Here is a 55,659-nt window from a genome sequence, read left to right as displayed (position 1 = left end):
TCGACCGTGGTTTCGCAAGGGTCTGGCGCGATCGACACGCAGTCGACCAACAACCTCGGCGGCACGCTGAGCTTCTCCACGATCGATCCCAGAGCCGCGCTCGGCCTCGAGGCCAGCGGCGAGCTGCGCCTCGGCCACGGCCTGTCGGTGCTGGCCTCCTACAGCTGCAACGACAACACCTACCGCAACGACGTCGTCATCCGCACGAAGGATGCGCAGGGCACCGATGTCGTTACCACGATCCCGACCGCAGGCAAAACCGTCACCGACAGCCCCAAGCACCTTGTACACGGCGAGGTTTCGTACGATCAGGGGCCGCTCTATGGCCGCATCGGGGTTGACTACATGTCGAAGCGCTACTTCACCTACACCAACGACCAGTCGGTCCCCGGCCGTGCGCTCGTCGATCCGACGCTCGGCTACAGGTTCGATCTGTGCATGCGCAAGCCGGTGGAGCTGCAGATCAACGCGGCCAACCTGTTCGACAAGTCCTACGTCGCCACGATCGGCTCGAACGGCTTCGGCAACAGCGGCGACAACCAGACGCTGCTCGCCGGTGCCCTGCGTCAGATCTTCGCAACCGTGAAGGTGGGCTTCTGATGCGCCGCGCGCTTCCGCTCGCCTCTGCGCTTCTCGCTGCCGCGCTGGCAGGGGAAGCGCGCGCCGCTCCCGTTCTCCTGATCTCCATCGACGGGCTGCGGCCCGCCGATGTGCAGGATGCCGATGCGCGCGGCCTCAAGGTGCCCAACCTGCGGCGGTTCCTCGCCGAGGGCACCTATGCGACCGGCGTCGTCGGCGTGCTGCCCACGGTGACCTACCCCAGCCACACCACGCTGATCACCGGCGTGGCGCCGGCGCGGCATGGCATCGTGAACAACACCACCTACGATCCCCTGCAGATCAACCAGGGTGGCTGGTTCTGGTATGCGCAGGACAACAAGGCCCGCACGCTGTGGGATGCGGCGCATGAGGCCGGGCTCTCCACCGGCAACGTCTTCTGGCCGGTCTCGGTCGCGGCGAAGAACGTGACGTGGAACCTCGCGCAGATCTGGCGCACCGGCCATGCCGACGACCGCCATCTGCTCGATGCCGTTTCGACACCCGGGCTGATCGGCGAACTCGAGACGGCGGCGCACCTGCCCTACGCCGACGGCAAGGCCGAAGACCTGCCGGCCGACGTGAACCGCGCGCGCTTCGGGACCGAGATGATCGGCAGCCACGCGCCCGGTTTCATGACGATGTACCTCGCCGCGCTCGACCACACCCAGCACGAGACGGGCCCAGGCTCGGCGCAATCGCACGCCGCTCTGGAGACAATCGACGGCCTTGTCGGCGATCTCGTCAGCGCGGAAATGAAAGCGCATCCCGATGCGGTGATCGCGCTGGTCAGCGACCACGGCTTCGCGCCCGTCGATATCGTGATCAACCTCTATCGCCCGTTTATCGATGCTGGCCTCGTCACGCTCGGCCCGGACGGCAAGATCACGTCCGCCGAGGCAACGCCCTGGGGCTCGGGCGGCTCCTTCGCGATCCGCCTCGCGCGGCCCGATGATGCGGCGCTCAAGGCGAAGGTGAAGGCGCTGCTCGATACGCTCGCCGCCGATCCCGCTGCCAGGATCGAGCGCGTGATCGAAGCGCCGGCGATTGCGGCGCAAGGCGCCAATCCGGACGCGAGCTTCTATGTGAACCTGAAGCTCGGCGCGGTTGCCGGGCCGTTCGTGAACGGCACGCTCCCGCTCGCCTTCCCCTCCCCGGTCAAGGGCATGCACGGGTATTTCCCCGCCGCGCCGGAAATGCGCTCGACCTTCATGGTTATGGGCAAGGGCGTCGCGCGGAACCGCAACCTCGGCGAGATCGACATGCGGGCCATCGCGCCGACGCTGGCGAAGATCATGGGCGCCACATTGCCGGATGCGGAAAAGCCGGCAATCGCGCTGGCGAAGTAGCCTTACCAGCCGCGGCTGCCGGGCCCGCCCTTGAAGGGCCCGGCAACCTTGCTGGTGATCCACCCGCCGTAGAACGCGCCCGGCTGGGGCACCACCGTCTCGCCGTCCACGCTGCACCGGTCAAACGGCGCGGCATAGAAGGCAACGTGATCCTTGAGCGCGAGGAAGCCGCGCGTGGGCCCGGGATAGCTCCAGCCGACCTGCGGCAGCACTTCGCCTTCGACCACCACATCCCAATAGACCGCCGCGCCCTTCCATTCGCACAGCGACGAGCCGGAAGCGCGCCGCAGCACGCCCGGCGCGATGTCGTCGGGATGGATGTAGTAGCTCGGCGGATGGCTCGTTTCGAGCGTCTGCACGCTGCGGCGAGTATCAGCCACGATCAGGCCGCGATGCTCGATCACCACATGCGCGGTGCAGGCCCGCGCCACCGCGGGGCGTGGATAGTCCCAGACGCTTTCCTGCCCCGGACGGACCGGATCAGGGTTCGGCCACATTACAGACGCAGCCCAGCCGTCTCGGGCAGACCGCTCATCAGGTTGAGCGTCTGCACCGCCGCCCCACTGGCGCCCTTGCCGAGGTTGTCGAGCAGAGCGACGAGGCGGGCCTGCGAACCGTCCTTGCTGGCGAAGACGTGGAGGTCGAGCCCGTCGCGCGGGGCGTCCGAACGGCGCAGGAGCAGCTCGTCGGGAACGCCGTCCAGCACGCGCACCAGCGGACTGCCGGCATAGAACGCGGCCAGCGCCTCGCGCAGCGCGTCAGGCGCGGCGGCCCCCGGCATGGCGGCCAGCGGCACCGGCACCTCCACCACCATCCCGCGATGCGCCGGGACCACAGCGGGCGCGAAGATCGGCGCGTGGGTGAGCGCGGCATGGCCCTGCATCTCGGCCACGTGCTTGTGGCCAAGGCCAAGGCCATAGGCGCGATAGGCGATGTCGGGATCGTCCTCGAACCGCGCGATCAGCGCCTTGCCGCCCCCCGAATAGCCCGAGACGGCATTGACGGTATAAGGCCAGTCTGCCGGCAGCAGCCCCGCGCGCAGCAGCGGCACCAGCAAGCCGAGAAAGCCCGTGGGATAGCAACCGGGATTGGAGACACGCAGCGCCCCGGCCACCACATCGCGGCCCACGATCTCGGGAAAGCCATAAGTCCAGCCCGGCGCGACGCGGTGCGCGGTCGAGGCATCGATCACGCGGGTCCTGTCGTTGGCGATCAGCGAGACCGCCTCGCGCGCGGCATCATCGGGCAGGCACAGGATCGCGACATCGGCGGCATTCAGCGCCTCGGCGCGGGCCTTCGCATCCTTGCGCTGCGCATCATCGAGCGCGATCAGGCTGAACTCGCTGCGGCCGGCCAAGCGATCGGCGATCTCGAGTCCGGTGGTGCCCGCCGCGCCGTCGATAAAGACCTGAACCGTCATGGCTCCAGCGCCGCCAGCGGGAGATAGCCGACGAGGCCGTCTTCGCCCTGCTGTCCCCAGCCCCAGCCGCCCGCCTTGTCGAGCAGGTTGAAGGTCTCGCCTGCCGCCAGCGTGCCGACGATTTCGGCGTCCTCGCGGCCCGCTGCGTGAAGGGCGGCACCAGCGGCGCCTACCGTGCGCGGCATCGGCACGGCATAATGCGAGACGAAGATCTGCCCGGCATAGCGCACATGCGCCAGATCGCCGCGCACCGCGCGGGTATGCGCCGCGCCCTCCGCCTTGGGCGCGGGGCCCGCAAGCGAATGCGATGCATGAAGGCTGGGCAGGATCGGATCGGTCACGGCTGGCTTTCCGGCAAACAGGAAAGCCGGGCGCTTAGAGGGATCGGGCTCAGGGTTCAAGGCGTGTGGCTCTTTCCGAAGCGGGACTGGATCAGCCCCCAACTCGCACGCAGGCCCAGCGCCTCGCCACCCTTGGGCCGACCCGGCTTGGCGGCGGGCCGCCACGCGAATGTGTCGAAGTGTGCCCAGTCCACCCCTTCGGCCACGAACCGGTCGAGGAACAGCGCGGCGACCGTCGCCCCGGCGAACCCGCCCGAGGGGCTGTTCTGCAAGTCCGCCACGTCGGATTTCAGCATTTCGCGGTAGCCCTCGTGGAGCGGGAGGCGCCAGCACGGATCGTCGCGTTCGAGGCCCGCTGCCAGCAAACCGTTCGCCGTCTCGTCCGTCCGCGAAAACATCGCCGGCAGATCGGGCCCCAGCGCCACGCGCGCCGCGCCAGTCAGCGTGGCGAAATCGATCAGCAGTTCGGGCTTCGTCTCGCAGGCGCGGACCAGCGCATCGCCCAGCACCAGCCGCCCTTCGGCATCGGTGTTGGTGATCTCGACCGAAAGCCCGGCGCGCGAACGCAGCACATCACCGGGCCGGAAGGCATTGCCGGACACCGCGTTCTCCACCGCCGGAACCAGCACATGCAGCCGCACCGGCAGCCCCGCGCCCATCACGAGGCCCGCGAGCGCCAGCGCATGGGCCGCGCCGCCCATGTCCTTTTTCATCAGCGCCATCGCCGAACTCGGCTTCATGTCGAGCCCGCCGGAATCGAAGCAGACGCCCTTGCCGACGATGGCGAGGCGCGGGTGCGCCGGATCGCCCCATTCCAGCTCGATCAGCCGGGGCGCGTGGCTGCGGGCTGCGGCCCGACCGACCGCGTGGATCATCGGATACTCGCGCTCCAGCGCATCGCCCGAGACGACATGGATCACCGCGTGGTGCGCCTTCGCCAGCGCGCGCACCTCCGCCTCGAGCTGTGCGGGGCCCATGTCCTCCGCCGGGGTGTTGACCAGATCGCGCACCCGGATGACCGCCTCGGCCTCCGCCAGCGCCGCGTTCATCGAACCGAGTGCGTGTGTCAGCAGCAGCCGTGCGCCCTTCTCCGAAGGGTCGCTGCGATAGCGGTCGAAGCGGTATTGCGCGAGCCGCCAGCCGATCAGCGCGGGGCCTTCCGCGCCGGGATTGGCGAGCCGATAGGTGCCCGCCGGAAGCCGGTCCGCCAGCGGGGCAAGGCACCAGCTTGCAAGGTTCGCCGGATCGGCAACCCCGCCAACCGCGAACCAGCCCTCGCCCGCCCCGGCCGCATCGGGGACGATGGCGGTTTCCCCCGCGCCGCCCTCGAAGCCTTGTCCGGCCAGCACCGCCCGCTGCGCGGCGGTCAATCCGGCGAGCCATAGAGGCAGGCTTGCCTTGTCGACGAGGTGGAGCGGAATGGCCTTCTGGCCGCGATCGGGCTGGATCAGTGCATCAAGCTGGTTCATCGTGCCGCCGATCCTAGCCGCAGCTTGGCGGCCAGCGCGAGAGGAAACTGCACCGGACGAAACGCGGATGCAGCCCTGCGATCTCGCAATCCGGCCCGGAACACGCTACATGCCCCCCATGACCGACTATGTGATCGCCGACGAGACCGATGTGATGCCGCGCGACGGCACGATCAAGCTGCATGGCCCCGTGGGCTTTGAAGGCATGCGCAAGGCGGGGCGCCTTGCCGCCGAAATCCTCGATGCGCTTGTGCCGATGGTGCAGCCCGGCGTCTCCACCGCCGCGATCGACGATGTGGTGCGCCAGATGACGCTGGATGGCGGCGCCGTTCCCGCCACACTGGGCTACCGCGGCTATACCCATTCGTGCTGCATCTCGATCAACCACGTGGTGTGCCACGGCATCCCGTCGGAAGCCCGCGTCCTGCGCGATGGCGATATCGTGAATATCGACGTCACGCCGCTGCTCGATGGCTGGCACGGCGATTCCAGCCGCATGTACCTCGTCGGCGATGTGCCCTTGAAGGCGAAGCGGCTGGTCGACGTGACCTACGAATGCCTGATGATCGGCATCGAGCAGGTGAAGCCCGGTGCGCGGCTCGGTGACATCGGCGCGGCGATCCAGGCCCATGCCGAACGCCACCGCTACGGCGTGGTGCGCGAATTCTGCGGCCATGGCCTCGGCCGCCTGTTCCACGATGCGCCGGAAGTGATCCACGCCGCGCACAAGGGCACCGGGCCGGAACTGAGGCCCGGCATGTTCTTCACCATCGAACCGATGATCAACCTCGGCAAGCCGGGGGTGAAGCTGCTCGACGACGGCTGGACGGCTGTAACGCGCGACCGCTCGCTCTCCGCGCAGTTCGAGCATTCGATCGCGGTGACGGAAACGGGCTGCGAGATCTTCACGCTAAGCCCGGCGGGCCTCCACCGGCCGCCTTATTGACCACCGGCTCGCATAGCATGGAGCAATAATTCGTCCGCTTGTCCCAGACGACGTCCTACGAAACCGGCAGTTAAGGTATTTTGCCTAAGCCCTTGACCGTTCTATCATAGACGGTTGCATCGTCCATGTCTCGTATTGCAGCTTCTTTAAATGCTTTGGCCCTTGGCGCGATTTTGGCAGCGCTATCGTTTTATGGTCCCTGGACCAATGTCCATGGCCGACTCCGCTTCTTTTCTGATATTGTCATCAATCCGCTGGTGGGATTTTTCGGCAATATCGGCGCCGCCTTCTTCTTCGCCACGCTGGGCATGCTGCTTGCGGGGCTGGCACTGACCGGCAATCTGCGCACCACGGATTAGAAGCCGGCTTCCACCCGCTGGAAGACGGCCGTCCTGCCCAAAAATCGGGCACCTTCTGCGCAAAACTTGTGCAGCAATCGATCCTTCCCGCGCAACTTGCGCAATGCGGCAGAGCACAGACGGCATGCAATCTTGCCCGAGCGGCGGATTTCCCGCTTTCGCGCGGCTCATTCCTGTCCTAGTGAGGCACGGTACAAGGGTGGCACGATTCTTGGATAGAAGATCCGGTATCGGGCTCCGTACGAATACCAACCGCCGGACAGGCCTCACGGCCGAAAGCCGGTCTGCCTGCAGGGATTGATCGAGTGAAAAAGGTCGAAGCGATCATCAAGCCCTTCAAGCTGGACGAGGTGAAGGAAGCGCTGCACGAAATCGGCGTTTCCGGCATCACCGTTACCGAAGCAAAGGGCTTCGGCCGGCAGAAGGGTCATACCGAACTCTATCGCGGCGCCGAGTATGTCGTCGACTTCCTGCCCAAGGTGAAGCTCGAGGTGGTGGTGACCGACGCCATGGTCGACCGCGTGGTCGAAGCGATCGCTTCTGCTGCGCAGACCGGCCGCATCGGCGATGGCAAGATCTTTGTGTTCGCGGTGGAAAGCGCGCTGCGCATCCGAACTGGCGAGCGCGATAACGACGCGATCTAGGAACACGATCCGGGGTTTCATTCCGATTTCAACCGGTGGCGGTCGCGGGCCGGCGGCTTCCCCACAGTTTAGACCACTGAGCGCCCCGGCACGGGTCGGGGCCAGTAAAAGGACCAGCGATGGCTACTGCAAAGGACATTCTCGCCCGCATCAAGGACGAAGAGATCGAATGGGTTGATCTGCGCTTCACCGATCCCAAGGGCAAGTGGCAGCACCTCACGATGGTCTCCACCGTGCTCGGCGAGGACGAACTGGAAGACGGCCTGATGTTCGACGGCTCCTCGATCGAAGGCTGGAAGGCCATCAACGAGAGCGACATGATCCTCAAGCCCGATCTCGATGCGGCCTATGTCGATCCGTTCTCGGCTACCCCGATGATGATCCTGTTCTGCGACATCGTCGAGCCCTCGACCGGCGAACTCTATGCCCGCGACCCGCGCTCGACCGCCAAGCGCGCCGAAGCCTTCGTCAAGGCGAGCGGCGTGGGTGACACGGTCTATGTCGGCCCCGAAGCCGAATTCTTCGTCTTCGATGATGTGCGCTTCTACGACGGCTACGACGGCAACGGCTTCAAGATCGATGACATCGAACTGCCGACCAATTCCAACAAGGAATACGAAGCCGGCAACCTTGCTCACCGTCCGCGTGCCAAGGGCGGCTACTTCCCGGTCGCGCCGGTCGACAGCTGCGTCGATGTCCGTGCCGAGATGGTCCGCACCATGATCGACATGGGCCTGCCCTGCGACAAGCATCACCACGAAGTGGCCTCGGCACAGCACGAGCTCGGCCTCACCTTCGGCACGCTCGTCCAGACCGCCGACCGCATGCAGATCTACAAGTACGTCGTGCACCAGGTCGCGCAGGCCTATGGCAAGACGGCGACGTTCATGCCCAAGCCGATCAAGTCGGACAACGGCAGCGGCATGCACACCCACATCTCGATCTGGGATGCGGGCAAGCCGCTCTTCGCCGGCAACGGCTATGCCGGTCTTTCGGACATGTGCCTCTACTTCATCGGCGGCGTGATCAAGCACGCGAAGGCCCTCAACGCCTTCACCAACCCGACCACCAACAGCTACAAGCGCCTGGTGCCGGGCTTCGAAGCCCCCGTGCTGCTCGCCTACTCGGCGCGCAACCGCTCGGCCTCGTGCCGCATCCCCTACGGTTCGGGCGCCAAGGCAAAGCGCGTGGAATTCCGCTTCCCCGACGCGATGGCCAACCCCTACCTGTGCTACTCTGCGCTGCTCATGGCCGGTCTCGACGGGATCAAGAACAAGATCCACCCGGGCGAAGCCATGGACAAGAACCTCTACGATCTGCCGCCGGCTGAACTCGCCGAAGTGCCGACCGTCTGCGGCAGCCTGCGCGAAGCGCTGGACTCGCTGGCCGCTGACCACGACTTCCTGCTTCAGGGCGGCGTGTTCACCAAGGACCAGATCGAAGCCTATATCGAACTCAAGTGGCCCGAAGTGATGCGCTGGGAAACCACGCCGTCGGCGGTCGAGTTTGACATGTACTACAGCGCCTGATCCCTCCGATCAGATCGCTTCACGGGGTATCCCGGGAAAGGCGTCCGGACCTTGCGTCCGGGCGCCTTTTTCCTTGGGCGCGGATAAGGCCGCGCGATTTCCCGGACCGGTGTTATTTTTTCCACAGCCACTCATGGACTCGGGACGAGTCGAGATGGCCGCAGGATGAACGGAAGCCCCCCGGACTCCTCGAATCGCCCCCGATCCTTAGAGATGCTGCACATGCACAAGAACATGGTCGCAGCGTTCATCGCCCTCCTGTCTCTCTTCGCGCTGCCTTCGGCGGCCCATGCGCGGCTCCAGTGCGTGACCTATGCGCGGCAGGTTTCCGATGTGCAGCTCAGCGGCAATGCCCGCGATTGGTGGAGCCATGCCGAAGGCCGCTATGATCGCGGTCATGCCCCCAAGGTTGGTGCCGTGCTCGCTTTCGCCGGCACCCGCGCGATGCCCTATGGCCACGTCGCCGTCGTCCACAAGGTCGTCGATGATCGCCACATCCTGATCAACCACGCCAACTGGTCGCGCCCCGGCATGGTCGAGCGCGGCGTGTTAGCGGTCGATGTTTCCGCCGCCGGTGACTGGAGCGAAGTGCGCGTGTGGTTTGCGCCGACCCGCTCGCTGGGCCTGCGCCCCAGCACCGCCAAGGGCTTCATCTATCCGCGCACCGTAACGGCGAGCGCGGCTGCCACGGCAAGCGCCGGCTGATCCTTCAAGAGGCGCGGCGCATCCCGGCGGCCGTGTCGCGTTCGGCAAGCAGCGCTCGGGCCTGCTCGGCAGGCATCGCAGCCCAGAACAGATAGCCCTGCACCAGTTCGCAGCCGGCGGCCTGCACCAGCAGGCGCTGCACCTCGGTCTCGACGCCTTCGGCGACGACTTTCATCCGCAGCGTCTTGCCCAGCGCGGTGATCGCGCAGAGGATCGAGTGCGCATCGCGGTCGCGCTCGATGTTCGAAACGAACGAACGGTCGATCTTGATCCGGTCGAACTGGAACGAGCGCAAGTACGACAGCGAGGAATAGCCGATCCCGAAATCGTCGAGCGCGACACGGATGCCCATGCGATTGAGTTCGCGCAGCACACCGATCACGTGGGCACTGCGATCGAGCATCACCCCTTCGGTCACCTCGAACACCAGCCGCTGCGGGTCCATGCCCGTTTCTTCAAGGAGGCCCGCGAGCATCGGCAGGAAATCGCCCGCCATGATCTGCAGCGGCGAAAGATTGACCGAAATGTCGCAGTTCGGCCAGGCGCGGCATTCGGTGAAGACGTGGCGCAGCACCCAGGTGCCCAGCGCGATCATCAGCCCGCCCTGCTCGGCAATCGGTACGAACAGGTCCGGACGGATCTCCCCGCGTTCGGGATGATTCCAGCGCAGCAGGGCCTCGAACCCCTGCACCGCGCCGCTACCGGTCTCGACCACCGGCTGATAGGCCACCGAAAGCTCGCCGCGGGTGATCGCGAGGCGCAGCTCCATTTCCATTTCGCGGCGCAGCTTCACGCTGGCATCCATGTCCGGCGTAAAGCGGCGGTAGCGTCCGCGCCCCCGCTGCTTCGCGCGGTAGAGCGCGATATCGGCGCGGCGCAGCAGTTCGCCCGGGTCCTCGCTCTGTTCGGGTCCCCAGCTGATCCCGCAGCTCACCGAAACTTCGAGCGTGTTGCCCGAAATGATGAAAGGCCGGCGCATCAGCTGCATGATCTTGCTGCCGAGCCGGTCGGCCGCACGCGCGCCATCGCTGCTGGCGTGGAGCAGCACGAATTCATCACCGCCGAAGCGGGCGAGAAAGGCATCGCGCGGCAGCGCCTCGCGCAGGCGGTGCGCGACCTGGCGCACCAGTTCGTCGCCCACGTGGTGACCCATGGTGTCATTGACCAGCTTGAAGCCGTCGATGTCGATATAGGCGACGAAGAGATTGCCCTCGGCCTCGCCCTCGATGAACTCGGTAAGCAGCGTCCGCAGGCGCTGCATGTAATAGACGCGGTTGGGCAGTCCGGTCATCGCATCGTGCAGCGCGTTATGCTGGGCCTGCGCTTCGCTTGCCTTGAGTTCGTTCGCAGTCATGCGCATGCGCCGCACGATCACCGCACCGCCGGCCACAACGCCGAGGAAGAACAGGATGAAGGTGGCAAGCACCGGCGTGGTACGCTGCACGATCTTGGGCCCCGGCTCCTTCGCGGTCCAGGCAATCCAGCCGATGTGATCGCCGAATGCGGTGGTGAGCGGCACGGAATTGGCCGATCCGACCGTCACCTCGTCAGGCCGGAAGCTGATATCGCGCAGCACCAGATCGCCGCCCATCTTCTTCAGGATCGAGCCATCCAGATAGCGCACGGTCGCGACGTAGTTGGGCTCGCGCTTCAGCAGGCCGTAGTCGTTGTCGGGCACAATCGCGACGACGGTGAGGAACGCGGGCCGGCCGCGGCGCAGCACGGCCGTGGCGGCCCAGCGGTTGAGCGGCTGGCCGGAGGCGGCAACCGGCCAATCGACATCCGCCAGCTTCTTCATGCCGGCGATCCGTCCGCCCAGCGGCACGTTGCTCTTGGCCCGCGCGATCAGGTCTTCGACATGCCAGCGCACTTCCTGATAGCCGGCATCCCCGGTCGGTCGGCCCTGTGCCCAGCCATGCACAAGCGTCCCGTCGGGCTTGACGAGGAACATCGCGTCGGTCTCGAGATTGTTCCACACGAAATCGCCGAGGAAGTGGTTGGCCCACGTCACGTTGTCCGAAAGAACGGCGTTGCGCATGGCATCGTCCCAGGTCAGCTGGACCTTCTGCGCCGCGACGATCGAGCTGCCAAGCTGGTCGAGATAGCGGGTGACAAGGACGCGTTCGTCCTCGCGCGCCAGTTCGTCGGCAATGCGAGTGGAGCGGGAAAACACCGCAACGAGCAGGGCGGACAGGGCAAGCAACGCCATGAACGTCGCGAGCGCAACCCATCCCGTGCGCAGATTGCGCACCGAGGATCGCGCGCTGGAGACGCGGTCGATTTGGTCCAGACCCATCGGATCGGACATAAGGGCAGGATGGAAAGAAACGGTTAGCGCCGCTTACGGAAGGCGCAGCAGAATGCTTCGAGTTTGGCGCAATTCCCGCCGCTCGAGAGGGTTAGCATGGCCTTGCCGGCGATGCGCGGAAGAGCGGCAAAACGCAGGCGTCAAATGCGTTGCAATCGGCTACCGAACTTGCCATCGTCGGGGCGAGACCCTCAATCCTTCGGCCACAGGCCAACTCGGGAGAACACCGATGCGCGAGCATCTGCAGCACTACATCAACGGCGCCTGGACCCCCAGCGAGGGCGGCAAGCGCCACGAAGTGATCAACCCTGCGACCGAAGAGGCCTGCGCGGCCATCACGCTTGGCAGCCAGGCCGATGTCGACAAGGCCGTCGCCGCCGCCAAGGCCGCCTTTCCCGCCTTTGCCGCGACCTCGGTGGAAGAGCGCAAGGCCCTGCTGGAGCGCATTCTGGCCGAATACAAGAAGCGCATTCCCGATTTCGCCAAGGTGATCAGCGAGGAAATGGGCGCGCCGATCAGCTTCGCGGGCACCGCACAGGTGGGTGCCGGCATCGGCTACATTCTCGGCACGCTCGAGGCACTCGAAGGCTTCGAATGGGAAGCCCCGGTGCCGGGTGCCAACGCCCGCTTCGTCCACGAACCGATCGGCGTGGTGGCAGCGATCACGCCGTGGAACTGGCCGCTCAACCAGATCTGCGCCAAGATCGCACCGTGCATCGCAGCCGGCAACACCGTCGTGCTCAAGCCTTCTGAAGAGTGCCCATCCAACGCGGTGATCATGGCCGAAGTGATGCATGCCGCAGGCGTTCCGGCCGGCGTGTTCAACCTCGTGCAGGGCGATGGCCCGGGTGTCGGCGTCGCGCTGACGGTCCACCCCGATGTCGACATGGTGAGCTTCACCGGCTCGACCCGCGCGGGTATCCAGATCGCCAAGAACGCGGCCGACACGGTCAAGCGCGTCCATCAGGAGCTCGGCGGCAAATCGCCCAACCTGGTGCTGGAAGACGCGGACTTTGCCGCGACGCTGCCGGGCACGCTGCAGGGGATCGTCGCCAACACCGGGCAGAGCTGCATCGCGCCCACCCGCATCCTCGTGCCCAAGTCGCGCAAGGAGGAGGCGGAAACCTTCGTGAAGAACTACTTCGCGGCGGTGAAGGTCGGCAGCCCCGAAGAAGAAGGCATGCACATCGGTCCGGTCGTCAACAAGGCGCAGTGGAGCAAGGTGCAGTCGCTGATCGACACCTCGATTGCCGAGGGCGCATCGCTGCTGGAAGGCGGCCCCGGCCTGCCGGACAACGTCAACCGCGGCTACTATATCCGTCCGACCGTGTTCTCCGACGTCACGCCGGACATGACGATCTTCCGCGAAGAGACCTTCGGCCCCGTCGCCACGATCACCACTTATGACGGCATCGAGGATGGCATCGAGCTGGCCAACCGCACGGCCTACGGGCTTTCGGCGGTGGTCACCGGCGACGTCGAGACGGCCAAGGGCATCGTCGGCCGCCTGCGCGCCGGCCTCGTCGCGGTCAACCAGTGGGGCGGCGTCAAGGGCGGTGCCTTCGGCGGCTACAAGCAATCGGGCAACGGCCGCGAAGGCGGCATCTACGGTCTCAGGGACTTCATGGAAGTAAAGACCATCGCCGGCGCATAAGCGCGGCTGGCCGAATGCAGACAGACCCCGCGCTGCCGGTGCAGCGCGGGGTTTTTCGTGGGCTCAATAATCCTTGGAGGCCTTGAGGTTGAGGCTTTCGTCGCCGATCGTGGAGATCGTGCCGAGCAGCACCAGCCAGCGCGTGATGCGGAACTCGGCAGAAGTCGCGCTGTAGCCGCGCCCGTCGGTGATCAGCTCGACGAACACCCGCCGCCCCAGATACTTGCCCACCGCGATCGAGGTGCTGCGGCCGATCGAGGCATCGGCGTTGACGATGCGCAGCCGATCGAGCCCGATGGCATTGCGCAGCCGGTTGATCGGATCGAGCCCGCCGCCGCTGCGCAACGATGCGAGCGCAGAGGCAAGCTGCACCGCTTCAGGCGCGGAAATCTGTGTGATCGAGCTGCCGAACAGCATACGGCTGAGCAGTTCTTCCTCGGGTAGCGCCGGCACCGAGCTGAACGCGATCTGCGGTTTCAGCGCCGAACCGTTGATCGCGATCTTGGCGCTGACGCCATTGGCATCGCCTTCCGCCACGATATCGAGCCGCGGATCGACCGGTACCTCGCCGACGAAGCGGATGCGCCCTCGGGTAAGGTCGAAGCGCCGGCCGGCGAACTCGTAGCCGCCGCGCACGAGATCGGCGCTGCCGAAGATCTGCGGATCAGTAGTGTCGCCGCGCAGGCGCAGGTCGGCACCCCATTCGCTTTCAAGGCCCAGCCCGCGCACATCGATGCGGTCCGCACCCGCTGCGTCGATCAGGTATTTCCACGCTGTGTAGCGTGCGCGCGGCGGAGCGATATCGGCGCGCAGATTGGTCTCGTGGGTCCGGATCGCCGGAAGCTGCTCGGTCACGCTCGCGCGGCCGAGCGTCCAGCGCGCGCGGTCGAGATGGACGCGCCCGGCAATCGTACCGCCGATCCCGTCGGAGACGAGGCGCAGCGGGCCGGTCACCGTCGCAGCCATGTCGTCGCGGTTGATCAGAAGCGCGTTCGCAGCGGCAAGCCTCAGATCAAGCCCGACCCCGCGCGTGGCGATGTTCGACAGGTCGATCGTGCCGCTGCCGCTCACCGTGCCGCCGCCCGGTGTCGTTCCGCTGAAATGCGCCAGGCTGAGGCGGGCATCGGCAAAGCTGCCAAGCGCCTCGACATCGCGCACGTCGGACCCCGTGAGGTTCGATTGCACCCGCAGCGCGCGCGTCGCCACCGCGCCGGTGATCACCGGGTGATCGAGCGAGCCGGTCACGCTGGCCGCGGCGCCGAGCGGCCCGGTCAGATCGATCACCTCGATCGCGGCCAGCCGCCACAGCGCCTCGGCGGGGCCGCTGTAGCGCAGCTCGGCCTTGAGCGTGCCGCCGCGCACGCGCTCGAACATCGAGCCGCCGCGTGGCAGATCGGCCACCAGCGCCTGGAACCGCCCGCGCATCGCCGCGCCCTCGCGCGCGACGGCGCGGACCTGCAAGGCCGCCGGATCAAGCTCGGCCACCAGCGCCAGATCGAGCGGCCGCGAGGTGAGGACAAGGCCCGAGCGGGTGAGGCCCTTCACTTCGACGGCGGCATGGCCCGAAGGCGCGCCGAGGTGGTCGTTCTCGTAATTGATCACGCCGGAGACAAGGCCGCCGAGGCCCAGATCGGGCAGCACGATATCGAGCACCGACAGCGGCATGCGCGACAGCATGAGCTGCAGCTTGGTCGCCCCGCCCAACACATGGCCGCTGGCAATGATCGTGCCGCGGCCGAAATCGATCTGCGTGGGCTCCAGCCGCCAGCCGGCCGACTGGCCCTGACCCGCCACGTCCGGCTCCCGCTCCAGCACCGCGCGGCGAGGCATCGAGATCACCCGGCCCGCGTAGTCGCCGGCGACAAACGCCACGATCCGGTCCGGCGAGAAGGCGCCGGTGCCCTGCAGAGCAAAGCTCGTGCCGCTTCGCCCGGTGAGCGAGGCGGTGACGCTGCCCGAGCCGTTGACGAGCGCGGCATCCGCCCCGAGGCGCCCGATGAAGAGCTTGCCCGCGCTGATCCCCTCGGCCTTGAGCGAGGCCTGCAGCGTGGTGTTGCCGCCTTCGATGCGCCCTTCGGCGGTGAGCAGGGCATTGCCCACCGCAATCGGATTTTCACCGCCAAAGCGCGCGGCCTTCGCAGTGATCGCGGCCTTGAGCGTCTGCCCGGCGCCATCGGGCGCGAGATCGATGGTGCCGGTCACCCCGCCGCCGGCCAGCGCGAGGTTGCCGGTGACCCCTGCGCCGGCAAGGGCAAGGCTGCCGGTGATCTCGGTCTGGTAGACGGTGAACCGCTGGATCGCGATCTTCACCGGCTCGTCCTTGGGCATCGTGAGCGCGAGCAGGCCACTGAACGGACCGAGCCGCGAATCGCCCGTGGTCTCGATGCGGAAGCCATCGCCTTCGGGGCTGAGCGCGAGATGGACGTCCTTGAGGCTGGCGGCCGGCAGCGGATCGGCGAGCACGAGAGCCGCGTGCAGTCCGTCCTCGGGTAGCGCCGCCTCGAAGGTGAACGGACCGTATTCGCTATGGCGCCCGTCCCCCTGCAGCGTGAGCACGCCGTTCGGCCGGCTCCAGCTGTGCAGCGCCGCAGTGAGCTTGTCCGATGCGAGCTCGGCCCGCCGCACCACCAACGGCTGCGCCGCGCCGACCACCAGCGCCGCCCGCAGGCGCACATTGCCGCCGGTCAGCGTGGCGAGGCTGCCATTGTCGATGCGCGCCATGCGCCCGCTGCCTTCGGCAGAGAGCAGCCACGGCTGGCCGGCCCCGACCGTCAGCTGGATGCGCGCCTCGCCATTGACCACGCCCAGATCGGGCAGTGCGATCCCCCCGACGGCGACCGGGCCGGACAACACGAAGCGGCGCCGCGCGAGATCGCCGTCCAGCGCAAGGCGGGCCGACGCTCCCTTGAGCGCGAGGTCGAGCCGATCGGACCGCAGCTTGCCGCCGCCCAGCACCAGATCGCCGGTCAGCCGGGCCCCGGGCAGACGCGGATCGACCATGGCCTCCCCCGTCCTCACCCGCGCCGCGGTGAGCGACAGCGGCAGGCGCAGGCGGCGGCCATCCCAATGCGCGGTTCCGGCCGTGCGCAGGCCTTCTGCCAGCACTGCCCCGCTGCGCAGGCGTGTGGCGGAAACCGTGTGGATCACGGCCAGCGCGGTGAAGCGGCCATCGACAGTGGCGTTCAGCCGCGCGCCTTCCAGCGCAACGCCCGAACCGGCCAGCAGCAGTTCGGGCCGGGCCAGCACGGCGCGCACTTTCACCGCCTCGGCGCGGTTGTTGATCAGATCGAGCGCACCTGCGGCCGTGCCGCGCAGCGCCGCCCCGCCGACAAAGAGGGTGCCGCGCAGGGTGCCGCTGGCCGCTGTCCCCGCGGCAACCAGCGCGACCTTTTCGCCGCTGGCGCGCCGCGCGGCGGCACCGAACAGATCGCCGGGGAACACCTGCCCGGCCAGCCGGTACCGCCCGCTGCGGTTCTCCAGTTCGAAAGCGGCAAGTTTGCGGCCGTTGTCCGTCGCCGCGCCCCAGCCATGCCATTCCTGGAACGTGCCCTTGCCCCCGGCGCGCGCGGCGATATCGCGCTTCACCCCGCTGAGCGCGGCCAGCAGTCCGTCCCGCGGCGCGTTGTAGATGAAATCGAGCGCGAACCGGTTGCGATCGGGCTCGCTGTCCAGCCGCAGGCGCAGCCTGTCGCGCCCGCCCAGTCGCCCGCCCAGGCTGACGAGCGCGCGGCCGTGGCGGATGTCGGCGCGCGCGGCAAAGTCGATCCGCCGCCGGTCGCCCATCACGCTGCGCTCGACGACGAGGTTTTCCGCCACCAGCTTGTCGATGCGGATATCGAAATCGGGGAGGATCGGCTCGTCGGGATCGCCGGGCTTCAGGTGCGGGGCGCGCAGCAGGGTCGCGCGCTTCAGGATCAGCGCGCGGATATCGAGGCCTTTGAACAGCCCCGAGCGCGGATCGAACCCGAACCACGCCAGCGGCCGCCAATCGAGCGAGGCCTCCGGCACGACCATGAAGCGGCCCTGGGGATCGCTGAGCACCACTTCGTGCAGGCTCATGGCCCCGAACAGCGTCCCGTCGATCCGCCCGATGCGGATGCGCAGGCCCGATCCCGGCACAATGGCCGCGATACGGTCCGCCACGAAGCGGTGGCCCAGCGAGGAATCGAGCACGAAGGCCGATCCGCCAAGCGCCAGCACGAACAGCAGCCCTGCCAGCACCAGCCCGCGCCCCCAGCCCAGCACGCGGCGCAGGGTGCCCCTGCGCGGCGGGGTCGGCGCAGGCGCGGCATCCTCGGGCGGGGTCGCGGCGCTGGCCATCAGAACGCCTGCCCCAGCGAAACGTAGACGCCGATGCGGCTGTCGCCCTTCGCCGGATTGAGCGGGGTGCCCAGATCGATGCGGATCGGGCCGAAGCTGGTCTGATAGCGCACGCCGAGGCCCATACCGATCTTGAGGCCGTTGATCGTGGGCGAGGCGGTGGTGCCCACTGTGCCCGCATCGACGAAGGGCACCACGCTGACGGCCCCGCTCATCAGCCCGGTCTTGACGCGCGCTTCGAGCGAGAATTCGGAAAGGCTGCGTCCGCCGCTGGGATTGCCAAGCGCATCGCGTGGACCGACCGCCTGATAGGCAAAGCCGCGCACCGAGGCCCCGCCACCCGCGTAGAGCCGCCGCGACGGCGCGATCCCGCTGACGGAGGTGCCGGGGATCGTGCCCAGCCGCATCCGCTCGGCCAGAACCACGCGGCGGCTGACAGGCTGGTAGGCGCTCGCATCGAATTGCACGCGCACATAGCTGGAGCGCGTCCCGTTCTGCACCGAGATTTCCGGGCTGAACCGCAGCGAGACGCGCGCACCACGCTTGGGATCGAGCAGGTCGTTGCTGCCGTCATAGGCCCCGCGCAAGGGCAGCGCGCCGATGAAATAGGTGGTGCGGGCAGAGCCGGCAGCGGCGGGCAGTTCGCTCGTCGCCAGCAGTTCGATGCCCGTCGACCAGACCCAGGCCTTCTGGAAGATCAGCGTGGTCTGCTTCTCGAACGTGGTCGAGAACGAGAGAGTGCGCGCGTTGTAGGCGTTTGTCCGGCGCGTCTGCGCATAGAGATCGGCGGTCAGCACCTGATCGCGCCCGAAGAAATTGTTGCGGCGATAGGTCGCCCCCGCCAGCTGCTCGCGCGTGCCCACCACGCCGCGGAAGCGCACGAGGCCCTCGGGCGGGAACATGTTGCGGTTTTCCCAGCTCGCCTCGACCCGCACGCCCTCGCCGCTGGAATAGCCGATCAGGCCGGCAATCGTGCGCTGCGGGGCCTTGGCAAGGGTCACATCGATATCGGCGACCCCCGGCTTCTGGTCCGCCGCCGGCGCGGCCTCGCGCGGGGTAACGGTGACGGACGAGACCAACCCGGTCGCCAGGATCGCCTGCCGCAGATCGTCGATGCGCGATTTGCGGAAGGTATCGCCGGGCCGGAACCGGGCAAGCCGCGAAAGGTGGCGGGCAGACAGGTAATCGGGCAGCGAGCTCCTGACCTGCCCGATCACGTATTGCCCACCGCTGGTGACCGGCACGGCAAGTTCGCCGGTGCGCTGGGCATGGTCGATCGAAAGATCGGGCACGCCGACTTGCGCGAAAGCGTGGCCGCCCTCGCCCAGCGCGGTGATCAGGTGATCGCGTTCGGCGACGATGCGGTCGCTGTTGACCGGATCGCCCGGTGCCAGCGCGAAGGCGCGGGTAAGCACGGCTGCATCGCGGGCAGAGGCGATATCGCCCAGGCTGATGCGCGAGAAGGTGTAGCGCGGCCCCGGCCGCACATCGAAGCGCACGCCGACTTTTCTGAGGTCGATGGTCGGTGCCGGACCGCTGCCTTCGGCGGGTGCGGTGTAGCCGGTCGTGCTCTGGAACACCTCGGCATCATAATAGCCGTAGACCTTGAGCACTTGCTGCAGAAGATCGGTATCCTGCCGCGCGCGCCGGGTCAGCTGGGCGAGGTTGTCCTCCTCGTTGCCGAACTTGCGCAGCGCGGCCAGCATGCCGAAGCGCTCGGTCACAGCCTCCCGCTCGGGCAGGATGTCTGCTTCCGGCGGGAAGGCGAGCGTGAGCTGCGGAGAAACCGGGAACAGGCTCGCGTCCGGAATCTGGCCAATGCCGCGCCCGCTGCCCGGATCGGTGTCGGTTGCCAGCGCGTCGCCCGCCGCCTTGGCCTGTTCGGCTGCCGCGCCGATATCGGCATCGGGCGCAAGCGGGGTGATCGGCGGCAGTTCGGTCGCATCGGGCCAGGCCAGCGTGATCGCGGGAATGCCTGTCAGCGGCGCAATCGCGTCCGGCGAGAGCAGCATCTTGGGATCGGGCACGGGCACTTTGGCCGCGTCGGTATCGTTCGCCCAGGCCTTGGGGTCGTCCAGCGCGGCATCGGGAATCAGGTCCTCGAGCGCCTGATCAGCCTCGCGCGACTGCGCCTGTACGACATGCGGAAGGGCTGCGAGAAGCAGCGCAGGCAGCAGGGCCGGTAATCGGGCCAGCAGGCCTTCAGATGTGGCGATACTGGGCCTGTGCGGCGGCGAGACCGTCCTTGCCGGTATCGTCCGCGATTCGCCGGTCTGCCCCCCTTGCGGTCGCAGCGCGGTCGATCGCGCGGGCCTGCTCATCGGGGTCAAAGCGTTCCCATCCTTCGCGGCCGAGCCGCTCGAGCGGCCGGTACCTCACCTTGTACTGCATCCGCGCCGATCCTTCGACCCAATACCCGAGGTAGACATAGGGCAGACCGATGCGGGCGGCATGAAAGATGTGATCGAGAATGATGAAGTTGCCAAGCCCCTGCCGTTCGGCATGATCGGGTTCGTAGAAGCTGTAGATCATCGACAGGCCGTCGCCCTGGCGGTCGGTCAGGCAGGCGCCGACGAGTTTGCCGGGCTGCCCGTCGATGCCGGGTTCGCGATACTCGATCACGAACGTGCTGACCGGGGTGTGTTCGACCATGTCGGCGAAGTCCATCTCGTCCATCGTGGCCATGCCGCCGCCGGGATGGCGCGCTGCCAGATAGCGCTGGAGCAGTTCGAACTGCTCCGGGGTGGACCACGGCTTGCAGGCGGTGACGACGAGATCGCTGTTGCGCTTCAGGTTCTTGCGCTGGGTGGCAGAAGGCGCGAACTCAGCAGCAGCCACGCGCACCGAGATGCAGGCCGAACAATCGATGCAGCTGGGGCGATAGGCGACCGTCTGGCTGCGGCGGAAACCGATACGGCCAAGCGCGTCGTTGAGCTCGTCGGCGTTTGGTCCCTTGAGCTCCGTGAACACCTTGCGCTCCGTCTTCCCCGGCAGATAGGGGCACGGGCTCGGGCTGGTCACGAAGAACCGGGGAAAGCGGACGGGCGCGGTCACGGCAGGCTGCGATCCTCTCGCGCCGCCGGCCCATCCGGCAACGCCTTGTGAAAGCAACATGCATCACTGGCGCGATTGGTGAAAGAGCCATTAACCAGCAAAGGTAGTTAATCGGCAGGGAATTCGCAGCAGAGGCCCGGTCAGGCCGCCCACCGTGCCGAAACGGGATGCGCGGCGCCCGGGGTGTGACCAAACAGCCTTAACCGAGCTCCACCTGCTGCACGTCATAGCCCTTGGCGCGCAGGCCCGCCACCAAGAGGTCGATCTGCTCGCGGTCGCGCGCCTCGCATTCGATCTCGGCCGTAAGGCCCTTGGCCGGCAGCGAGGTGAAGATGCGGTTGTGCCAGACTTCGAGGATGTTGACCTGATGCCGGTTGAAATCCTCGACCACCTTGAACAGTGCGCCCGGGCGGTCCTGCAGGGTGAGCCGGAGCCGGGCCAGCCGGCCAGACCGGGCCAGATCGCGCAGCAGCACGTTGGCGAGCAGGCGCGTGTCGATATTGCCGCCGCACAGCACAAGGCCGATCTTGCGCCCGGCAAAACGCTTGCGGTGCGTCATCACCGCCGCCAGCCCCGCCGCGCCGGCGCCCTCGACCACGGTCTTCTCGATCTGCAGCAGCAGCGCCACCGCGGTTTCGAGCGAGGGTTCGCTCACCAGCACGATATCGTCGACGATCTTCTTGAGCACCGCCGAGGTGAACGTGCCCGGCTCCTTCACCGCGATGCCCTCCGCGATGGTATCGCCGCCGCAGGGCAGCTCGAGGCCCTTGAGCTTGGCATACATCGAGGGGAACAGCGTCGCCTGCACGCCGACCAGCCCGATCGAGGGCTTCAGCGCGCGCGCCGCGGTGCCCATGCCCGAGAGCAGGCCGCCGCCGCCGATCGGAACCACCAGCGTCTCCAGCTCGGGCACGTCCTCGAGCATTTCGAGCGCCACTGTGCCCTGCCCCGCCGCGACCTGCGGATCGTCGAAGGGATGCACAAAGGTCATGCCCCGCTCGGCTTCCAGCAGCCGCGCATAGGCATAGGCTTCGTCGAAGGTCTCGCCCTCCAGCACAACCGTGCCGCCGACGCTTTCGGTCTGCATGATCTTCACCGTCGGCGTGGTGCGCGGCATCACGATGGTGACTGGCATACCGAGCCGCGTGCCGTGATACGACAGGCCCTGCGCGTGGTTGCCCGCCGAAGCGGCGATCACGCCCTTCCCGCGCTGTTCGTCCGAAAGCTGCAGCAGCGCATTCAGCGCGCCGCGCTCCTTGTAGGCGGCGGTGAACTGCAGGTTCTCGAACTTCAGCCAGATCTCCGCGCCCGTAATCTCGCTCAGCGTCTTGCTGTGGAGCGTGGGCGTGCGCACGACCTGCCCGGCGATCCGGCCGGCAGCAGCGCGGACGTCGTCGAGAGTCAGGAGGGCGGCGGGGGCGGTGGTGCTCGTGCTCATTGGCTAGGGCCCTAATCGAAACCTGCCCTCAAGGGAACCTTCGTTGCGCTCAGCGCTTGCGGCGCGGAAGATTCAGCATGTGCAGCAGGGCCAGCACGGCAACAATGGCAATCGTATCGGCGATCCAGTCGCGGATATCGCAATCCCGGTGCAGCGCGGGGATCGCCTGCAGCACTTCCACCAGCGCGCCCAGGAACGAGAGCCGCTCGGCCAGATGCACCCGGGGAAAGCGCGGAAACGCCAGCGCACCGAGAAACGCGAGCGTGCCGAAGGCCAGCATGTGCTGCGCCTTGTCGCCCATTGCGGGGATATGCGGCGGATGCGGCAGCAGCGCCAGCGTGACAGCGCCGGCGAGGCAGAGCCAGAAGGCCGGTGCGATGATTCCGTTGCGGTGCAGCATGGCCAAGCGCTAGCCCCGCAAGGCGCTGCGGCACAAGCACCGTTTGCTCGGGCGCGGCGCGATTCCGGCTGGCGATGCGCGGCAAAGCGGCTAGAACACACGCCATGACAGACGCACTCACGCAGCCGCTTGCCGTTTCCTTCCTCGGCCTTGGGGTGATGGGCGGGGCCATGGCCCGCCATCTCGGCACCGCCGGCCACACGCTCACCATCTACAACCGCACCGCCGCCCGCGCCGAAGCGTGGCAGGCCGCGCATCCCGGGCTTGCCGCGCGCGTCGCGGCCAGCCCGGCAGAGGCGGCAGAAGGCGCGGATGTGGTGATCACCTGCGTCGGCAACGACGATGACCTCTCCGACGTCGTGCTCAGCCCCACCGGCGTGTTCAGCACGCTGCGCCGGGGCGCGCTGTTCATCGATCACACCACCGTTTCGGCGCGGATTGCCCGCCAGATCGCGGTCGAGGGGCGCGACAAGGAACTGCTCTGCGTCGATGCGCCGGTCACCGGCGGCCAGTCCGGCGCGGAGGCCGGTACGCTCTCGATCATGTGCGGCGGCAGCGAAAAAGCCGTCGATGCGGCGCGCGGCGTGCTCGGCGCCTATGCCAAGCGCGTGGTCCATGTCGGCAAGCCCGGCGCGGGTCAGACGGCCAAGATGGCCAACCAGATGTGCATCGCCGGCGCCATCGCCGGCCTTGCCGAGGCGATCCGCTTCGCCCAGGCCGCACGCCTCGATCTCGACAAGGTGTTCGAGGCGATTTCCGGCGGCGCCGCGCAATCGTGGCAGATGGACAACCGCTGGCACACCATGGCGCAGGACGAGTTCGACTTCGGCTTCGCGATCGACTGGATGCGCAAGGATCTCGGCCTCGCCATCGAGGAAGCGCGCGGGCTGGGGGCAAGCGTGCCCACCACCGCGCTGATCGACCAGTTCTATGCCGATGTGCAGGCGCTGGGCGGCGGCCGGCAGGACACGAGCGCCCTCATCCGCCGCCTGCCGCGCCGGGGCAACGGCTGATGGTGCGGGCCGGCCTCGCAGCCCTGGCGATCACCCTTGCTGCCCCTGCCGCCCCGGAAACGGCCTGGGCCGACACCCTTGTCGACAATGTGCAGGGCCAGACCATCGGGGCGGACGGCCATGTCGAGCGTTTCAAGGCCCTGCTGATGGACGATGCCGGCGTGGTAAAGGCGCTGTTCCACGAGGGCGAAAAGACACCAAAGAAGGGCTTCCAGTACCGAATCGACGGCAAGGGCCGCATCATGTTGCCCGGCCTGATCGATGCGCATGCCCATGTCATGGGCACAGGCTTTGCCGCGCTGACGCTCGATCTGTCCGAAACGACCAGCCTTGCCGATGCGCTGGAGAAGATCGCCGCCTATGCCAAGGCGCACCCGGATCGGCCATGGCTGATCGGGGGCGGCTGGAACCAGGAGCGCTGGAAGCTCGGCCGTTTCCCCACAGCCGCCGAACTCGATGCGGTGGTCAGCGACCGGCCGGTCTGGCTCGAACGCGCGGACGGTCACGCCAACTGGGGCAACTCCGCCGCGCTCAAGGCGGGCGGCGTCACGGCGGCAACCCCCGCACCCAGCGGGGGCGAGATCATCCGCCTCGCCGATGGGAGCCCCGCCGGGGTGCTGGTGGACAATGCCAAGGCGCTCGTCCAGTCGCATGTCCCGCCGCCGACCGCGCGCGACAACGACGCCGCCTTCGCGCTCGCCCAGCGTGAATTCTACCGCCGCGGCCTGACAGCGGTGGCGGACATGGGCACCAGCATGGCCGACTGGCAGACGTTCCGCCGCGCCGGGGATGCCAACACGCTCTATGTGCGGATCATGGCCTATGGCGCAGGGATCGAGAACACGGTCGCCATCGGCGGCCCCGGCCCCAGCCCGTGGCTCTATGCCGATAGGCTGCGCCTCAATGGCGTGAAGCTCTACATGGACGGCGCGCTCGGCTCGCGCGGGGCCTGGCTCAAGGCGCCCTATCACGACAGGCCCGACACGCGCGGCCTGCCCAACCTCACCCAGACGCAGCTTGGCAACCTGATGAGCCGCGCGGCAATGGACAATTTCCAGATCGCCGTCCACGCCATCGGCGATGAGGCGAACGCGGTGCTGCTCGGCGCGATGGAAGACCTTGCGCAGACCTACAAGGGTGATCGGCGCTGGCGCATCGAACATGCGCAGGTCATCGATCCCGCCGATTGGCCGATTGCTGAGCGGGTGGCGAAATCGGTCGGCCTGATCGCCTCGATGCAGCCCGTCCATCAGACTTCGGACCGCCTGATGGCCGAAGCGCGGCTGGGACCGGAGCGGCTGGCCGGGGCCTATGCCTGGGCTTCGGCCAAGGCGCACGGAGCGGTGCTGGCGTTCGGTTCGGACACGCCGGTCGAACTGCCCGATCCGTGGACCGGCTTTGCCGCTGCGATCAGCCGCATCGATGCCGACGGCCAGCCGCCGCTGGGCTGGCAGCCGCAGGAACGCGTCGGCCGCGAAACGGCGCTGGCGGGCTACACCGCCGATGCCGCCTATGCGGGCTTTGCCGAAAAGCGCTTCGGCCGCCTCGCCCCCGGCCTGCGCGCGGATTTCATCTTCGTCGATACCGATCCGATGACCGCGAGCCCGGAAGCGATCCGCAAGACCCGGGTGTTCGAAACCTGGGTCGGCGGCGGCAAGGTGTGGGATGCGGACAAGCCCGAAGGCGGCGCGGCGGGCGCGGAGCCGGTGAAGAAATAAGGAACCGAAGCGATGGCCGAGCTGATCCTGCACCACTATCCGGAATCGCCGTTCTCGGAAAAGGTGCGCGCGATCCTCGGCGCGCGCGGGCTGGCGTGGCGTTCGCTCATCGTGCCGATGGTCATGCCGCGGCCTGCCACCATCGCGCTCACCGGCGGCTACCGGCGCATTCCGGTGCTGCAGGTCGGGGCGGACGTCTATTGCGACACCGCGCTGATCGCCGAATATCTCGATGCGCTCGGCAGCCGCCCGACGCTCTATCCGGCGGGCCAACTGCTTGCGGCGCAGACCCTCGCCCGCTGGGTTGATACCGAACTGTTCTGGGCTGCCGTCACCTTGCGCTTCCTGCCCGAGAACATGGGCACCTTCTTCGCCGATCCGGGCTCGGCACAGGCCTTTGCCGAAGACCGCGCCAATTTCGCCGCCGGGGCGCAAGTGCGCCGCCCTCCGGTCGACGAGGCCCTTGCGCGCTACGCCCGCTTCCTCGCCGAAATGGAAACGCAGCTCGGCGATGGCCGCGCCTGCCTGTTCGGTGCGGAGCCCAGCATCGCCGATTTTGCGGTCTACCACATGCTGTGGTTCATCCACGCCGGTGGCGGCATGGCCGATTGGCTCAGCAGCCGCCCCCTTGTCAGCGCGTGGATGGAGCGCATGCGCGCCCTCGCGCAGCACCCGGGCGAGGCCATTTCCGCCGAGGATGCGCTTGCCGTCGCCCGCGCGGCCGAACCGCTCCCCGTCGATGCGGCCAGCGACATCACCGCCATTCCGCCCGGCACCGACGTCCATGTCGCCCCGGTCGATTACGGCGTGATGCCCAGCCACGGCACCCTGCTGCGCTGCGATACCAGGACCATCGTGATCCGGCGCGAGCATGCGCTGACCGGCCCGGTCAACGTGCACTTCCCGCGCCACGGCTTCGGGGTCGTGCGGGGGGACTGATCGTCCAAGCCGTTGTCCTACAGCGCCGGCATTCTGGTATGCTGCGCGCTGCTCCTTGAACCCCGTCAATCCCCCCCGCCCTCCCCGCGCAAGGGTGCTTCGCAGGCCTGTCGCCTCCCCCGGGGAGTTTTCCCTCAGGACTGTGTCAACCGTGTCAACTTGTCCCGGATCGGGACTGACGGCCCGGGGTTCCGGCTCTAGGGTGCGGTCACCAGCACCGGGGCTTCGGTCAGGTCCAGTGCCGCGCCGGGGAGCGGGCTGGTCGCGCCATCGAGATCGGTCACCGTTCCGCCGCGATAGGGCTGCGGCAGGGCAAACCGCGCTGCCCCGCCGGGGTTCCACAGCACCAGCGCGCGTTTTCCGCCGGGCAGATCGAACGCCATGCGCCAGGTGCCCGCCGCATCGATCCGCGTGCCGACTAGCGCTGCTCCCACCAGCCAGCCGCGTACGGTGAAGAAGGCCTTGGCCGCCGGGGTCTCGACCCGCGGATCGTCCGGCGCGACGGTACCCACGGCATAGGGCGTGTCCGGTCCCCAGCCGTACCAGCCGAAGTGGGAGGCACCGACCGCCATGTCCACCAGATACTTGCGCGCCATATAGGTGCGCGCCTTGTCCGGCGGCGTCGTGCCGTCGCCGCTGCCGCCTTCGGTATCCCACAGCGGCTTGGTCGTCCGCCGGGCGAGCACGAGGCGGACGTTGGCAAGCTGACGCGCGGCTTCCTCGGGCGGCGTGGCATAGACGTGGTAGCCGATCACGTCGGCGAGCTCTGCCGCGCCGGTCGCGAGATACTGGTCGAGGTAGCCCGGGGAATAGGGCGGCGCGGTGACGATCTTCGCGGCGGGATCGATCCGGCGGATCACCGCGCTGGCGGTGCGGGTCAGCTCGGCAAGCTGCGCAACGTTGCCCGCATAGAAGGTCTTGTCGTTGGGCTCGTTCCAGATCTCGTAATACTGGATGCGCCCCTTGTAGCGGGTGGCGACCTTGGTGACGTAGTTTGTCCAGTCGGCGATGTTCCTCGGCGGCGCCGCCGCGCCCGCGCCGTTATAGTTCACCCAGCCCGGATCGGACGAGGCCCAGGTGGGCGACTGGCCGAGCGTGAGCATCACCGCCTGCCCGGGCGCGCGCGCCGCCAGCCAGCGATCGAGCTGATCCCACTGCCACGCGCCCGGCTTGGGTTCGAGCACGGCCCAGGTCGTGCCGCTGTCCCACAGGCGCAGCAGCCCGAAGCCCGGCGGCGAGACGCGCACGCCGGCTGGCACCGCCTTGCCATCAGCGGTGGTGAAGGTGACATCCGCCACGCTGTAGGTGCCGGGCCGATCCGCCGCGAACATCAGGTCGATGCGGCCACTCGGGCCGACCTTGCCGCTGACCGTGTAGCGTTTCCAGGTGCTGCCAAGATCGTTGATCGTGGCAAGAGCATGGGCGTTGTAGGGATCATCCGCATTGCGGATCAGCATGTCCACCGCGAGGCCCGGCGTGCCGCGCAGCAGCGCCGTGAAGGTATAGCTGCGCCCCGGCACCACGCGCACGCTCTGCAGCATCTGCTGGCGGCCAGCGGTGACACGGCTGATCGTGACGGCTTGCGCGCCGCCCCCGCCGGGGACCGGCGTGCTGTCCGGCGCATAACGCACCGCGACATCGGCCCATTCCGAATTGTCGTCCCAATCGTGCGCGATTTCGCCGCTGATCGCTGCCCCCTCCGCGCCCGCGCTGCGCGTCGGCGCGGCAAAGCCGGGATTGCGCAGGCGGTTGAACTGGAAATTGGAGACGTGGATGCCGAAGAAACCGGGCTGGACCGGCCCGAACCCGGCTACCGGCGCGGGCTTGCCGGGGCGCGTGGTGATGCGCACATCATCAATGCAGATGCGGCCCGGCGCGTTGAGGCTGATCACGATGGACGCGTTCTCATCCGCCGTGGCATAGCCCTGCGCCAGCACGCGCTGCCATCCGGGCCCGACCGCCGCCGCCGTTCCCGCGATCTCGGCATAGCCGGGGGGCCCGCCCTGCAGCGAGACATTGGCGAAAGTGCCGGGCGCGCCGCGCAGCCAGGCGGTAAGCGTCACCACCGTCCCGGCCTTCAGCGCCACGCCCTGCAGCAGCTGGAGGTTGCCATCCCGCACCGCGCCGACCGCAATGGCCTGACAGGCGCTGCCCGAATGCGGGTTGCTCGTCTCGCGGCTGTAGACCGTCGTCGTATCGCCATAGCCGCTGTTGTGGTCCCACCCTTCGGCGGTCTCCCCGCTGACGGTGCCGCCGGCGGGAAGCGCGGTGTAGGCGCCCTCGAAGCCGGGGTTTGCGAGGGGCACGAGCGTTTCTGCGGCCAGCGCCGGAGCGGGCAACAGCAACACAGCGGCAAACAGGCAGCGAAACATGGCCAACCCCCCTCGGCGCATGACGGCAAGGTTAGGCACCTTGCCCGAACCGGAGCAAGCCCGTACGCGCCGCCGCGCCCTGCCGCTGCGATCAGGCCCCTGCCGCCTCCGCCTTGGCCTTCTCCTCGGCGTCCTTGTTTTCTGCGAAGCGCATCACGACGAGCGTGCCTTCGAACAGGATCATCAGCGGGATGGCGAGCATCAGCTGGCTCAGCACATCGGGCGGGGTGATCACGGCGGCAAGCGCGGTGATACCGACGATCACGTAGCGGCGCGCCGCCACGAGCTGCGCGCGGGTCACGATCCCGGCGCGGTTCAGCAGCATCAGCAGCACGGGCAGCAGGAAGCTGATCCCGAAGGCGAAGATGAACTGCATGACGAGATTGAGGTACTCCTCGATCCCCGGCAGCGCCTCGAGCTGCAGGCCGCCGCGATCTCCCTGGAAGCCGATGAACCAGCGGAAGGCGGTGGGCATCACGACGAAATAGGCCAGGCTCGCGCCCATGCTGAACAGGATCGGCGTGGCGATCAGGAAAGGCAGGAAGGCCTTCTTTTCCTTCGCATAGAGCCCGGGGGCGATGAAGGCCCAGAGCTGGTTGGCGATCACCGGAAAGCTGATGAGGAACGCGGCGAAAAGCGAGACCTTGAGATCGACGAAGAACGCCGAATAGAGCTTGGTGTAGATCAGCTTGCCCTGCCCCGCCGGAAAAGCCTGAACCAGCGGCTGGACCAGAATGGCGAGGATCTGGTTGCGAAACAGGAAGCAGACGAGGAACGCAACGGCGAGCGCATAGACGCAGCGCAGCAGCCGCGTGCGCAGCTCGAGCAGGTGGTCGAGCAGCGGGGCCTGGGTCTCGTCGATATCGCTGATCATCACGCGCTTCCGCTACCGGAGCTTCTAGGACGGGCAGGGCGTTCGGCGATGGGGAGCAGCTCGCCGAGCGGTTCGGCAGCGGGTTCGGTCGGCGCGACGGCGGCCACTTCGGGATCGATCGCCGCCGCGACAGGGGCAGGCAGCGGGGTCATCAGAGGCGGCGGATCGTTTTGGTCGGTCGCCGCTTCGGCGGTCTGCCCTGCCGCCGGATCAGGGGCGGGATGTGCGGCCATGATCGCCGCGTTCTGCTCCTTCCACTTGCGCTCCATCTCCTCCATCTCCGCCTCGCGGATCATGGTCTCGATGCCGGTGCGGAAGTGGCCGGACACGCGGCGGATCTTGCCGATCCAGCGGCCGGCGGTGCGCAGCGCAAGGGGCAAGTCCTTGGGACCGATGACGATGATCGCCACGATCACGACGAGCAGCATCTCGTCTGGCGCAATGCCGAACATCGTTTCAGGCCTGAAGCGGGTGCGGGATCAGGCGGCGGGGCCGGAGCCGGTCTGCTCGGCCTGCGGGGCAGGCTGCGCCGGGGCGACCGGCTGCTGCTGGATCTGCACCGGCGGCTGGACGAGCGGCGTTTCGGTGCCCTCGCTCATGCCCTGCTTGAAACTTTTGATACCCTTGCCGAAATCGCCCATCATCTCCGAGATGCGGCCGCGGCCGAAGAGGATGAGGACGACCAGCGCCAGAATGATCAGATGCGGAAGGGACAGCGCGCCCATGGGTAATCTCCTTTATGCCCCATCAGATAGGACATCCTGTGCGAAACTGCCAGCAACCTCACGCAGATTCGTCAAGCTCCGATGCACCAACGGTCTCATCGTCGGGCTCAACGTCGGGCTCAACGTCGGGTTCGCCGGCAAACACGGCCTCGACCGGATCGAGCAGCCCGGCGGCGCGCAGTTCCTCGATCCCCGGCAGGTCACGCCGTGATTCAAGGCCGAAGTGCGCGAGGAACGCGGGCGTGGTGGCGTAGATCGTCGGACGGCCGGGGCCTTCACGGCGGCCGGCGACCTTGATCCAGCCCGCTTCCATCAGCACGTCGAGCGTGCCCTTGGCAGTCTGTACGCCGCGGATCGCCTCGATCTCGGCACGGCTGACGGGCTCGTGATAGGCGATGATGGCCAGCGCCTCGGTCGCCGCGCGGGAAAGCCGGCGCACATCCTCGCGCTCCCGGCGCAGCAGGTGGGCCAGATCGGGCGCGGTCTGGAAATGCCAGCGGTCCCCGCGCAGGACGAGCTCCACGCCCCGCCCGGCGTAGCGCGCCGCAAGCGTCTCCAGCGCGGCGGCGACATCCGCCCCGCCGAGATGGCGCGAAATCTCCTCCGCGCTCATCGGCGCTTCGGCGGCGAACAGCGCCGCCTCGACCGCGCGCTCCACGTCGTTCATCCCGCGCACCGGCGCAGCATCAAGGGCGCGAAAGTCTCGGCCTGCGCAATCTCGACCTTGCCCTGTTTGGCAAGCTCCAGCGCGGCAACGAAGCTGGAAGCCAGCGCGGAGCGGACAAGGCGCGGGTCCGTGTCCGGCTCGCTTGGCGGCAGGAAGCTGGTGAGCGCAGTCCAGTCGATCGCCACGCCGATCAGCGCCTCGACCCGGGCGATGGCGGCCTCCAGCGTCATCACCGGGCGCGCACGGACCATGTGGACGACGGGCCGCCCCCGGTGCTGGATATGGCCATAGGCCTGCATCAGCGCGAAGAGATCGCACTGCCAGCGCACCTGCCGCAGGGTCCTGAGGCCTTCCGGAGCACCGCGCGGGAAGACATCGCGGCCCAGCCGGTCGCGCGCCATGAGCCGGGCGCCCGCCTCGCGCATCGCGCCGAGCCGCTGGAGCCTGAGCTGCAGGCGCAGCGCCAGTTCCTCCGGGCTCGGCTGCACTTCGGGATCGCGCGGCAGGAGAAGCAACGACTTCAGCCAGGCGAGCCACGCCGCCATGACGAGGTAGTCCGCCGCCAGTTCAAGCCGCTGCGCTCCGGCGCGCTCGACAAAGGCAAGGTACTGATCGACCAGCGCGAGGATCGATATCTTGCGCAGATCGACCTTCTGCCGCCGCGCCAGATCGAGCAGCAGATGGAGCGGCCCTTCCCAGCCGTCAATGGCCAGGGTCAGCGTATCGGGCTCTCCCTCGCGCGCCTCGGGGGGCACGTCGAGGACGGTGTCGTCCCAGTCGTCCGCCGGGAGCGGATCGGACAGGGCAACCTCGTCCATCACGCCGCCAGCGCCAGCAGGCGGTCGCGCGTGGCGGTGCGTTCGGCCTGCCGCTCCAGATCGACGGGCACGGCAAAGTCGCTGGTGGGGGCGAGCGCCTGCACGAGCCGCGCGGCGGTTTGCGCAGACATCGGGGCCATGGCCTTGGCGATCCCGACCATGTCGTCCATCCTTGCCCAGCAATTGAGCGCGATGTCGCAGCCTGCCGCCTGCGCCCGCGCCGCCCGTTCGGGCACCGCGCCGCCAAGCGCCTGCATGTCGAGATCATCAGTGAGGAGCAGGCCCTGGAAGCCGATGCGGCTGCGGATGACATCACGGATAACGGTGGCTGAAAGCGTGGCCGGGTTCTCGTCATCCCAGGCGGTATAGCGCACGTGGGCGGTCATCCCGATGAGGCTGTCCCTGAGGCTGCGGAACGGGGCGAGGTCGGTTTCGAGCTCCTCCGCGCTCGCGGTGACGGTCGGCAGTTCCTTGTGGCTGTCCACCCCGGCGCGGCCGTGCCCCGGGATATGCTTGATCACCCCGGCCACCCCGGCACGGGCGAGGCCTTCGAGCATCGCCCGGCCGAGCGCCGCGACGCGCAGCGGCTCGTGCCCCAGCGCGCGATCGCCGATCACATCGTGCGCGCCTTCCTGCCGCACGTCGAGCAGCGGCAGGCAATCAACGCTGATCCCCGCTTCTGCCAGATCGAGCCCAAGCGCCTCGGCATGGGCGCGGGCGGCCTCGATCGCGCTGATCGGGGCAAGCTCGTAAAGCCGGTCGAACGCCGCGCCGGAAGGATAGGCGGCCCAGACCGGTGGCTTCATCCGCGCAACCCGGCCACCTTCCTGATCGATGCAGATGAAGGTGCGATCCCGTCCATGAAGGCCGCGCAGGTCATCGGTCAGCGCGCGCAGCTGGGCGCGGCTTTCCACGTTGCGGCCGAACAGGATGTAGCCCGCCGGATCGCAATCGCGGAAGAAGGCGCGCTCGTCATCGCTGAGAGTGGGGCCCGACAGGCCAAAGATCGCCGGCAGCATGTGCCGAGGATTTGCGCAAAGCCCGCCCCGGCGCAAGGCCGGGGCCGGTGGATCACGGGGAAAAGCCCCTATCTCAGCGCTTCACCTGGCACTTGAGGCCGCCTGCCTGCAGCTTGGCGCAGAGCGCATTGGCGGCGGCGAGATCGCCGGTGACGGCCTGGAGGCGGAACACGGTCGCCATATCGGCCTTGCCCTCCACCACGCGGTGCGACAGGCCCGAGAGCGCAGCGTGCGCAGCGCTGAGCTTTGCCCAAGCCGCTTCTGCCGAAGCGTTGGTCGAGAACGCGCCGACCTGCACACCCACGCCCGACGCCGGAGCCGCCGGGGCCGCCGGGGCCGCCGCCGCGGCGGTTGGCTTGGCCGCGGGTGCCGGCGTGGCGGCGGGGGCCGCGCTGCCGGCAAGGTTGGCGGCCGGCTTCTCGCCCTCGCTCACCTTGAAGCTGGCGTCACCGGTGCCTTCGAAAGTCTTGCCGCCGGGATCCTTGGGCGCGACCTTGTAGGGCTCCTTGCTCGCCGCGATCAGGCTGCCGTCTGCCGCAGCTGGTGCAGCGCCCCGGTGCGAGAACCAGTAGATGCCGCCAACCAGCGCCGCCAGCAGCAGCACCGCCAGCACACCGAAGCCGATCAGGCGGCTGTTGTCGGGGCCCGGCTCGTCAAAATCGACATCTTCGGCACTCTCGAGCCAGGGCAGACGTTCCTCGTCGCCCAGCGCAAGGCGTTCTGCCGGTGCGCCCTCGAACAGGCTGTCCGCCGTTTCCTGCGCCTCGTCGTGGACGGCAGCGAGGCCCTGCTCGGCGGCGTGCTGCGCGTCCTCGCCCCAGGCTGCCGGATTGATCGGAAGGCCCTCGTTCTCGTCGCCTTCGCCAGTCCCGATGTTAACCATTGCGTCAAAGCTCCTCGGCGGCCTCCACACCCAGAATGGCCAGCCCGTTCTTCACCACTTGCCCGATTTGCGAGGCGAGGAAAAGGCGCGCCGAAGTGAGCGCTGCATCCTGTGCCACAATGAAGCGCTTGTCCGGCCGATCGTTGCCAACGTTCCAGTAGGCGTGGAACCCGGCGGCGAGGTCATAGAGGAAGAAGGCAACGCGGTGCGGCTCGCGCGCGGCGGCCGCGCTTTCGACCACGCGCGGGAACTGCGCGGCAAGCCTGACGAGCGCGATTTCCTCCGCGCCGAGCAGCGCCACGTGCTCGCCCGAGGGCGCAAGGCCCTCCGCCGCTGCCTTGCGCAGGGTCGAGCGGATCCGGGCATGGGCATACTGCACGTAGAACACCGGATTGTCCTTCGAGGCTTCGACCACCTTGTCGAAATCGAAGTCCATCTGCGCGTCGGGCTTGCGGGCGAGCATGGTGAAACGCACCACATCCTTGCCGACCATCTCGACCACATCGGCGAGCGTCACGAAGTTGCCGGCACGCTTCGACATCTTGAACGGCTGGCCGCCCTTCATCAACTGGACCATCTGGACCAGCTTGACCTCGAAGGGTTTCGGCGCCCCGCTCTCGGCGCTGGTCAGCGCGGCGACGGCGGCCTTGATCCGTTTCACCGTGCCGGCATGGTCCGCCCCCCAGATATCGACGAGCGCGTCGGCCGCCTGCGCCTTCTGGAAATGGTAGGCGAGGTCGGCACCGAAGTAGGTCCAGGCGCCGTTCGATTTCTTGATCGGGCGATCCTGATCGTCGCCGAACTTCGTCGAGCGGAAAAGCGGCAATTCGACCGGTTCCCAGTCTTCGGGCGTTTTCCCTTTGGGCGCTTCGAGGACGCCATCATAGACCAGATCGTGCGCGCGCAGCCACGCCTCGGCGGCATCGACCTTGCCCGAGGCCTGCAGTTCCGCCTCGGACGAGAACAGGTCGTGGTGGATGCCAAGCGTGGCGAGGTCATCGCGGATCATGTCCATCATCGCGGCGACCGCGCGGCCACGGAACAGCACCAGCCAGTCGGCTTCTGGAGCCTTGGCGTACTTGTCACCAAACTCAGTGGCGAGCGCCTGCCCGACCGGCACGAGGTAGTCGCCCGGATAGAGCCCCTCCGGCACCGCGCCGACATCCTCGCCCAGCGCCTCGCGATACCGCAAGTGGACCGAGCAGGCGAGCACATCGACCTGCGCCCCGGCGTCGTTGACGTAGTATTCGCGCGTCACGCGGTGACCGGCAAATTCGAGCAGGCTGGCGAGCGCATCGCCCACCACCGCGCCGCGGCAGTGGCCCATGTGCATCGGCCCGGTGGGGTTGGCCGAGACATACTCGACATTGACCATGCTGCCCCCGCCCATCGCGGAACGGCCATAATCGCCCGCCGAAGCCGCGATCAGGCCGAGTTCGCCAAGCCATGCGCTGTCCGCCAGCCGCAGGTTGATGAAGCCCGGCCCGGCAATCTCGGCCGAGACGACGCGCGGCTCACGTCCGAGTTCCTCGACCAGCAGCGCGGCCAGTGCACGCGGATTGGTGCCGGCCGGCTTGGCCAGCACCATCGCGGCGTTGGTCGAGATGTCGCCATGGCTCGCCTCGCGCGGCGGCTCGCAGGTCACCCCGCTTCGCGCCAGACCCGCTGGGAGCGAGCCAGTCGCAACCAGCGCATCGAGCGCGCGGTCGATCACGCCGGCAAAATCGGCGAAGAGGGGAAGAGCGGAAGCAGATGCGGTTTCAGTCATGCCCGCGCCGTTAGCCCAAGCGCGCGCAAGAGGGAATGCCTGCCGGCATATCGCCCAGGGTCAGGTCCTAACGCGTGGCGTTGTACTTCAGCTGCGCGTCGGTGAGCTGGAAGCCCACCACCAGCTCGAAGCTCGCCTTGGCGAGCGCCGCCCGCACTTCGGGCAGCGCCAGCGGATCGGTCGCGGCATCGGCTTCGCCGGCCCTGCGCTTGCGGGTCAGCAGCCGGCGCACGTTGGTCGGCAGCGTTGCCTCGGCACGGTCGACGGTCGAGCCGGCACGGCCCTGCGCCTGGGCACGTTCCTGCCCATCGGCGAAATCGAGCGTGACCGAACCGAGCCGCTTGGCGATCACGACAGTGCCGCCACGGACCACCGCCGAGAAATAGGGGAGCACGACACGGCGCGCGCCGCGGGTATCGGTGCGGCGGGCATAGACATCGAACGTCGCCTCGCTGCGCAGCTGGGTCTGCCCCTTGGCATCGTCACACGTGCTGCGCAGGTTGGTGATCGAGGCGGTCAGGTCAAGCGCGCCGGCATCGGTGCGGCCGGGCTCGGAAAACAGCGTGACATCGCCGGTCATGTCCGGAATTTCGACCAGCGGGCACGGGCTGCGCAGTGCGGTGACGCCCACGCTGTCGTCTACCACCAGTTCGCCGCCGCCGCTCTTGCAGGCACCGAGCGCGCCGATCAGCGCCAGCGCGGTGAGCGGAGCAAGCCGCCGAAGGGACGCGGAACGGAAGGCGGGCAGGTTCATTCAGGCATCCTTGGGCAGCGATCAGCGCATCCTCTAGCCACCGCAGTACCGGGGCGCAATGCTGCATCCCCCACTCGCGGCGGCTTTGCGCGGAAGCGCCCCCCTGCTAAGGACATGCGCGATGAACACTGCAAGCCCCCTTTCGCCCGCCGCCGACGACACCGGCCTCGCCCCGCTCAAGCTGCTGATCGCCGCCCCGCGCGGATTCTGCGCCGGGGTGGACCGGGCGATCGAGATCGTCGAGCGCGCGCTCGACCGCTTCGGCCAGCCGGTCTACGTGCGCCATGAAATCGTCCACAACCGTTTCGTGGTCGATGGACTGAAGGCCAAGGGCGCGGTCTTCGTGGAAGAGCTCGACGAGGTGCCAGATGGCGCGCCGGTGGTGTTTTCCGCGCATGGCGTGCCCAAGGTGGTGCCCGCCGCCGCAACAGAGCGCGGGCTTGACTGGCTCGATGCCACCTGCCCGCTCGTCAGCAAGGTCCATCGCCAGGCCGAACGCCAGGTTGAGGCCGGACGGCACATCCTCTTCGTCGGCCACAAGGGCCATCCCGAAGTGATCGGCACGATGGGCCAGGTGCCCGAAGGCGCGATTACGCTGGTCGAGACGCTGGACGACGTCGCCGCGCTCGATTTTACGCCGGGCACGCCGCTCGCGTTCCTGACCCAGACTACGCTTTCGGTCGACGACACGCGTGAGATCGTCGCCGCGCTGCGCACCCGCTTCCCTGATATCAGCGGCCCGCGTGCCGAGGATATCTGCTACGCCACTTCCAACCGGCAGGCAGCCGTGAAGTCCATCGCAGCGCGCTGCGATCTTCTGCTGGTGATCGGCGCGCCCAACAGTTCGAACTCGCTTCGCCTGGTCGAAGTGGCGGAGCGCGAGGGGATCCCGGCCCGGCTGATCCAGCGCGGGTCGGAGATCGACCGCGCCTGGCTCGAAGGTGTCGAGACGCTGGGCCTCACCGCGGGGGCCTCCGCTCCCGAAGTTCTGGTGCGCGAGGTGGTTGATACCTTGCGCGCTTGGCGCGTGGTCGAGGAGGAGACCGTGACGACAACGGTCGAGAACATGGTGTTCAAGCTGCCGCGTCAGCTCGCCGACTGAAGCCGGACCCATGGCAGTCTATACGCATCTCGGCGCGGAGGAAATGGCCGCGCTGATCGCCCGTTTCGACGTTGGCACGCTGGTTTCGGCCAAAGGCATCGCCGAGGGCGTATCCAACAGCAACTGGCTGCTCGACACGACTGGGCAGAACGGGGCTGGGCAAGACGGGGCCGGGCATGAAGGGGCCGGCGCGCGGTTCATCCTGACGATGTACGAATTCCGCATCGAGCTTGAGGACCTGCCCTACTTCCTCTCGCTGCTCGATCATCTCGCGGCGAAGGGCTGCCCGGTGCCGCGCACGATCCACGACCGCGACGGAGCCCTGTTCCAGATGCGCGGTGACAAGGCGCTCGCGCTGATCGAATATCTCCCCGGCGTATCGGTCAATACGCCGACCGCCGGGCAGGCCCGCGCAGTGGGTGGCGAACTCGCCCGCCTGCACCTCGCCGCGGCAGACTTCCCCGCGAGCCGCGCCAACGGCATGGGCGTTGCCGAATGGCAGCGCCTCGCCGCCGCCTGCGGGACCGATGGCCTGGCGCGGATCGACCCCGACCTCGCCGGGATCGTTGCAAACGAACTGCCACGCCTTGCCGCAAACTGGCCGGCGGACCTGCCCTCCGGGGTGATCCACGCCGACCTGTTCCCGGACAACGTGCTGATGCTGGATGATGTGGTCACCGGCCTCATCGACTTCTACTTCGCCTGCAACGACATCCTCGCCTACGATCTGGCCGTCACCCATGTCGCCTGGTGCTTCGACAAGGACGACCGGTTCCGCCCCGATGTTTCCGCCGCGCTGATCGAAGGCTATGAAAGCGTGCGACCGCTCGGCGCGGACGAACGCGCCGCGCTGCCGCTGCTGGGCCAGGGCGCTGCGATGCGTTTCGCGATGAGCCGCGCATGGGACTGGCTCAACACGCCGGCCGATGCGCTCGTCACGCCGAAGGATCCGATGGGCCCGGCGCGACGGCTCGGCTTCTACAAGGCAAACCCGGAGATTTTCGCGTGAAGCACGTCCAGATCTTCACCGACGGCGCGTGCAAGGGCAATCCCGGCAAGGGCGGCTGGGGCACGCTGCTGCGCATGGGCGAGGTCGAAAAGGAACTTTCCGGCAGCGAGCGCGAGACGACCAACAACCGCATGGAGTTGATGGCGGCGATCAAGGGGCTCGAGGCGCTGAAGCAGCCGTGCCAGGTGACGCTCCACACCGACAGCCGCTACGTGCTCGATGGAATCACCAAATGGGTGTTCGGCTGGCAGAAAAAGGGCTGGAAGACCGCCGACAACAAGCCGGTCAAGAATGAGGACCTGTGGCGCGCGCTGCTCGCGGCGGTGCGTCCGCACAGGATCGAGTGGGTCTGGGTGAAGGGTCACGATGGCCACCCCGAGAACGAGCGTGTCGACAAGCTCGCCAGCGACGCGGCCATCGCGGCCTGAGCAGCCCTCAGCCCTCGGTGGTGGTGTCCACCACTTCGGCGCCGGGGCCGTTCTTCAGAATCGATTCGATGGCGTTCTTGGCGCTGGCTTTCGACTTGTAGCCTTCGGTCCAGAAAATCGATTCCGCGTTGTGGACGAAATAGGCCACGAACTCGCCAGCCTTGTTCTTCCGGATTTCGAAACGGTGCGCCATATCCTTAACTCCATAGGTAAAGTTACCTATCCCGCACCCGTCTAGCACGCGGGGGCAGGCGTGGGAGTCCGAAATGCTCCGCTACGGGCGAAACCGGGCGGGCGTGTAGAGCACGGGATCGATCGCGGCGGTCATCGCATCGCGCGGCAGGCCCAGCAGCATCTGCGCGCCAAGGCGGGCCGCGGCGGGTGCGGTCTGGATGCCGAAGCCGCCTTGCCCGGCAAACCAGAACAGCCCCGGGCATGCCGGATCGAAGCCGAACACCGGGAGCCGGTCGGGCGAGAAGCTCCTGAGGCCCGCCCACCGCCGCTCCAGCGCCAGCACTTTCCAGGTCACCGCCTGCTCCATCCGGTCGATCGCCATGGCAATGTCGAGTTCCTCGGGCGCGGCATCGCGTGGCACGTCCGGAGTCTCGTCGTGCGGCGAAAGCCACAGCCGATCACCTTGCGGGCGGAAATAGAAATCCTCGTCGAAGCTCAAGGTCAGCGGCAGCGTCGGCGGTGGGGGCGGATCGACCCGCATCTGCACCATCGAGCGGCGCAGCGGCTGGATCCCGAGGGGCGCGGCACCGGCCAGCTCCGCCACGGGATCGGCCCAGGCGCCCGCGGCATCGACCAGCAGCGCAGCGCGTGCCTCGCCCGGCCCCGCGGCACCGCTCCACGTCAGCGCCCAGTCCGCGCCGTCGCGCCTGGCGCTGTCCAGTCGCGCCCGCACGCGCAGCACACTGCCGGCCTTGCGCGAGGCGGCGAGGTAGTGCTGGTGCATCGCGGCGACGTCGATATCGGCGCATTCCGGCTCCCACGCACCGATGATCCATTCCGGCCTGAGCCCGGGCACGATCTCTTCGAGGCGATCGCGCCCGATCAGTTCGATCCGCGCCCCGGCAGCGAGGAAGTCCGCAACAAACGCCTCTGCCGTGGCGCGGTGATCCTCGCGCCCGATGTGCAGGCCGCCGCGCGGGCTGAGGAAGCCGTGCTGCGCCAGCCACTCGCCCGAGGCGGCGGTCAGCGGATAGATCTGCGGCCCGCCGATCGTCTCGTGCCAGAATGCAGCGGAGCGGCCGGTGGTGTGATAGCCGGGGGTATCTTCCGCCTCGATCAGCAGGACCCGGGCATGGGGTGCGCATTCGGCGGCAAGGCTAGAACCCGCCATGCCGGCACCGATAATGGCGATGTCGAAGTGTTCTGCCGCCATGGTCAGCGCTCAGCCCCGCTTTGCCGGAAGGGCGCGATCGAGGAAGCTGGTGATCGCGGCCATGACCTGGCTGCGCACCGGATCAGCCTCGCGCAGCAATTCGTGACGGGCCTCTGGGCCCCAAGTCACCAGCTCGCCGCGCGGCAAGCGGTCCGCCGCCTGCTCGATCGCGGACCAGGCGACGAGCGCATCCTGCTTTGCCGCCAGTAACAGGACAGGCGCCATCACCGCCTCGAGCAGGCCCGGTGCGCGCAGCGCTGCCATCGAGGCTGCCGCCCGTTCGACCCAGCGCCAGCTGGCAGGGCCGATCTCCAGCTCGGGCCGGGCCGCGCGCCACCACAGTTCATCGGCGTAACGCTCGGCATCGTGAGTGAGCAGCCCGATGCGATCGTCCGTGGACGAGCCGGGCTTCTCGCTGGCTTCCCACGCCATGCGTTCGGGATCGCCGATCCGGCACATGATCCGTCCGTATATCTGCTGAACAAATTCCGGAATCGCGGTGACGAATCCTAGCATCGGTGCGCTCAGCACGACCGCTTCGGGGCTCGCCGCGCCTTCCGCCACCGCGCGCAAGGCAAGATGCCCGCCCATCGAATGACCGGCCAGCACGTGCGGTCCAGGAGCGGTGCGCACCCAGTCCTGCCACAGCGCGCCAAGGTCGGCGATCCAGATTGAGAAGTCTTCGATATGTCCCACCATCGGGTTTGCCGTCATCCGGCCCGAAGCCCCCTGCCCACGCCAATCGGCAGCGCTTACCTGCCAGCCCGCACTGGCCCATTCTACCAGCGTTTCCAGATACTTCTCATAGAAATCAGCGCGCCCCGGCAGGAACAGTATCGCGCCGCGCAGAGGCGTGCCGGCGGGAGGATCGAGTGTGATGCGACGGATCGGATGCCCATCGGGCAAGGCCCAGCGCCACTCCCGCGCACCAGAGGGAATGGCCCGCCTGAACTGCGACGGACCGTCGAACCCTGCACTCACGCCAAACCTCCCCGGGCAAGGTAAAGGCGACATCCGCACGTGCCCGGAATTGCGGCGCCGGTTTGGTTACCGTTTGGTAAGTGATTGTCCCGTATGAGACCCCCATGCAGGGAACTCACATCGTTTACGGACTGGTCGGGGCATTGGCAATCGCACTGCTGGTTGCTGCCTTCACCGATATCCGCCGCCGCCAGATCGACAACTGGCTGAATGCAGCCATTGCCGTGGGCGCGCCACTGTTCTGGTGGGCATCCGGTCTGGCGCTGTGGCCAGGCGTCGCGCTGCAGTTCGGCCTCGCGGTCGTCACGTTCTTCGTCCTCGCCGGGCTCTTTGCGCTTCGCGCGATGGGCGGCGGCGATGTCAAGCTGCTCACCGCTCTGGCCCTTTGGATGCCGGCGCTGCTCTTCCTCAAGCTGCTGGTCATCATGGCCATCGCGGGCGGCGTGCTCACCATCACGATGAGCATGTGGCACATCGCCCGGCGGCAGAAAGACAAGCTCAAGATCCCTTACGGCATCGCCATCGCGACCGCAGGCCTCTGGATCATCTCGACAACCGATTGGGCCACACTCCACGCCGCAACGGCTGGCTAGGTCTATCTTAACCAATTTGCCCGCAGGATGCGGGCGGATCAAACGGCAGGATTGAAGCCATGGACAGGAAAAAGCTGTTGCTGCTGGTAGGGGCGCTGATCGTGGCGATCGGCACGGCCTTTGCTGCCAGGAGCATGTTTGCGGGGGCAGCATCGCCGCAGGCAGCGGCAGCCGCGAAAGTGCAGATGGGCGCCAAGGTGCTCGTCGCAAATCGCGCGCTTCCTGCCGGCACGATCATCACGGCCGATGCCATGGGCTACCAGCCCTGGCCCAAGGACCTCGTCCAGGACGTCTACTTCACCGAAGACAAGACCGACATGTCGAAGCTGCTCGGCACCGTCGTGCGCCATCCGATCACCGCGGGCGAACCGGTGACCCAAGGCAGCCTCGTCTCCCCCGGCGACCGCGGCTTCCTTGCCGCCGCGCTCGGGCCGGGCATGCGCGCCGTCACCATTCCGGTGAGCGCGCGTACCGCCGTTGCGGGCTTTGTCTTTCCCGGTGACCACATTGACCTCGTCCTCACCCAGACGGTGAAGGGCGGCGTCCAGCCGCTCAAGACCGCCGAGACCATCCTGAAGAATCTGCGCGTGCTCGCCACCGACCAGTCGACTGAACAGGAGCAGATCGAGGGCAAGACCCGCGTGCGCACCTTCAGCACCGTCACGGTCGAGGCGACCCCCAAGATCGCCGAGAAGATCGCGGTGGCACAGACCATCGGCACCATCTCCCTCTCGCTGCGCTCGCTCGCCGACAACTCGAGCGAGCTCGACCAGGCAATCGCGCTCGGCCAGATCAAGATCCCCCCGGGCACCAGCAAGGCCGATGAGGAGCGCATCCTCAAGCAGGCGATGGCGAAGCCGATCGAGGCCGATGGCAACAGCTTCGCGACCGGTGGTGATGTCTCGCGCTTCCAGCCGAAGAAGAACACCGCTGCCGATCCGGCCTCTGCCGTCCAGGCGATGGTCAAGGCCATGGCGCCCGCCATGCCCCAGATGCCGGCCGGTGGCTCGATGACCGCCGCTGCCAAGGCGCTGTTCTCGCCCGGCCCCGTGGTCCGCGTGACCCGCGGCCGCGACACCCAGGAAGTCAAGGTGGGGAGCCACTGAGATGCCCACTCAGATGCATCGCACCGCTCCGCATTCCGCGCCCGCGAAAGGCAAGACCATGAAGGCCCGTATCGCATCCACGCTGCTCCCGCTCGCTGCTCTCGCGGTTCCGCTGGCGCTGGTCGCAGCACCCTCGGCCGCATCGGCCCAGTCGGTCACCAGCCCGGCGCGCAGCATCGCGATCTCGATCGGCCGCGGCCAGCTCGTGACCCTGCCCGGCAAGATGACCGATGTGTTCGTCGCCAACGACACCGTGGCCGACGTCCAGGTCAAGTCGACCAACCAGCTCTACGTGTTCGGCAAGGCCGGCGGCGAGACGACAGTATATGCCAGCAACGCCAACGGTGATGTGGTGTGGTCGGCCAATGTGCGCGTCGGCACCAATATCGACAGCATCGACCAGATGCTGAAGCTGGCCATGCCCGAAGCACACATCGTCACCTCGACGATGAACAACACGGTGCTCCTCACCGGCACGATCGCCGCGCCCGAGGATGCCGCCGAGGCTGAGCGCCTCGTGAAGGCCTTCGTCGACGACAAGACCAACGTGATCAGCCGCCTCAAGATGGCAACGCCGCTGCAGGTGAACCTTCATGTGAAGTTTGCCGAAGTGAACCGTTCGCTGATCCGCCAGATCGGCACCAACTTCACCACCATCGACGGCTCCAGCGGCTTCCAGTTCGGCCTCAGCCAGGGCCGCTCGCCGGCTTCCGCGATCAACATCGGCGCACCGGGCGCGGAACTGCCGCTCGGCATGGGCACGCAGACGGCGCGCACGTTCATCAATCCGGTGACGGGTGCGGAAGTCTCGAAGCCCGGTACCAGCGTCACGCCGCTGCAGGGTCAGTCGACTTTGGCGGGCCTCACCAAGCTGTTCGGTGTCAATGTGCTGGGCGCGCTCGATCTGGGCGAGACCATCGGCCTTGTCACCAGCCTCGCAGAACCCAACCTGACCGCGCTTTCGGGCGAGACCGCCACGTTCCTCGCGGGCGGCGAATACCCGATCCCGATCTCGACCGGGCTCGGCAACACCGCGATCGAGTTCAAGAAGTACGGCATCAGCCTCGCCTACACGCCCACCGTGCTCGCCAACGGGCGAATCTCGCTGCGCGTCAAGCCGGAAGTGTCCGAACTCTCGTCGGACGGCGCGATCATCAGCAACAGCTTCACCGTCTCCGCACTCACCGTGCGCAGCGCCGAAACCACGGTGGAGCTCGGCTCGGGCCAGAGCTTCATGATCGCCGGGCTGCTGCGCAACAGCGCGCAGAACACGATCACCAAGATGCCGGGCGCCGGCGATCTGCCGATCCTGGGCTCGCTGTTCCGCTCGACCGCGTTCCGCAAGGGCGAAACCGAGCTGGTCATCGTGGTCACGCCCTATCTCGTGAACCCGGTCGATGCGAGCGAGATCAAGCTGCCCACCGACGGCTTCAAGACGTCCACGGCGCTGCAGCAGTTCCTCGGCCACATGGAAGCGGACGGGGTCACCGGTGGCGATCGCCCCAAGCCGACCGAGAAGTCCGGAACGGTGCAGGCGAACGGCCCGAAGGTCGGCGCGCTCGATGAACCGGCCCCGAACGTCGCTGCGCCCTCCGCGGTGCCGGTCGTGCCGGCGGCTCCGCAGAAGACCTCGCGTCCCACCCGCAACCGCCAAGCCAACGCCGATGCCGCGCCCGGCTTCAGCTTCCAGTGAGAAAGGGCCAGTCCATGTCCAATCGTAAGCCCCGCATCGCTCTGCCCACTGGTGGCGCTGCCCGGATCCTGCTGCTGGCCGGCATGCTCAGCCTGCCGCTCGCCGCGTGCAACAGCCCGGCGACCGACATGAACCGCAGCCTCGACAGCGTGCGCCAGCCGGTCGTGCAGCGCACCAGCTTCGTTTTCGACGTGCAGACCCTCCCCGGCGGCGGCCTTGCGGTTTCCGAACAGCGCCGCCTCGCCGGCTGGCTCGATGCGCTCGATCTCGGCTACGGTGACCGCGTTTCGGTAGACGACCCCGTTGATTCCTCGCAGACCCGCGAAGCGGTCGAAAAGGTCGCCGGCCGCTTCGGCATGCTGCTGGCCGATATCGCCCCGGTCACCGAAGGTTCGATCGCACCCGGAACCGCGCGCATCGTCGTCTCGCGCACCGAGGCCAGCGTGCCCGGCTGCCCGGACTGGTCGGACAAGATCGACAACCGCACGAACAATGCCACCTCGCCCAATTTCGGCTGCGCGGTGAACGGGAACATGGCCGTGATGGTCGCCAACAAGGAAGACCTTGTTCACGGCGCGAAAGGCATGAGCACCACGATCACCCAGAGCAACAGCAAGGCGATCAAGTCCTATCGCGACCAACCGCCCACGGGCGCGCAGGGTCTGAAGTCCGTGTCCAGCAAGTCCACCGGGGGGAACTGATCGATGAGTGCGTCCTGGAAAACCACCAATCGCGACATGTTCGCGGCCTTCATGTGCGACGATTCCGCGCTCGATGTGCTGCGCCCTGTCACGGTCGACATGGGCTGGCAGCCGGAAAAGTGCAACAAGGGCGGCCTGCGCAACGCGATCCAGTCGCTCTCGATTGCCGCTTCGCCGGCGATCCTGATGGTCGACCTTTCGGAAAGCGGCGATCCGCTGAGCGATATCAACGCGCTGGCGGAAGTCTGCGAACCCGGCACCGTGGTCATCGCGGTCGGCCAGGTCAACGATGTGCGCCTCTACCGCGACCTCCTCGCCTCGGGCATCCAGGACTATCTCCTGAAGCCGCTGACGCCGGGCCAGGTGCGCGATGCGCTGGTTCAGGCCCAAGCGATCTTCGCCGCGCCCAAATCCGCTGACGGCAGCACGGCCAAGCGCCATGTCTCGACCGCCGTGGTCGGCACGCGCGGCGGTGTCGGCGCCTCAACCATCGCGACCTCGCTGGCCTGGCTGTTCAGCGCAGACCACCGCCTGCCGACCGCGCTGCTCGATCTCGACGTGCATTTCGGCACCGGCGCGCTCACGCTCGATCTCGAGCCGGGCCGGGGCCTCACCGACGCGATCGACAACCCGAGCCGCATCGACGGTCTCTTCATCGAACGCGCGATGATCCGCGCCAACGACAATCTGGCGATCCTCTCGGCCGAAGCTCCGATCAGCTCGCCTCTGATGACCGACGGCAGCGCCTTCGTGCAACTGGAGGAGGAATTCCGCCACGCGTTCGAAATGACGATGATCGATCTGCCGCGCAACATGCTGATCAACTTCCCGCATCTTCTGGCGGATGTGAACGTGGTCGTCGTGGCCACCGAACTCACGCTCGCCGGCGCGCGCGATGCGATCCGCCTGCTGTCGTGGCTCAAGACCAACGCCAAGCATGCCGAGACGATCGTGGTGGCCAACAAGGTCCACTCCGGCGTCGGCGAAATCAGTCGTTCGGACTTCGAAGCCTCGATCGAGCGAAAGATCAATTACGTCGTGCCCTACGACGTCAAGGCCGCTGCCAATGCGGCCAAGCTCGGCCAGACGTTCGCTGCCGCAAACCGCGGCAGCAAGGCCGGGGTGGTGCTGCGCGATCTGGGCAGCGCGATCATCGCCACCGGCAGCGACGGCGAAGTGGTCGACACCAAGGCCAAGGGCAAGGCGAAGGACAAGGCGGCGGACAAGGGCGGCGACAAGAATGGCGGCGCTCCGGGCGGCAAGACCTCGCTGCTCGGCAAGTTCGATTTCAAGAAGATCCTGAACTCCGGCAAGGCCAAGGCCGGAACCCCCGCATGATCCGCAGCCGGCACCCCCATCCCCACCAGGGGCTGGCGCGCCGGCGCGCAGACACTGAAAGACCTGGCAGGACCGCGCGATGAACATGATGCAACTCGTGATCCTTGGCATAGGAGCGGCGCTTGTTCTGGCGCTGATGGCGCTCGCGCTGAGCGGCCCCTCCGCCAACCGCGAGGCGTCGCGCCGCCTGCAATCCGTGCGCTTCCGCCATTCGGACAGTGCGGTCGACAAGGTCGAGGCGCAGTACCGCAAGGCCGTTGCCAACCGCAAACCGACCACCTTCAAGAAGGCCGGCTCGGGCTCGCGCATCGAGGCGCTGGCGCTGCGCCTGCACAAGACCGGCAAGGGCTGGACCCTCACCCAGTATCTCTACACCTCGCTGGGGCTGGGCCTCGGCGTGGCGCTGCTTATCCTGATCAAGACCGGTGCGCTGCTGCTCGGCCTCGGCGCGGGCGTGCTGGTCGGCGCGGGCCTGCCGCACTTCTTCGTCGGCCGCGCGATCAACAAGCGCAAGACCAGCTTCGTCGCCAAGTTCCCCGATGCGCTCGAACTGCTCGTACGCGGCCTGCGCTCGGGCCTGCCGATCACCGAAACGCTCGGCGTGGTCGCCACCGAATTGCCCGGCCCCGTGGGCGAGGAATTCAAGCTGGTGACCGACCGCATCAAGGTAGGCCGCACGATGGAGGAATCGCTGCAGGAAACGGCGAACCGGCTCGACATGGCCGAATTCAGCTTCTTCTGCATCACACTCGCGATCCAGCGCGAGACCGGCGGCAACCTTGCCGAAACGCTGGCGAACCTGGCCGACGTGCTGCGCAAGCGCGCCCAGATGAAGCTCAAGATTTCAGCGATGAGCTCGGAATCGAAGGCGTCGGCCTATATCGTCGGCTCGCTTCCGTTCATCGTGTTCGCGCTCATCTATTCGATCAACCCTGCCTACCTCGGCAAGTTCTTCGTCGACGAGCGGCTCATCATCGCCGGCCTTGGCGGCCTTACCTGGCTTGGCATCGGCGCCTGGATCATGGCGCAGATGGTCAACTTCGAGATCTGATGGGGAAACCACTGTGAACGTCAATCCCCCCACCGGCCCCACGCTTCTCGGCGTCGATGTCATCTACGTCGGCTCGATCCTCATGGGGATCGCAGCGGCCGCGATGCTGCTGGCGATCTACGCCGCCATCACCGTGCGCGATCCGATGGCCAAGCGCGTCAAGGCGCTCAACGAACGGCGCGATCAGCTCAAGGCCGGCATCGTCACCGTCAACGCAAAGAAGCGCCAGAGCATCGTCCGCCGCAACGAGACGACCGACAACATCAAGACCTTCCTCGAATCGCTGAAGGTCCTGCAGGACAGCCAGCTCAAGGAGATCCAGCAGAAACTGGCGCAGGCCGGCATCCGCAAGAAGGAATGGGCGGTCGCGGTCGTTCTTGCGCGGATGATCGGGCCGATCGTGCTCGGCCTGATCTTCGGCGTGCTGATCTACGGCGTGAACTACTTCCCGCTCTGGCCGGCCTACAAGAAGTTCGGTCTGTTCGCAGCCATGGTGATCCTGGGCTACAAGGGCCCGGACCTGTGGATCACCAACCTGTCCAACAAGCGCACCAAGGAAATCCGCAAGGGGCTGCCCGATGCGCTCGACCTGTTGGTGATCTGCGCCGAGGCCGGTCTGACCGTCGACAGCGCCTTTGCCCGCGTCGCCCGTGAACTCGGCCGCGCCTATCCCGAACTCGGCGACGAGTTCGCGCTGACCGCGATCGAACTTTCGTTCCTCACCGAACGCCGGCTCGCGTTCGAGAACCTCGCCTACCGCGTGAAGCTCGATTCGGTGAAAGGCGTGGTGACAACCATGATCCAGACCGAGCGCTACGGCACCCCGCTTGCTTCGGCGCTGCGCGTGCTTTCGGCCGAATTCCGCAACGAGCGCATGATGCGCGCCGAAGAGAAGGCGGCCCGTCTGCCGGCGATCATGACAATCCCGCTGATCCTGTTCATTCTGCCGACGCTGTTCGTCGTGATCCTCGGGCCTGCCGCCTGTTCGATCAGCGACAACTTCCTCAACCGCAAGGTGGGCTGATACCGGTGCAGTGGGGAGGGCTTGCCCCTCCTCGCCCGGGTTCAGGCCGGCTGAACCGTCTGCTCGATGGCGCCGAACACGGCGTGGCCCTTGGCATCCTTCGCCGCGATCCGCACGGTATCACCATATTTGAGAAACGGCGTGATTGCCGCACCGCTGCGAATGGTCTCGACCATGCGCTGTTCGGCGATGCAGGCATAGCCGCGCCCGCCTTCGCGCACCGGGCGGCCCGCCGTGTAACCGGCCTTGTCATCGGCATCGCGGTTTGAAACCGTGCCCGAACCGATGATCGTGCCCGCCCCGATGCGGCGGGTCTTGGCCAGATGCGCGATCAGTTGGCCAAAATCGAAGGTCATGTCCTCGCCCGTCGCCAACCGGCCGAACGGCCGCCCGTTGACATCGACATGCAGCGGCAAGTGCAGCTTTCCTCCGGCCCAAGCCGCGCCAAGGCCCTCGGGCGTCGCGAACACCGGCGAGAAATGGCTGGCAGGCTTCGACTGCACGAAACCGAACCCCTTGGCGAGCTCGTCCGGGATCAGGCCCCGCAGCGAGACATCATTGACGAGGCCAATCAGCCGGATGTGGCCGACCGCCTCGTTCGGCGAGACGCCTTGCGGGACGTCGCCGGTCACCACCACCACCTCGGCTTCCAGATCGCAGCCCCAACTCTCGTCGCCAAGCGTGATCGGCTCGCGCGCGCCACGCAGGTCGTCGCTGCCACCCTGGTACATCAGCGGATCGGTCCAGAAACTGGCCGGAAGCTCGCTCCCCCGCGCCTTGCGCACCAGCTCGACGTGGTTGACGTAGGCGCTGCCATCCGCCCACTGGAACGCGCGCGGCAGCGGTGCCGCCGCCTCGCGCTCGTGGAAGCGCTTCTGCGGGATCGCGCCGTGCTGCAGCTCCACCGCCAGGGCTTCTAGATAGGGCGCAAAGCGATCCCACTCATCGAGCAACCCCTGCATCGTCGGCACGATATGATCGGCATCGGCATACCAGGCCAGATCGTCCGAGACGACAATCAGACGGCCATCGCGCCGCTGCGGCAGGCTTGCCAGTTTCATGGGCTTTCCCCTTCGATGGTGCGCACCGCGTTCAGCAACTTGTCCAGCAGCGCTCTCAGCTTGGCCGTCTCGGCCGGCGAAAGCGCGGCGAAGATCTTTTCGTAGGTCGTCAGCGCGTTGGGCCAGATCCGGTCATACATCGCCCGGCCCTCGTCCGTCAGCCACAAGTGGTGCGAACGCCCGTCCGCCGCGTTCGGGCTGCGGGCTACGAGCCCGCGCTCACCCAGCATCTTGCACGCACGGTTGACCGCCACCTTGTCCATCAGCGTGGCGCGCACAAGGTCGCGCTGCGTCAGCGGTCCGGCATCGCCGAGCACCGCCATGATCCGCCATTCGGGGATCTTGAGTCCGAACTCGCTGTGATATTCGCCCGAGATCAGGCTGCTGACCGCGTTCGACGTGATCGCGAGGCGATAGGGAATGTAGTCGGCGAGTCTGGTGCTTTCGGGGCGGGTCTCAGCGTCAGCCATGCTCTGTTTCTAGGCCAGCGCGCGCCGCGCGCAAGCAAAAGCGCGCTCATGGCGAAGCGGCCCGCTCACCGCCCGGGTCATCGGGCCAGAATGCCGGCCATGATGAAGTCCACCGTATGCTCGCGGTAGCGGTCGCGCAGTTCCTCGGTCAGCGTGTCCTGATCGAAGCAGTGCCGCAGGACCAGCCGCGCCGAAAAGAACCGGTCCGCCGCGCCCGTCACGGTGAAATAGAACAGCTGCGGGTCGATCGGGCGGAACACGCCGGCCTTCACGCCGTCGCTGATGAGCCGGTCATAGGCCTTGTTGAGCGGCGCAAGATACTTGTCGGCAATCCGCTTCGCCTCGGCGGGATCGCTGTCGCGCACCAGCCGCATCAGCAGGCGGTTGAGATAGGGGAACGCATAATAGGTATCGACGCAGCGCGCGATGTGCTGCCTGAGCTTGGCCTCGGGGCTCATGTGGTCCTTGGCCAGGAGCGCCCCGACCGACTTGATGATCGCCACCATGTCCCGGTCGAGCAGTTCGCCCAGCATCCCGGCCTTGTTGCCGAAATAGTATTTCACCAACGCGGAATTGAGCCCCGAGCGCAGTGAAAGCTCGGAGAGCGAGATATCGACCTGGTCCCCCTCGCGCATGATCTGCGAGGCGGTTTCCAGCAGCAATTCCCGCGCACCGGCCTGTTCGGTCGTCACGCCGTCCCCGTTATCGGCCAATTTCGTCTGTTCTTTCATTCCCAGCCCGGCTCTTCCCACCACGGGTAAAACGAAGGCATATCCGAAGAAACGCGGCCCGGGTAGGCCGGAGCGCGCTTTTCGAGGAAGCTCGCCACACCTTCCTTCGCATCGGCCCCGCGCGAAAGCTGGTAGATCGCCCGGCTGTCGACGCGGTGGGCGTGCATCGGGTGCGGCTCTGCCGCATTGCGCCACAGCATCGCCCGCGTCATCGCGACGGAGACGGCGCTGGTGTTGTCGGCAATTTCGCGCGCCAGCGCATGGGCGGCAGGCAGCAGGTCATCGGGTGCATGGAGCGAGCGGACGAGGCCGCCGGCCAGCGCCTCTTCCGCACCGAACACGCGGCCCGTCATGCACCATTCAAGCGCCTGGCTCATGCCGACAAGGCGCGGCAGGAACCAGCTCGAGGCCGCCTCTGGCACAATCCCGCGCCGCGCGAACACGAAACCGAAGCGCGCCGCGGTGCTGGCGAGGCGGAAATCCATCGGCAGCTGCATGGTGGCGCCAATGCCAACCGCCGCGCCGTTGATCGCACCGATCACCGGCTTCTTGGAATTGAAGATGCGCAAGGTGCAATAGCCGCCCCCATCGCGCACCTTCACGTCGTTCAGCGGCACCTCGGTCGGATCGGAGAAAGGCCGCGCGCCGTCCTCCGGCGTCAGGTCCGCGCCCGCGCAGAAGGCCCTGTCGCCCGCGCCCGTCACGATCACCGCGCGCACGCTGTCGTCGGCATCGGTGCGGTCGAACGCGTCGATGATCTCGGTCATCATCGTGCGCGTGTAGGCGTTCATCTTGTTCGGACGGTTGAGCGTCAGCGTCGCGACGCCATCAGCCACATCGAGCAGGATCTGCGTGTATTCGGCCATCTGCGGCACTCTCCCAAGTCCTGCGCGCCCCCGTTTCGTGCGGGGACGCGTCAGGCAGTCACACTATCAGCGCGGCGCCATGCGGATCGCGCCGTCGAGGCGCACGTCCTCGCCGTTGAAGTAGCCGCATTCGATCATCGTCAGCGCCAGCTGGGCGTATTCCGGCGGCACGCCGAGGCGCTTGGGGAACGGCACCGAAGCCGAAAGCGCATCGCGCACGTTCTGCGGGGCGCCCGCCAGCAGCGGGGTGTCGAAGATGCCCGGCAGGATCGTGTTGACGCGGATGCCCTCGCTCATCAGGTCGCGCGCGATGGGCAGCGTCATGCCGACAACGCCGCCCTTCGAGGCGGAGTACGCCGCCTGGCCGATCTGGCCATCCTCGGCCGCGACCGACGCCGTGTTCACGATCGCGCCGCGCTCGCCGAACTCGTCCACCGGGTCCAGCGTCATCATGCCGGCCGCCGACTTGGCGATGCAGCGGAAGGTGCCGACGAGGTTGATCTGGATCAGCCAGTTGAAGGCCTCCAGCGGGAAGTGCTTGATCGAGCCGTCTTCCTTGCTGCGGCTGGCGGTCTTGATCGCGTTGCCGGTGCCGGCGCAGTTTACGAGGATGCGCTCCTGCCCGATCGCCGCGCGCGCCTTGGCAAAGCCGGCGTCCACGCTCTCGTCGCTGGTCACGTTCACTTCGCAGAACACGCCGCCGATCTCGGCCGCGACGGCCTCGCCCTTTTCCTTCTGCATGTCGAAGATGGCGACCTTCACGCCCTTAGCGGCCAGCGCGCGGGCTGTGGCGGCACCGAGGCCCGAGGCACCGCCGGTGACGACGGCCGAAATCGAACTATCAAGTTTCATGGCATTTCTCTCCTGAAATCATATGGTAAGCCCCTCCTGCAGGCGGGAGGGGGTTGGGGTGGGCTGTCACGCGCCACCCCGCAAAATCACATCATCTCGACAATCGTCACGTTGGCGACGCCGCCGCCTTCGCACATCGTCTGCAGGCCATACTTGAGGCCGCGCGCCTTCAGCGCATGGAGCAGCGTGGACATCAGCTTGGTGCCCGAAGCGCCGAGCGGGTGGCCCAGCGCAATCGCGCCGCCGTTGACGTTGAGCTTCTCCGGGTCCGCGCCGGTGTGCTTCAGCCAGGCCATCGGCACCGAGGCGAAGGCCTCGTTCACCTCGTAGAGATCGATATCGCCGATCTTCATGCCGGCCCGCTGCAGCGCGCGGTCGGTGGCGAAGAGCGGTTCCTCGAGCATGATCACCGGATCGCCCGCCGTCACCGTCAGGTTGTGGATGCGCGCCAGCGGGGTGAGGTTGTGCGCCTTCAAGGCCGCTTCCGAAACGATCAGCGCCGCGCTCGCGCCGTCGCAGATCTGGCTGGAGCTCGCCGCGGTCAGCAGGCCTTCGGGGCTGAGCAGCTTCACGCCCGCGATGGATTCCAGCGTCGCGTCGAAGCGGATGCCCTCGTCCACGGTGTGCATCGCCGGGCCGTCCGGCGTCTCGATGGCGATGGGCACGATCTCGCCGGCGAAGGCGTTCGCATTGGTCGCGGCAATCGCCTTGAGGTGGCTGGAGAGCGCGAACGCATCGAGCTGATCCTTGGTGAAGCCGTGCTTCTTCACGATCATTTCCGCGCCCATGAACTGCGAGAACATGATGCCCGGATACTTCTCTTCGAGGCGCGGCGACTTGTAGTTGCCCAGCCCCTCCTTCATGTGGAAGATCGCGGTCGAGCCCATCGGCACGCGCGTCATGCTCTCCACACCCGCGGCGATCACGATATCCTGCGTGCCCGAAAGCACCGCCTGCGCGGCAAACTGGATCGCCTGCTGGGACGATCCACACTGGCGGTCGATGGTGACGGCCGGCACCGAATCCGGCAGCCGCCGCGCGGCGAGGACGGCATTGCGCCCCACCTGCCCTGCCTGCTGCCCGCCCTGCGAGACGCAGCCCATGATCACATCCTCGACAGCCGCGCCATCGATCCCCGTCCGCTCGATCAGGGCATCCAGCGTCGCCGCCGAAAGATCGACCGGGTGAACCCCGGCCAGCCGCCCATTCCGGCGCCCGCCCGCGGTCCGCACTGCATCAACGATATAGGCTGTAGCCATGGCTTCCGACTCCCGCATGCGTTCGTTTAACTGAACGATTAAGGGGTGCGGGGGATGGGGTCAAGGGATTGGGGTGGCATGCCGTCGGCACTGCCCCACTGCATCACCACGGACTTGATCCTCGGTGATGCTTCGACATAAACTAATGTCTCACATCGCAAGCAAAGGCACGCACACGCGATTCAGATTGTCCTGAATGGCAATTCCCCTTGGATTACGTCATAACATTGAGCCTGCTACTCCGTGAAAGTGAGCTGGACATCATATGGCAAGCCTTCCTTATGTCACTTCACCAAAAAATGTTGATCGAGCATTGATGGGGATTAAGCACGCCGCAGTACCAGAAAGAGTCAGCCAAGATTTCGTCAAAACTATCTTAAAGATACCCGGTGGCTCTGGTGACCAAATGACTTCTTTTTTGAAAAAGATCGGTTTCACTAAATCTGACGGTACGCCGAGTGACCTCTATAAAAAATTCAGAAATCCTTCTCAGTCGGGACAAGCTGTAGCTGCAGCTATTCGCATTGCCTACGCACCCTTGTATGTGCGCAATGAGTTTATGCATGAGCTATCCGATGATGCTCTCTTGGGCCTAGTGACAGAAGAGACGGGGCAAGCTCACGACTCAAGCACGGTAAAGTTAGTCTGTGGATGCCTCAAGCAACTCAAGAATTTTGCGGACTTTTCCCCACCAAATGAAGAGCAATCTTCTGTACCAAGTTCGGCTCTAGCTCACGATTCTACGCCGCGAACACCGGTGGAGCCTTCCGTTTCGCCTCAAACGTTCGGACTTAACCTTGGCTACACAATAAACCTAAACTTGCCTGCGACATCCGATCCCGAGGTGTTCAACGCAATTTTCAAGAGCTTGAAGGAACACCTGTTGAGGCCCTCCGATGCCTAGCCGTCCCGACGGACTGATCAGGGCCTTCGGAATGAGTGGCCTTCAAATTGCGTCAGATATGTCGCGAATTGAACAACAATTTGGAATCGATCTAGGGTGGGCGCCGCACCGTGCGGTTGGTCGCAAGGCCGCGGAATATGAACAATTTGAAGCAGCACTCCGCACTGAAGCGTCGCGTATGTCAGAATTTTACGAGATTTTCTATTGCCTCGAGAATTCGATTAGACGACTAGTCTCGGACATAATGCTCGAGGCTGAAGGAGTAGATTGGTGGAATAGTGATCGTGTTGACGAAAAACGCATACGAGATCAGGTCACCCCTCGTCGCAAAAAAGAAGTAGATAGCGGCATTACGCCACGTTCAGATAATCTTATTGATTATACAACTTTTGGAGAATTATCTCAGATAATTACCGACAACTGGGAACTATTTGAGCCGGTATTTAAGTCAAAGTCCGCCGTAAGCAATGTTTCAAATCAGCTAAATCTGCTGCGCGGACCAATTGCACACTGCAACCCCACCGACGAGTTGGAACAGGACCGCCTAAACTTAGCGGTCCGATCTTGGTTCCGCATCATGTCTTAAATGAACGTATAAATTATCACCCCACCAACCGGTCCGTCCGCGCCGCCATTTCGCGCCACAGGCCATGCCCACCTAGCCCGGCCACGCGCCGCCCCAGTCGTTCGGCCCAGAAGGCATCGCCGCCGAATTCGCTGCGCCAGCCCATCAGGCGGCGGGTCAGGTGGTTGAGGGCGTACTCGATGGTGAAGCCGATGGCGCCGTGCATGCGGTGCGCGATGGGCACCGCGCGGTCCACGGCGATCCCCATGCGCAGCTTGGCGGCCGCGATCTCGAAGCTGGCGTGCCCGTAATCGAGCGCTGCGGCGCAGGCTGCGGCTGAGGCGTCGACGGCGGCGGCTTCCTCGGAAAACTCGGCCATGGCCTGCTGCACGGCCTGGAACTTCGCCAGCGCCCGGCCGAACTGGACGCGGGTGTTCACGTGATCGATGGCGAGC

General features: G+C 66.9%; 53 protein-coding genes (2 of these 53 cut by a window edge). 23 read left to right on the top strand and 30 right to left on the bottom strand.

Features of this window, described 5'->3' with window-relative positions; genetic code table 11:
* Both AQZ52_RS19260 and AQZ52_RS15260 read left to right on the top strand, forming a co-directional pair.
* Positions 1–600, top strand: partial view of a TonB-dependent receptor gene (locus tag AQZ52_RS19260; protein WP_067912880.1) — the 3' portion only. 258 nt of this gene lie to the left of the window's left edge; 600 of the gene's 858 nt are visible here — the last part of the coding sequence; the start codon falls outside the window, past its left edge; the stop codon is at positions 598–600.
* Positions 600–1,946 carry an alkaline phosphatase family protein gene (locus AQZ52_RS15260; protein WP_067912877.1) on the top strand — a complete coding sequence of 449 codons (1,347 nt, stop codon included), beginning with the start codon at positions 600–602 and terminating at the stop codon, positions 1,944–1,946. Before AQZ52_RS19260 ends, AQZ52_RS15260 begins: the two co-directional genes overlap by 1 nt.
* A gap of 2 nt (positions 1,947–1,948) precedes the next feature.
* Here the strand turns inward: AQZ52_RS15260 and AQZ52_RS15255 are convergent, their stop codons facing one another.
* From AQZ52_RS15255 to AQZ52_RS15240, 4 genes are read right to left on the bottom strand one after another with little or no spacing between them, the layout of a single operon-like run.
* Positions 1,949–2,443, bottom strand: a complete 495-nt coding sequence (locus AQZ52_RS15255; RefSeq protein WP_067912874.1) for a DUF427 domain-containing protein — start codon at positions 2,441–2,443, stop codon at positions 1,949–1,951.
* Positions 2,443–3,366 carry an N-acetyl-gamma-glutamyl-phosphate reductase gene (argC, locus tag AQZ52_RS15250; protein ID WP_067912871.1) on the bottom strand — a complete coding sequence of 308 codons (924 nt, stop codon included), beginning with the start codon at positions 3,364–3,366 and terminating at the stop codon, positions 2,443–2,445. The genes AQZ52_RS15255 and argC overlap by 1 nt, the downstream gene beginning before the upstream one ends.
* Positions 3,363–3,767, bottom strand: coding sequence for an SH3 domain-containing protein (locus AQZ52_RS19150; protein WP_240481693.1), 405 nt, complete (start codon positions 3,765–3,767; stop codon positions 3,363–3,365). Before AQZ52_RS19150 ends, argC begins: the two co-directional genes overlap by 4 nt.
* Positions 3,764–5,176, bottom strand: a complete 1,413-nt coding sequence (locus AQZ52_RS15240) for a leucyl aminopeptidase family protein (RefSeq protein WP_067912865.1) — start codon at positions 5,174–5,176, stop codon at positions 3,764–3,766. Before AQZ52_RS15240 ends, AQZ52_RS19150 begins: the two co-directional genes overlap by 4 nt.
* 118 nt (positions 5,177–5,294) lie before the next feature.
* On the opposite strand from AQZ52_RS15240, the gene map reads away from it, so the two are divergent.
* From map to AQZ52_RS15215, 5 genes are all read left to right on the top strand, one after another.
* On the top strand, positions 5,295–6,122 hold the full coding sequence (gene map / locus AQZ52_RS15235; protein ID WP_067912862.1) for a type I methionyl aminopeptidase: 828 nt from the start codon (positions 5,295–5,297) through the stop codon (positions 6,120–6,122).
* Between the two features lie 125 nt (positions 6,123–6,247).
* A complete protein-coding gene (locus AQZ52_RS15230; RefSeq protein WP_156424984.1) occupies positions 6,248–6,481 on the top strand; it encodes a hypothetical protein in 234 nt (77 codons plus the stop codon).
* 305 nt (positions 6,482–6,786) lie between these two features.
* A complete protein-coding gene (locus tag AQZ52_RS15225; protein WP_067912857.1) occupies positions 6,787–7,125 on the top strand; it encodes a P-II family nitrogen regulator in 339 nt (112 codons plus the stop codon).
* A 119-nt stretch (positions 7,126–7,244) separates the two neighbouring features.
* On the top strand, positions 7,245–8,654 hold the full coding sequence (gene glnA, locus AQZ52_RS15220; protein WP_067912854.1) for a type I glutamate--ammonia ligase: 1,410 nt from the start codon (positions 7,245–7,247) through the stop codon (positions 8,652–8,654).
* Between the two features lie 222 nt (positions 8,655–8,876).
* Entirely contained in the window at positions 8,877–9,359 is a 483-nt protein-coding gene (locus AQZ52_RS15215; RefSeq protein ID WP_156424983.1) for a CHAP domain-containing protein, read from the top strand.
* Positions 9,360–9,363: 4 nt separating this feature from the next.
* Here the strand turns inward: AQZ52_RS15215 and AQZ52_RS15210 are convergent, their stop codons facing one another.
* Positions 9,364–11,655: a putative bifunctional diguanylate cyclase/phosphodiesterase gene (locus AQZ52_RS15210; RefSeq protein ID WP_067914036.1), complete on the bottom strand. Its 2,292-nt coding sequence runs from the start codon at positions 11,653–11,655 to the stop codon at positions 9,364–9,366.
* A gap of 241 nt (positions 11,656–11,896) precedes the next feature.
* Here AQZ52_RS15210 and AQZ52_RS15205 point away from each other — a divergent pair, with 241 nt between their 5' ends.
* Positions 11,897–13,321, top strand: a complete 1,425-nt coding sequence (locus tag AQZ52_RS15205) for an aldehyde dehydrogenase family protein (protein ID WP_067912849.1) — start codon at positions 11,897–11,899, stop codon at positions 13,319–13,321.
* Positions 13,322–13,384: 63 nt separating this feature from the next.
* Here AQZ52_RS15205 and AQZ52_RS15200 read toward each other — a convergent pair whose 3' ends face one another.
* From AQZ52_RS15200 to AQZ52_RS15180, 5 genes are all read right to left on the bottom strand, one after another.
* Positions 13,385–17,641 carry a translocation/assembly module TamB domain-containing protein gene (locus tag AQZ52_RS15200; RefSeq protein ID WP_067912846.1) on the bottom strand — a complete coding sequence of 1,419 codons (4,257 nt, stop codon included), beginning with the start codon at positions 17,639–17,641 and terminating at the stop codon, positions 13,385–13,387.
* Positions 17,641–19,962 carry an autotransporter assembly complex protein TamA gene (locus tag AQZ52_RS15195; RefSeq protein ID WP_156424982.1) on the bottom strand — a complete coding sequence of 774 codons (2,322 nt, stop codon included), beginning with the start codon at positions 19,960–19,962 and terminating at the stop codon, positions 17,641–17,643. The genes AQZ52_RS15200 and AQZ52_RS15195 overlap by 1 nt, the downstream gene beginning before the upstream one ends.
* Entirely contained in the window at positions 19,844–20,695 is an 852-nt protein-coding gene (locus AQZ52_RS15190; RefSeq protein WP_067912843.1) for an arginyltransferase, read from the bottom strand. Before AQZ52_RS15190 ends, AQZ52_RS15195 begins: the two co-directional genes overlap by 119 nt.
* Before the next feature lie 199 nt (positions 20,696–20,894).
* The gene (locus tag AQZ52_RS15185; RefSeq protein WP_067912840.1) at positions 20,895–22,133 is read right to left on the bottom strand and encodes a threonine ammonia-lyase; all 1,239 of its coding nucleotides are present in this window, start codon (positions 22,131–22,133) and stop codon (positions 20,895–20,897) included.
* Between the two features lie 49 nt (positions 22,134–22,182).
* Entirely contained in the window at positions 22,183–22,533 is a 351-nt protein-coding gene (locus tag AQZ52_RS15180) for a VanZ family protein (protein ID WP_067912838.1), read from the bottom strand.
* A 104-nt stretch (positions 22,534–22,637) separates the two neighbouring features.
* Between AQZ52_RS15180 and AQZ52_RS15175 the strand changes: the two genes are divergently transcribed.
* From AQZ52_RS15175 to AQZ52_RS15165, 3 genes are read left to right on the top strand one after another with little or no spacing between them, the layout of a single operon-like run.
* A complete protein-coding gene (locus AQZ52_RS15175) occupies positions 22,638–23,546 on the top strand; it encodes an NAD(P)-dependent oxidoreductase (RefSeq protein ID WP_067912835.1) in 909 nt (302 codons plus the stop codon).
* On the top strand, positions 23,546–25,264 hold the full coding sequence (locus AQZ52_RS15170) for an amidohydrolase (protein ID WP_067912832.1): 1,719 nt from the start codon (positions 23,546–23,548) through the stop codon (positions 25,262–25,264). The genes AQZ52_RS15175 and AQZ52_RS15170 overlap by 1 nt, the downstream gene beginning before the upstream one ends.
* A gap of 12 nt (positions 25,265–25,276) precedes the next feature.
* Positions 25,277–26,203, top strand: coding sequence for a glutathione S-transferase family protein (locus AQZ52_RS15165; RefSeq protein ID WP_067912829.1), 927 nt, complete (start codon positions 25,277–25,279; stop codon positions 26,201–26,203).
* Between the two features lie 197 nt (positions 26,204–26,400).
* Here the strand turns inward: AQZ52_RS15165 and AQZ52_RS15160 are convergent, their stop codons facing one another.
* The 10 genes from AQZ52_RS15160 to AQZ52_RS15115 all read right to left on the bottom strand — a co-directional run bounded on the left by AQZ52_RS15160 (position 26,401) and on the right by AQZ52_RS15115 (position 36,083).
* The gene (locus AQZ52_RS15160) at positions 26,401–28,575 is read right to left on the bottom strand and encodes an endo-1,4-beta-xylanase (RefSeq protein WP_169793757.1); all 2,175 of its coding nucleotides are present in this window, start codon (positions 28,573–28,575) and stop codon (positions 26,401–26,403) included.
* Positions 28,576–28,666: 91 nt separating this feature from the next.
* Positions 28,667–29,449 (bottom strand): twin-arginine translocase subunit TatC, encoded by a 783-nt coding sequence (gene tatC / locus AQZ52_RS15155; protein ID WP_067912823.1) that lies wholly within the window; start codon positions 29,447–29,449, stop codon positions 28,667–28,669.
* Positions 29,449–29,901, bottom strand: coding sequence for a Sec-independent protein translocase protein TatB (gene tatB, locus AQZ52_RS15150; RefSeq protein WP_067912820.1), 453 nt, complete (start codon positions 29,899–29,901; stop codon positions 29,449–29,451). Before tatB ends, tatC begins: the two co-directional genes overlap by 1 nt.
* A 27-nt stretch (positions 29,902–29,928) precedes the next feature.
* The gene (tatA, locus tag AQZ52_RS15145) at positions 29,929–30,174 is read right to left on the bottom strand and encodes a twin-arginine translocase TatA/TatE family subunit (protein ID WP_067912817.1); all 246 of its coding nucleotides are present in this window, start codon (positions 30,172–30,174) and stop codon (positions 29,929–29,931) included.
* A 58-nt stretch (positions 30,175–30,232) separates the two neighbouring features.
* Complete coding sequence (gene scpB / locus AQZ52_RS15140) at positions 30,233–30,841, bottom strand: SMC-Scp complex subunit ScpB (protein ID WP_067912814.1); 609 nt, start codon at positions 30,839–30,841, stop codon at positions 30,233–30,235.
* Entirely contained in the window at positions 30,838–31,659 is an 822-nt protein-coding gene (locus AQZ52_RS15135; RefSeq protein WP_082698106.1) for a segregation and condensation protein A, read from the bottom strand. Before AQZ52_RS15135 ends, scpB begins: the two co-directional genes overlap by 4 nt.
* Positions 31,659–32,678, bottom strand: a complete 1,020-nt coding sequence (gene nagZ / locus AQZ52_RS15130; RefSeq protein ID WP_067912811.1) for a beta-N-acetylhexosaminidase — start codon at positions 32,676–32,678, stop codon at positions 31,659–31,661. Before nagZ ends, AQZ52_RS15135 begins: the two co-directional genes overlap by 1 nt.
* Before the next feature lie 73 nt (positions 32,679–32,751).
* Positions 32,752–33,561, bottom strand: coding sequence for an SPOR domain-containing protein (locus AQZ52_RS15125; RefSeq protein ID WP_082698104.1), 810 nt, complete (start codon positions 33,559–33,561; stop codon positions 32,752–32,754).
* A 4-nt stretch (positions 33,562–33,565) separates the two neighbouring features.
* Positions 33,566–35,329, bottom strand: coding sequence for an arginine--tRNA ligase (argS, locus tag AQZ52_RS15120; protein ID WP_067912808.1), 1,764 nt, complete (start codon positions 35,327–35,329; stop codon positions 33,566–33,568).
* Between the two features lie 67 nt (positions 35,330–35,396).
* Complete coding sequence (locus tag AQZ52_RS15115; protein WP_067912804.1) at positions 35,397–36,083, bottom strand: hypothetical protein; 687 nt, start codon at positions 36,081–36,083, stop codon at positions 35,397–35,399.
* A 121-nt stretch (positions 36,084–36,204) separates the two neighbouring features.
* Between AQZ52_RS15115 and ispH the strand changes: the two genes are divergently transcribed.
* Genes ispH through rnhA form a run of 3 tightly spaced genes read left to right on the top strand, consistent with a single transcriptional unit; the run spans position 36,205 to position 38,622 of the window.
* On the top strand, positions 36,205–37,185 hold the full coding sequence (gene ispH / locus AQZ52_RS15110; RefSeq protein ID WP_067912802.1) for a 4-hydroxy-3-methylbut-2-enyl diphosphate reductase: 981 nt from the start codon (positions 36,205–36,207) through the stop codon (positions 37,183–37,185).
* 10 nt (positions 37,186–37,195) lie between these two features.
* Positions 37,196–38,194 (top strand): homoserine kinase, encoded by a 999-nt coding sequence (gene thrB / locus AQZ52_RS15105; RefSeq protein WP_067912799.1) that lies wholly within the window; start codon positions 37,196–37,198, stop codon positions 38,192–38,194.
* Positions 38,191–38,622 (top strand): ribonuclease HI, encoded by a 432-nt coding sequence (gene rnhA / locus AQZ52_RS15100; protein ID WP_067912795.1) that lies wholly within the window; start codon positions 38,191–38,193, stop codon positions 38,620–38,622. The genes thrB and rnhA overlap by 4 nt, the downstream gene beginning before the upstream one ends.
* A 7-nt stretch (positions 38,623–38,629) precedes the next feature.
* Here rnhA and AQZ52_RS15095 read toward each other — a convergent pair whose 3' ends face one another.
* The 3 genes from AQZ52_RS15095 to AQZ52_RS15085 all read right to left on the bottom strand — a co-directional run bounded on the left by AQZ52_RS15095 (position 38,630) and on the right by AQZ52_RS15085 (position 40,990).
* Complete coding sequence (locus tag AQZ52_RS15095) at positions 38,630–38,815, bottom strand: YegP family protein (protein WP_067912793.1); 186 nt, start codon at positions 38,813–38,815, stop codon at positions 38,630–38,632.
* Positions 38,816–38,896: 81 nt separating this feature from the next.
* Entirely contained in the window at positions 38,897–40,009 is a 1,113-nt protein-coding gene (locus tag AQZ52_RS15090) for an NAD(P)/FAD-dependent oxidoreductase (protein WP_067912790.1), read from the bottom strand.
* Positions 40,010–40,018: 9 nt separating this feature from the next.
* On the bottom strand, positions 40,019–40,990 hold the full coding sequence (locus AQZ52_RS15085) for an alpha/beta hydrolase (protein ID WP_067912786.1): 972 nt from the start codon (positions 40,988–40,990) through the stop codon (positions 40,019–40,021).
* A gap of 104 nt (positions 40,991–41,094) precedes the next feature.
* Here AQZ52_RS15085 and AQZ52_RS15080 point away from each other — a divergent pair, with 104 nt between their 5' ends.
* The 7 genes from AQZ52_RS15080 to AQZ52_RS15050 all read left to right on the top strand — a co-directional run bounded on the left by AQZ52_RS15080 (position 41,095) and on the right by AQZ52_RS15050 (position 48,496).
* Positions 41,095–41,583, top strand: a complete 489-nt coding sequence (locus AQZ52_RS15080; RefSeq protein ID WP_067912784.1) for an A24 family peptidase — start codon at positions 41,095–41,097, stop codon at positions 41,581–41,583.
* A gap of 59 nt (positions 41,584–41,642) precedes the next feature.
* Positions 41,643–42,689 carry a Flp pilus assembly protein CpaB gene (gene cpaB / locus AQZ52_RS15075; protein ID WP_067912781.1) on the top strand — a complete coding sequence of 349 codons (1,047 nt, stop codon included), beginning with the start codon at positions 41,643–41,645 and terminating at the stop codon, positions 42,687–42,689.
* Positions 42,690–42,747: 58 nt separating this feature from the next.
* Complete coding sequence (locus AQZ52_RS15070) at positions 42,748–44,382, top strand: type II and III secretion system protein family protein (protein WP_082698237.1); 1,635 nt, start codon at positions 42,748–42,750, stop codon at positions 44,380–44,382.
* 14 nt (positions 44,383–44,396) lie between these two features.
* The gene (locus tag AQZ52_RS15065) at positions 44,397–45,083 is read left to right on the top strand and encodes a CpaD family pilus assembly protein (protein ID WP_082698097.1); all 687 of its coding nucleotides are present in this window, start codon (positions 44,397–44,399) and stop codon (positions 45,081–45,083) included.
* A gap of 3 nt (positions 45,084–45,086) precedes the next feature.
* Positions 45,087–46,421, top strand: coding sequence for a pilus assembly protein CpaE (locus AQZ52_RS15060; RefSeq protein WP_067912775.1), 1,335 nt, complete (start codon positions 45,087–45,089; stop codon positions 46,419–46,421).
* 79 nt (positions 46,422–46,500) lie between these two features.
* Positions 46,501–47,472 carry a type II secretion system F family protein gene (locus AQZ52_RS15055; protein WP_067912772.1) on the top strand — a complete coding sequence of 324 codons (972 nt, stop codon included), beginning with the start codon at positions 46,501–46,503 and terminating at the stop codon, positions 47,470–47,472.
* 82 nt (positions 47,473–47,554) lie between these two features.
* Positions 47,555–48,496 carry a type II secretion system F family protein gene (locus AQZ52_RS15050; protein WP_082698236.1) on the top strand — a complete coding sequence of 314 codons (942 nt, stop codon included), beginning with the start codon at positions 47,555–47,557 and terminating at the stop codon, positions 48,494–48,496.
* Positions 48,497–48,537: 41 nt separating this feature from the next.
* Here the strand turns inward: AQZ52_RS15050 and AQZ52_RS15045 are convergent, their stop codons facing one another.
* The 6 genes from AQZ52_RS15045 to AQZ52_RS15020 form a co-directional block, all read right to left on the bottom strand.
* Positions 48,538–49,557, bottom strand: a complete 1,020-nt coding sequence (locus AQZ52_RS15045) for a fumarylacetoacetate hydrolase family protein (protein ID WP_067912767.1) — start codon at positions 49,555–49,557, stop codon at positions 48,538–48,540.
* Positions 49,554–50,027, bottom strand: coding sequence for a MarR family winged helix-turn-helix transcriptional regulator (locus AQZ52_RS15040; protein WP_067912764.1), 474 nt, complete (start codon positions 50,025–50,027; stop codon positions 49,554–49,556). Before AQZ52_RS15040 ends, AQZ52_RS15045 begins: the two co-directional genes overlap by 4 nt.
* Positions 50,028–50,104: 77 nt before the next feature.
* Complete coding sequence (locus tag AQZ52_RS15035) at positions 50,105–50,740, bottom strand: TetR family transcriptional regulator (protein ID WP_240481691.1); 636 nt, start codon at positions 50,738–50,740, stop codon at positions 50,105–50,107.
* A gap of 14 nt (positions 50,741–50,754) precedes the next feature.
* Entirely contained in the window at positions 50,755–51,624 is an 870-nt protein-coding gene (locus AQZ52_RS15030) for a crotonase/enoyl-CoA hydratase family protein (protein WP_067912758.1), read from the bottom strand.
* A 66-nt stretch (positions 51,625–51,690) separates the two neighbouring features.
* A complete protein-coding gene (locus AQZ52_RS15025; protein ID WP_067912755.1) occupies positions 51,691–52,476 on the bottom strand; it encodes an SDR family NAD(P)-dependent oxidoreductase in 786 nt (261 codons plus the stop codon).
* Positions 52,477–52,562: 86 nt separating this feature from the next.
* Positions 52,563–53,735, bottom strand: a complete 1,173-nt coding sequence (locus AQZ52_RS15020) for an acetyl-CoA C-acetyltransferase (RefSeq protein WP_067912752.1) — start codon at positions 53,733–53,735, stop codon at positions 52,563–52,565.
* Between the two features lie 265 nt (positions 53,736–54,000).
* Here AQZ52_RS15020 and AQZ52_RS18620 point away from each other — a divergent pair, with 265 nt between their 5' ends.
* Together AQZ52_RS18620 and AQZ52_RS18235 are read left to right on the top strand one after the other, a co-directional pair.
* The gene (locus AQZ52_RS18620) at positions 54,001–54,639 is read left to right on the top strand and encodes a DUF5343 domain-containing protein (RefSeq protein WP_156424980.1); all 639 of its coding nucleotides are present in this window, start codon (positions 54,001–54,003) and stop codon (positions 54,637–54,639) included.
* Positions 54,640–54,670: 31 nt separating this feature from the next.
* The gene (locus AQZ52_RS18235; RefSeq protein ID WP_082698235.1) at positions 54,671–55,225 is read left to right on the top strand and encodes a Swt1 family HEPN domain-containing protein; all 555 of its coding nucleotides are present in this window, start codon (positions 54,671–54,673) and stop codon (positions 55,223–55,225) included.
* A gap of 16 nt (positions 55,226–55,241) precedes the next feature.
* On the opposite strand, the gene AQZ52_RS15015 is transcribed toward AQZ52_RS18235, so the two are convergent.
* Positions 55,242–55,659, bottom strand: partial view of an acyl-CoA dehydrogenase family protein gene (locus AQZ52_RS15015; RefSeq protein ID WP_067912749.1) — the 3' portion only. Its footprint extends 539 nt past the window's final position; 418 of the gene's 957 nt are visible here — the last part of the coding sequence; its start codon lies beyond the right edge, outside the window; the stop codon is at positions 55,242–55,244.

The sequence above is a fragment of the Novosphingobium fuchskuhlense genome (genome assembly GCF_001519075.1).
GTDB lineage: Bacteria > Pseudomonadota > Alphaproteobacteria > Sphingomonadales > Sphingomonadaceae > Novosphingobium > Novosphingobium fuchskuhlense.
The sequence above is the reverse complement of the archived record's forward strand: the minus strand, read 5'-3'. Positions and strand labels throughout refer to the sequence as shown.

What these genes read in the sequence shown, in the direction of transcription:
- AQZ52_RS15260 (WP_067912877.1), top strand. Translation starts at nt 600, where the DNA reads ATGCGCCGCGCGCTTCCGCTCGCCTCTGCGCTTCTCGCTGCCGCGCTG.
- AQZ52_RS15255 (WP_067912874.1), bottom strand. Translation starts at nt 2,443, where the DNA reads ATGTGGCCGAACCCTGATCCGGTCCGTCCGGGGCAGGAAAGCGTCTGG.
- argC (WP_067912871.1), bottom strand. Translation starts at nt 3,366, where the DNA reads ATGACGGTTCAGGTCTTTATCGACGGCGCGGCGGGCACCACCGGACTC.
- AQZ52_RS15240 (WP_067912865.1), bottom strand. Translation starts at nt 5,176, where the DNA reads ATGAACCAGCTTGATGCACTGATCCAGCCCGATCGCGGCCAGAAGGCC.
- map (WP_067912862.1), top strand. Translation starts at nt 5,295, where the DNA reads ATGACCGACTATGTGATCGCCGACGAGACCGATGTGATGCCGCGCGAC.
- AQZ52_RS15230 (WP_156424984.1), top strand. Translation starts at nt 6,248, where the DNA reads ATGTCTCGTATTGCAGCTTCTTTAAATGCTTTGGCCCTTGGCGCGATT.
- glnA (WP_067912854.1), top strand. Translation starts at nt 7,245, where the DNA reads ATGGCTACTGCAAAGGACATTCTCGCCCGCATCAAGGACGAAGAGATC.
- AQZ52_RS15215 (WP_156424983.1), top strand. Translation starts at nt 8,877, where the DNA reads ATGCACAAGAACATGGTCGCAGCGTTCATCGCCCTCCTGTCTCTCTTC.
- AQZ52_RS15210 (WP_067914036.1), bottom strand. Translation starts at nt 11,655, where the DNA reads ATGGGTCTGGACCAAATCGACCGCGTCTCCAGCGCGCGATCCTCGGTG.
- AQZ52_RS15205 (WP_067912849.1), top strand. Translation starts at nt 11,897, where the DNA reads ATGCGCGAGCATCTGCAGCACTACATCAACGGCGCCTGGACCCCCAGC.
- AQZ52_RS15200 (WP_067912846.1), bottom strand. Translation starts at nt 17,641, where the DNA reads ATGGCCAGCGCCGCGACCCCGCCCGAGGATGCCGCGCCTGCGCCGACC.
- AQZ52_RS15195 (WP_156424982.1), bottom strand. Translation starts at nt 19,962, where the DNA reads ATGAGCAGGCCCGCGCGATCGACCGCGCTGCGACCGCAAGGGGGGCAG.
- AQZ52_RS15185 (WP_067912840.1), bottom strand. Translation starts at nt 22,133, where the DNA reads ATGAGCACGAGCACCACCGCCCCCGCCGCCCTCCTGACTCTCGACGAC.
- AQZ52_RS15180 (WP_067912838.1), bottom strand. Translation starts at nt 22,533, where the DNA reads ATGCTGCACCGCAACGGAATCATCGCACCGGCCTTCTGGCTCTGCCTC.
- AQZ52_RS15175 (WP_067912835.1), top strand. Translation starts at nt 22,638, where the DNA reads ATGACAGACGCACTCACGCAGCCGCTTGCCGTTTCCTTCCTCGGCCTT.
- AQZ52_RS15170 (WP_067912832.1), top strand. Translation starts at nt 23,546, where the DNA reads ATGGTGCGGGCCGGCCTCGCAGCCCTGGCGATCACCCTTGCTGCCCCT.
- AQZ52_RS15165 (WP_067912829.1), top strand. Translation starts at nt 25,277, where the DNA reads ATGGCCGAGCTGATCCTGCACCACTATCCGGAATCGCCGTTCTCGGAA.
- AQZ52_RS15160 (WP_169793757.1), bottom strand. Translation starts at nt 28,575, where the DNA reads ATGTTTCGCTGCCTGTTTGCCGCTGTGTTGCTGTTGCCCGCTCCGGCG.
- tatC (WP_067912823.1), bottom strand. Translation starts at nt 29,449, where the DNA reads ATGATCAGCGATATCGACGAGACCCAGGCCCCGCTGCTCGACCACCTG.
- tatB (WP_067912820.1), bottom strand. Translation starts at nt 29,901, where the DNA reads ATGTTCGGCATTGCGCCAGACGAGATGCTGCTCGTCGTGATCGTGGCG.
- tatA (WP_067912817.1), bottom strand. Translation starts at nt 30,174, where the DNA reads ATGGGCGCGCTGTCCCTTCCGCATCTGATCATTCTGGCGCTGGTCGTC.
- scpB (WP_067912814.1), bottom strand. Translation starts at nt 30,841, where the DNA reads ATGAACGACGTGGAGCGCGCGGTCGAGGCGGCGCTGTTCGCCGCCGAA.
- AQZ52_RS15135 (WP_082698106.1), bottom strand. Translation starts at nt 31,659, where the DNA reads ATGGACGAGGTTGCCCTGTCCGATCCGCTCCCGGCGGACGACTGGGAC.
- nagZ (WP_067912811.1), bottom strand. Translation starts at nt 32,678, where the DNA reads ATGCTGCCGGCGATCTTTGGCCTGTCGGGCCCCACTCTCAGCGATGAC.
- AQZ52_RS15125 (WP_082698104.1), bottom strand. Translation starts at nt 33,561, where the DNA reads ATGGTTAACATCGGGACTGGCGAAGGCGACGAGAACGAGGGCCTTCCG.
- argS (WP_067912808.1), bottom strand. Translation starts at nt 35,329, where the DNA reads ATGACTGAAACCGCATCTGCTTCCGCTCTTCCCCTCTTCGCCGATTTT.
- AQZ52_RS15115 (WP_067912804.1), bottom strand. Translation starts at nt 36,083, where the DNA reads ATGAACCTGCCCGCCTTCCGTTCCGCGTCCCTTCGGCGGCTTGCTCCG.
- ispH (WP_067912802.1), top strand. Translation starts at nt 36,205, where the DNA reads ATGAACACTGCAAGCCCCCTTTCGCCCGCCGCCGACGACACCGGCCTC.
- thrB (WP_067912799.1), top strand. Translation starts at nt 37,196, where the DNA reads ATGGCAGTCTATACGCATCTCGGCGCGGAGGAAATGGCCGCGCTGATC.
- AQZ52_RS15095 (WP_067912793.1), bottom strand. Translation starts at nt 38,815, where the DNA reads ATGGCGCACCGTTTCGAAATCCGGAAGAACAAGGCTGGCGAGTTCGTG.
- AQZ52_RS15090 (WP_067912790.1), bottom strand. Translation starts at nt 40,009, where the DNA reads ATGGCGGCAGAACACTTCGACATCGCCATTATCGGTGCCGGCATGGCG.
- AQZ52_RS15080 (WP_067912784.1), top strand. Translation starts at nt 41,095, where the DNA reads ATGCAGGGAACTCACATCGTTTACGGACTGGTCGGGGCATTGGCAATC.
- cpaB (WP_067912781.1), top strand. Translation starts at nt 41,643, where the DNA reads ATGGACAGGAAAAAGCTGTTGCTGCTGGTAGGGGCGCTGATCGTGGCG.
- AQZ52_RS15070 (WP_082698237.1), top strand. Translation starts at nt 42,748, where the DNA reads ATGAAGGCCCGTATCGCATCCACGCTGCTCCCGCTCGCTGCTCTCGCG.
- AQZ52_RS15065 (WP_082698097.1), top strand. Translation starts at nt 44,397, where the DNA reads ATGTCCAATCGTAAGCCCCGCATCGCTCTGCCCACTGGTGGCGCTGCC.
- AQZ52_RS15060 (WP_067912775.1), top strand. Translation starts at nt 45,087, where the DNA reads ATGAGTGCGTCCTGGAAAACCACCAATCGCGACATGTTCGCGGCCTTC.
- AQZ52_RS15055 (WP_067912772.1), top strand. Translation starts at nt 46,501, where the DNA reads ATGAACATGATGCAACTCGTGATCCTTGGCATAGGAGCGGCGCTTGTT.
- AQZ52_RS15050 (WP_082698236.1), top strand. Translation starts at nt 47,555, where the DNA reads ATGGGGATCGCAGCGGCCGCGATGCTGCTGGCGATCTACGCCGCCATC.
- AQZ52_RS15045 (WP_067912767.1), bottom strand. Translation starts at nt 49,557, where the DNA reads ATGAAACTGGCAAGCCTGCCGCAGCGGCGCGATGGCCGTCTGATTGTC.
- AQZ52_RS15040 (WP_067912764.1), bottom strand. Translation starts at nt 50,027, where the DNA reads ATGGCTGACGCTGAGACCCGCCCCGAAAGCACCAGACTCGCCGACTAC.
- AQZ52_RS15030 (WP_067912758.1), bottom strand. Translation starts at nt 51,624, where the DNA reads ATGGCCGAATACACGCAGATCCTGCTCGATGTGGCTGATGGCGTCGCG.
- AQZ52_RS15025 (WP_067912755.1), bottom strand. Translation starts at nt 52,476, where the DNA reads ATGAAACTTGATAGTTCGATTTCGGCCGTCGTCACCGGCGGTGCCTCG.
- AQZ52_RS15020 (WP_067912752.1), bottom strand. Translation starts at nt 53,735, where the DNA reads ATGGCTACAGCCTATATCGTTGATGCAGTGCGGACCGCGGGCGGGCGC.
- AQZ52_RS18620 (WP_156424980.1), top strand. Translation starts at nt 54,001, where the DNA reads ATGGCAAGCCTTCCTTATGTCACTTCACCAAAAAATGTTGATCGAGCA.
- AQZ52_RS18235 (WP_082698235.1), top strand. Translation starts at nt 54,671, where the DNA reads ATGAGTGGCCTTCAAATTGCGTCAGATATGTCGCGAATTGAACAACAA.